The sequence below is a fragment of the Psychrobacillus sp. NEAU-3TGS genome (assembly GCF_029955155.1).
In the GTDB taxonomy this organism is placed as follows: Bacteria; Bacillota; Bacilli; order Bacillales_A; family Planococcaceae; genus Psychrobacillus.
The window spans coordinates 1,168,439-1,226,109 of the sequence record NZ_JAPNOZ010000012.1; the positions used below are offsets into that span (position 1 = coordinate 1,168,439).

Genomic DNA, 57,671 nt, shown 5'->3' on the forward strand with positions numbered 1-57,671 from the left:
TCTTTAGATAATGAATTTAAATTTAATCCTACTGACAGTCCTAAGAAATTATACAATTGGCCCATTTCTGCAGCATCACGGCTTGATAAATATTCATTGACCGTTACAACATGTGCTCCAAGTGCTGGAATCGCATTTAAATACACAGACATAGTAGACGTAAGGGTTTTCCCTTCCCCTGTTTTCATCTCTGCGATATTCCCTTCATGAAGTGCCGCTGCCCCCATAATTTGGACGCGGAAAGGGAACATTCCAAGTACACGCTTAGCCGCTTCACGCACTACAGCAAATGCTTCCGGTAGCAGCTTGTCCAATGTTTCTCCTTTTGCGTAACGATCCCTGAACTCGACCGTTTTTGCAGCTAGTTGTTCATCAGATTTCGCTTCCATTTCACCAGCTAATGCTTCTACTTGATCTGCAATTTTTTCTAATCGTTTTATTTCACGTTTATTTAAGTCAAATACTTTATTTAATACACCAAGCATCTATTTTCACTTCCCATTTAGTCTTACTCCCCATTTTACCATTCGATAGAATCTCACGCAAATAAGCGAATTTACAATTGGCAGAGAGAGCTCTTTAAGAGTTATTAATTGCGTTATAAAATTGTCGCTTTCAGCAGGGGATTTGTCTGTTCATTGCATGTTGCTGGGCGTGGATGGTCCTGCACAATTTAGCTCATGGAAACGATAAAATAGAATAACACACATATTAAAGAAACTGCGTGGTAAAAAATGGCCGCTGAACCTTCACACTTGCCGCACCTCGCATGAGCCAACTCGTGCTTCGCCCGAGTGGGTCTCCTGACTTCGGCTCATGCGGCTTTGGCGTGCTACGGTCAAAAGTGTTCGCTGGTGTGTATCTAGATAAGATAGGCTATAAATATCGTGAATATCCACTAAATTATACATAATTGCTTGAAGAAATCAGTGTTTCACAACAAGGGAACTCTGTTCTCTTAGAAATGGTTGCTTTTGTTGATCAATTGATTGCTTAAAGTATAGAATTGGTTGCTTACATTGAGGATTTGATTGGTCAAATCCATTTATTGGGTAAATCTCTACATTGAAAACTGTATTATGTTTGGTTTTTAATGAGTCGGCACTGTTAAGTAAGCAATTATGTTGGATTGTAGCGAAAGGGCGGCGACTCCAGCCGGAAAAAGCTTGAGCTGAAGACCCTGGACTGAGCTTAGAGAAGGAAGCGGCTGAAGCCAAGCCGGCGGAAAGCGTTCGTCCTGCAGCGAAAATCCTAGCGGACACTTCATTTGACTAACTACCGCACAGTCTCCCTATACCATGATTAAAATAAATTCCTTATGCGACTTGAAAAAAATTAACCACATGTCTAAATCTTCTATAGTTACCTAACCATAAAAAACTCTCCTCGAAATTCGAGGAGAGTTGCCTGGTAAATTTAGTTTGTTTCGATTAAACCGTATTTACCGTCTTTACGTTTGTAAACGATGTTTGTGCCATCTGACTCTGCATCCGTGAAGATGAAGAAATTATGGCCAAGCATATTCATTTGTAATACCGCTTCTTCTTGATCCATTGGTTTTAAATCGAACTGCTTTGTGCGAACGATGTTGTATGCTTCTTCATCTGACTGCTCTACTGGCGCGTCAGGTGCATCAACGGTTGAAAAGAAAGTAGCGACACCTTCTCGTTCACGGAATTTACGATTTACTTTTGTTTTATATTTACGTATTTGTCTTTCCAGCTTGTCTACGATAAGATCTACAGCAGCGTACATATCTGAATGGCGCTCTTCTGCTCGTAATGTTAAATTTTTCATAGGAATCGTTACTTCTACTTTCGTTTGCTTGTCATTGTACACCTTTAAATTGACATTGGCTGTTGCTTCGATTTCTTCGTTGAAGTAACGGGCTACTTTCTCAATTTTCCCCTCAACATGATCTCGAATTGCAGGAGTCACCTCAATATTTTCCCCACGAATGTTAAAGTTTAGCATGAAAACTCCTCCTTTAAATTTAACTCTACATATATGATTCAACATCCAACCCGAAATATCCTTCTTACTTTTAAGATTTTATTTATTTTTTGTCGAATGGTGTAATATTCTTTACTTTCTCATGTCCATCGATTTTCTGCGCACATTTTTTAATTCATTAATAATTAGTTGCTCCGTATAAGTATCCTCGGGTAAGTTAATACCATACTCATATCCATTTATCTTCCGATGAGACCAGACAAATTCGCCAACTAAATCGATTGGTGATTCATCTAATGTAAAATTAATTTCTACATGGATTTGTTTGTCAATTGCAATGGAGAACTCTGTAAAGATTTTCAAACCATGTGGACTGATGTCGATAATTTCGCAAATACCCTTATTAGATATTTCCTTTTCAGTTAGTCCATTTGCATCTTTTATTAAGCGAAAAGTAGCTTTGCACGGTTCAGTAAAGGTATAGCGGAAGGATTCTTTCCTTTTGTATTGCATATTTCTTCTCCCCCTTACTATGGGTCGTTTTTCTCCATTATGACGAACGGAATCACTTTTTTCAAACATTTTTGTGAATGGATTAGTGGAAGATAATACGTATGGAGAAGAAAAAAACGCTCTACCGTAAATTATACGATAGAACGTTTATTTATATGTTTATTTGTTTGTGGCTACTGTTACATCCGTCACTCGTTTAGCTCCAACATAGCGTTTGCCCCAATAAGCTGGGTCGTTCAATTTATCAATTTTCACGCCTTTTGAAGTCGATGAATGGATAAACTTACCGTCGCCTATGTATATACCAACATGTGAAACACCTTTACCTGATGTATTAAAGAAAACCAAGTCTCCTGATGTTAAATCAGCCTTGTCCACTTTTGAACCGGTTGCATGCATACCTGATGAACTCCGAGGTAGACTGATTCCTAGTCCTTCGTAAACATATCCTACAAATCCTGAACAATCAAATCCTGCTTTCGTAGTACCACCGCTGCGGTATTTAGTTCCTATTAAGTTTTTAGCTGTTGCTACTAATTCTTTTGAGTCTACTGAACTTGCTGCTTCAGTATTTCCTGCGAATGGTGCTGTAACTAAAAGTATAGATAATACGAATATTGCAATGACTTTTTGCGACATAGATTTGTAATTCATTATGTTCCTCCGGGCAGCTAGAGTTTTCAGAAAATTTTTCTATACCCATCTTATCACGCTTTATAACCTCTTTATTTTACAATTGTGTAACAATTACATTACAAATCTATAAAATACGACTCTACTAAATGAAAAAAAGACCAAAAAGTCCCGAAATGAGACTTTTTAGGCTTTGGTTATATAACGAAACGTGCGGTAGATGCTTCTAGTATAGTTGCTTGTTCGCTAATATCACTGATTAATGCTGATAATGATTCAATAGTTTCTAGATTTGCTACTAGTAATTGCACCGTTTCTTCCATTTGAGCTGTATTAGATTCTATAGATTCCGTTAACTCAAAAATGAGTTTTTCTGACATATTCTTTTCTTGCTCAATTGTCTTAATAGAATCTTTCATATGATCATTCTGGTTTTTGGACTCTCTTATAAACGACACGATTGTATCAAATTTTTCGTGCAATAACTGGAAAGATGTCGCATTATTTTTGGATGTAGAGAGCCCTTCTGCAAAGACAATCTCCATTTCATGTCCCTGTTGCGAAATAGATGTAGAAATGCTGTTAATCGTATTTGCAGTAACAGACACTTCATCCGCTAATTTTTTCACCTCTTCCGCAACTACGGCAAATCCTTTTCCATGAATACCAGATCTTGCGGCTTCGATTCCTGCATTTAACGCAAGAAGGTTTGTTTGTTTGGAAATAGATTGGACGATAGAGGTCATTCTGGCTATTTCTTCTGTGCGCTCTTGTAACAATTTTCTCTCTTTATCTGCCGCTTTGAATAAAGAGCGCAAATGTACCGCTTCAGCTGCTGCTTTTTTCATCGTACCTGCACTTGCATCTGCGACTTCCACCGCAAAAGAGGCATGATTATTTAAAGCAACTGCTTTTTCTGATACATTCTCAAAAGTCCGTGAAAACTCCTCTAAAAATGCTCGAATTCCAATCGATGCTTCTTTTTGCTCTAGCATACTTACGCTAGCTTCATTTATAGCCATTTGTACTGTATTAGAACTTGCCACAGTTTCCGAAGAGTATGCCTTTAATGTTGTACTATCTATACTTAGCTTCTCTGCTGTTAGTTTTATCATTTGAACCATTTCAGTTAAATTGTTTTTCATTTCATTCATCGCCATTGATACTTCGCCAATTTCGTCCTTTGTCGAAATATGTATTGGCTTTGCAAGTAGATTTCCTTTAGAAATCTCTTTTGCCGATGAGGCCACATTCGTCAATTGATTTCTTATTTGACGATTCGTCAGTAACAATAAAATAATCGATAATACACCAGCTATTAAGAATGAAGCAACGACTATGACAATGGTATTTTGCTGGCTTGCATTCATTTCGTCTATGATCAATTGTCGATTATTCGATTCTTGCTCTCTTGTAGCATCAAGCATTTCTATCAACACATTATACTTTTCATTTATCGATTGCAGCTGACGGCGTTTTGCAACATTTTCTTTGTTGACAACGGAACTTTTTAAATTATTTTCATAAGTTGTTTGAATCTCGTTTAATGTTTTCTCGAAACTAGCCCAATCTATATGCGCCATCCGCGAACTCACAGTCGGTACTAGCTGTGCCAGATTTGTTTTCTTCGCTTCATAATCTTTGTCGAATTCCTCTAACGGATCACCTGCAAAAAGCGAAATTGCTATGTATAAACTAGCTACCTCTGCACGCATAATATCTGCATTCTCGACATTTTCTGAGGATATCTCTAATTTATCGGACAGGTTTTGATTGTGAATCACTTGAATAATTAATAATACCGTCATCATACCAAATAATATAAAAGAACTAAAAATTGCAATTAAATACTTCGTTCGCAGTGGTATACTAGACCATTTTTTCATAGGTATTGAGACCTCCCACAAGGAAATATAGCATATTTCAACGTAAAATAGAGGGCGTTTCTCTAAACTTAACACAAGCTTTACAATGGTGAGATTTAGCCAATCACTGAGAAAATAAAAACAGTAAAATATATGACCGATTTTCGACATAGGGCTCGCTAAAATCGACCGGTGTCACTATTCTTGTCCAGATTGCAGGCATTCTAACTCCTAGTAACTTTGGACAAGGGTTGCCAAAGTGTATTAGAGAAAATTTATTTAGTTATATCCACTCGGTTCGTTCAGAAAACAAAGTTTCGAACGAATCGCCAATATTTCCTTTTCTTCAACAAAACGGTCTTGTTTTGTCGAATTCAAACAGCTCGCCAGACAAAAATCGACTAAGTAGCTGTCCAAAAGAAAAATTTGTCGATAGACAAAAATAGAGTAAAAGTGATGGATACTGAAAGCGGAAAGAATTTGAGAAAAGTGACGTCAATATGTATAGGCTTGGTCAAATATTTAGGTGTAATAGAGGGAGAAGATTGAAGCGCTTGGGTGGGAGTGTTTATCTTAGTATTACTCAAATGAAAAAGAGTGTCTCAAGATTTCGAGACACTCTCGCTTTTTTACCATTTATTTAACGATTAATTTGATTTTATTTTGTGATGGGTCTTTTGTGATATATTTTCCGTTTTCCTCTGTTACAGGTGCATCAATTAGTTTCAAGTTTTCGATTGCAGTATTTAATACTTCATTGCTTGGGTAAACTAGAGTAAAAGCCTCAAGTCCAACAATATTTTCCGCTGCAGCCGGTGCTCCTACGCCAGCCCATGTATTCATACCGATATGGTGATGATATTTCCCTGTTGCCATGAATAATGCACCTGGATATGGAGTAACAACTTCAAGTCCTAATGCATTATAAAATTTTTCAGCAGTTTGTAAATCTGCAACATGTAAATGGATATGCCCCATTACAGTGCCTGCTGGTAGACCTTCCCATTTAGTACTTGCACCTTCTGCTAAAATACTTTGTGCATCGATTTGAAGGGTATCCATTGCAACATGTTCCCCATTCCATTTCCAATCAGTATCTGGACGGTCGCTATAAATTTCGATGCCGTTACCATCTGGGTCATTTAAATAAAGCGCCTCACTTACTAAGTGATCTCCCGCTCCAACACGGATATTGATCTCGATAAAATGTTTTAAAACCGCACCTAAATCTGCACGAGTAGGAAGTAATAACGCGAAATGATATAGACCAGTCGTTTTTTGAGTTTTTGGTTCGAAGTCTGGTCGTTGTTCAAGGGAAAGTAACGCTGTTTTCCCATCTGCTGTTAGAAGTGCTCTGTTGTCTTGTTTTTCTAGAACTTTAAATCCTACTACTTCTTGATAAAACGTAAGTGATTCTTCTAAGTTCATTACTTTTAATTCAACTAATTCTACGAAAGTGAATGGTTTATTATGATATTTCATTTAATATTCCCCTCTTTTTAAGTTACTTTTCGTAAGTAATTATATTTTAGTTACTAATGAAAGTCAAGTTAGTATGCTTTTATTTTGAAATGAAATTAGTTAATGGAGGTATTTGAATATTCATCTTGCGATTAGAAGAGTGTATCTTGTGATTTCCACAACCTAGCATGCTCAACTCACACTAAAACCACTAGCCTCCAAAAAGACTAGTGGTTTCGATTGTAGTTTATTTTGCTAATGGTACTTGGAACGACATTTGCTGACATTCAGCGAGTTTACTAATGTCTAAGTTTCCTCCGCTTACGATGATTCCTACGTTTCGTGATGCGGATGGCATGTGGTGGTTCAACACTGCCGCTACTGCTGCGGCTCCTGCACCTTCAATAAGTAATTTTTCTCGTTCGAGCATGCAAAGGACTGCGGATGCAATTTCTCCTTCGGATACAGTGATCATGTCATCTACGAGGGAATGAATAATTTGGGTTGTCAGCTTTCCTGGTACTTTCACGTTAATCCCTTCTGCAATCGTTTTGCCTTGGAACGGGATGAGCCCTCCGTTTTTGCCTTTATATGCAGTGACCATGGCAGAGGAATTGGCCGATTGGACGCCGATAACTCGTATATCAGGACGAGTCGATTTCACTGCAAGTAATGTACCTGCAAGAAGTCCTCCTCCACCGGCTGGAACAACAATCGTATCAATTTCTGGACGTTGTTGCAGCATTTCCATCGCTACTGTCGCTTGGCCTTCAATAACGGCTAAATCGTCGAATGGATGGATGAATGTTGCCCCGGTTCGAAGCTGTTCTTCTCTTGCAGCAACATAGGCTTCATCGAAATTTTGTCCGACTAGCTTTACTGTTGCGCCGTAGCCTTTTGTCGCATTCACTTTCGTTTCAGGAGTTCCGATTGGCATGAAGATCGTGACTGGCACATTGCGTGCTTTACCAGCATACGCAACTCCTTGAGCGTGATTCCCTGCAGAAGCGGCGATTAATCCTTTCTCGCATTCTGCTTCTGTCAGCTGAGATACTTTATTCATTGCACCTCTTATTTTAAATGAACCCGTTTTTTGCAAGTTCTCTAATTTCAAGAAAACATTTTTTCCTGTGTATTCATTAAATGTAGTCGACATTTTACACGGCGTCCGATGAACGAACTCCGATACTTTTACAGATGCTTCCAATAAACCTACAGTGTCGTATGAATTCCCAACAAAACCATCTCCTAATTTGCTAATTTTTTCATTGTCTAGACTTCAGGCGACGTCAGCTCGAGGTCAAATGTCAATTTTCTGCGGTGGCTGAGGAACTGCCTCGTCGAAAATCGTCATTTGCTTGCTCCTGCGCGAAGCTCGTCGCAGAAGAACTCTGTCTCTGACAAGCGGTCGCCTTACGCTTTTCTTAATTCAAAAGCTTTAATATGATCTTCATATTGGAAGGTTAATGAAATTTCATCCCATCCATTTATAAGCATTTTCTTTTGATATGGATCGATGTCGAATGAATAAACTACACCGTCCTCTCCTGTAACTGTTTGTGCTTCTAGATTCACTTCTACGTTATATTCTTCCTTACTTAAAATCTCTTCTACTTCGTCGACAGACAATTTAATAGGAAGAATTCCATTTTTCATGCAGTTATTATAAAAAATATCTGCGAAACTTGGTGCGATCACTACGCGGAATCCATAATCCAGAATTGCCCACGGAGCATGCTCACGGGAAGATCCACATCCGAAGTTCTCATGCGCTACTAATATAGTAGAATCCTTATAACGCTCATCATTTAATACAAACTTACTATTTGGATTTCCTTCTGCATCAAAGCGCCAGTGGTAAAATAAGTACTTACCAAAACCAGTGCGCTCAATTCTTTTTAGAAATTCCTTTGAAATAATTTGGTCGGTATCGACGTTCTTTTGATATAAAGGGGTAATGACACTTTTTACTTCATTAATAGGCTCCATCGTTTTTCCTCCTTACGTTGATTCAGTGGTTTATACTCCTACTGTATCAAGTTGAAATTTGCGAATGTCTACAATATGTCCTTCGATTGCTGCTGCCGCTGCCATTGCTGGGCTCATCAAATGTGTTTTAGATCCTGCACCTTGGCGCCCTTCGAAGTTACGGTTGGATGTAGAAGCACAATGTTCGCCAGCTGGTACAACGTCGTCATTCATCGCTAGGCACATACTGCAACCAGACTCGCGCCATTCAAATCCTGCATCAAGGAAGATTTTGTCGATGCCCTCTTGTTCTGCTTGTTTTTTCACAGTTTGTGATCCTGGAACCACAATTGCTTTTACTGTTGGGTGTACTTTACGCCCTTCGATTACACTTGCTGCTGTGCGCAAATCGCTTAGACGAGCGTTCGTGCATGAACCGATAAATACATTCGTAATGGCAATATCCGTTAATGGCATGCCTTCTTTAAGACCCATATAAGCAAGTGCTTTTTCATGTGCTGATCGGTCGCTTACTTCTGTAAAATCGGTTGTAAGTGGTATATTGTTTGAAACACCTGAACCCATAGATGGATTTGTACCCCAAGTAACGAAAGGTTCGATTTCGTCTGCAGAAATTTCGACTGTTTTATCGTAAACTGCTCCCTCGTCAGATGCTAATGCTAACCAGCGTGCTGCTTCTATTTCAAAAGCTTCCCCAGTCGGCACATGTTCACGTCCTCTTAGGAATTCAACTGTAGTTGCATCCGGGCTGATCAAACCAGCACGCGCTCCCGCTTCAATGGACATATTACAAATTGTCATACGTTCCTCCATCGATAGCTTACGAATAGCTTCGCCAGTGTATTCCACGATATAACCTGTTCCCATATCGATACCAAACTTTGAAATAATCGCTAGAATGATATCTTTTGCTGCTACTCCGAAACCTAGTTCTCCAATTACTTTGATTTCCATTGTTTTCGGTTTTGCTTGCCAAAGTGTTTGCGTTGAAAGTACATGCTCTACCTCACTTGTACCGATACCAAAAGCGATTGCACCGAATGCACCATGTGTAGATGTGTGGCTATCTCCACAAACGATTGTTTTACCTGGCTGTGTTAAACCTAATTCAGGCCCGATAATATGGACGATTCCTTGATCCGGATGATCCATATTTGCTAGTGGAATCCCGAATTCTTCACAGTTTTCTTGCAGTGTATTTATTTGCTTGCGTGCAATTTCATCTTTAATCTGTTCTCTATTACGAGTTGGTACATTATGATCCATCGTAGCATAGCAAAGATCCGGACGACGAACTTTGCGATTGTTTAGTCGTAACCCTTCAAAAGCTTGCGGAGATGTCACTTCATGGAGTAAGTGTAAATCGATATAGAGAAGGTCTGGTTTACCTTCTTCCTCATATACTACATGTTCATCCCATATTTTCTCAATTATCGTTTTTGCCATTTGGTCCCTCTCCTTTTGGTTAGACATACGTAAACATAATGCTATCGGATACAAATTCTGAGTCTAATTCTTCTAATACTTTTGCTGTCCATTCTGTTGTTGACAGAACGCGTTTGCCTTCTACTTGTAAATCACTTGTGAAATTGCCGTCATTTAGTACATTAAATACTGCTTCTTCAATTGCTGCTGCTTCTGTTTCCATTTGGAATGCTTCGCGAAGCATCATTGCTGCAGAAAGAATAGTTGCTGCTGGGTTTGCTTTGTTTTGCCCTGCAATATCAGGAGCAGAACCATGGGCTGGCTCGTATAATCCAAATCCATCTCCTCTTGTACTTGCAGATGCTAGCATCCCTAAAGAACCTGTAATAACAGAAGCTTCATCACTTAAAATGTCGCCGAACATATTTTCCGTTACAATTACATCAAATGCATCTGGTTTTGTGATCAATTTCATTGCAGTCGAGTCAACAAGCATATGTTCCACTTCTACATCCGGATAACCTTGTTTCTTTTCTTCCACAATTTCGCGCCACAGTTTACTCGAATCGAGTACATTCGCTTTATCGACAGAAGCAAGTTTTCCTCTACGACTACGAGCAAGTTGGAATGCTGTATCGACAATACGCTCGATTTCTTCGCGTGTATAAACGAGAGAATCTATTGCGTAATCTTTTGTTTTCTTACGTGGCTCTGCGAAGTATAACCCTCCCGTTAACTCACGAACGATAACTAAATCTACTGATTCTGCGATTTCCTTTTTAAGGGGTGAAGCTTCGAGTAATGCAGGAATCGCTTTTACTGGACGAATATTTGCGTACAATCCGAAATGTTTGCGAATTGCTAGTAATCCTTTTTCCGGGCGTAAATGAGATGGATTTTGATCCCATTTTGGCCCACCAACTGCACCTAAGAGAATGGCATCACTTTCGCTACATACGTTAATTGTTTCTTCAGGAAGTGGATTTTCACAAGCATCAATTGCAGCTCCACCTATCAGAGCGTATTGAAAATTAAACGTATGATTATATCGTTTTTCAATCGCTTGAAGCACTTGAACAGTTGCTCCCGTTACTTCTGGACCAATTCCATCGCCTGGTAATACTGTTATCGTTTTTTCCATCTCATTCACTCCCGTTTTTTGTCTAGACTTCAGCCGCCAGCCACTCGAGGTCAAATGTGAAATTACTGCTCCTGCGCAAGCTCGTCGCAAACAAAAGCGTTTGCGGTGGCTGAGGAGCTGCCTCCTCGCAATTCCCCATTTGCTTGTCGCGGTTTGAACGGCGCCTTCCGCTTTTCTAGCATTATTGAACTACTGGCACTCTTTCCTGATAATGTGCTTTTATTAATTGTCTATTAATCGCATTTAAATATGCTTTTGCGGATGCTTCTAATACGTCTTGTGAAGCGTTACGCCCAACGGATACGACATCATTGAAAGTCAAGTTAATGACAGCTTCGCCAAGTGCATCCCGGCCTTTAGAAACAGATGACACACGATAATCGATAATGTGAACTTTTCCCTTCACAAGCTTTTCTAGCGTATTGAAAATTGCTTCTACTGAACCAGCGCCTGTAGACGATACAACCTCTACTTGACCAGACGGTGTTTTCGCTTGAACTGTAGCTGTAGGAATATTAGAAGTTCCATACTGCACTTGCACGCTTTCTAGCTCATACACTTCCACTTCCGACGTTTTTACTTGTTGATCAGTCAATAAAACAAACAAATCATCTTCCGTAATTTCTTTCTTACGGTCTGCTAATTTCTTGAATGCGACAAATGCTGCATTTAGTTTTTCATCACTTAAATGGAAGCCCATTTCTACTGCGCGACTAGAAAATGCATGACGACCTGAATGTTTTCCAAGTACAAGCTCAGTAGTTGCATCTCCGATTAATTCTGGTGTAATAATTTCATACGTTTCTGGGTTTTTCAGCATACCATCTTGGTGAATACCAGATTCATGTGCGAAAGCATTTTTCCCGACTATTGCTTTGTTTGGTTGAATCGCAACACCTGTTAGCTTACTTACAAGCTGACTTGTGCGCTTCGTTTCTTTTAATACGATGCCGGATTCTGTTTGGTAGTAGTCTTTGCGAATATGTAGTGCAACTGCAATTTCTTCTAGCGCTACGTTTCCAGCTCGTTCACCAATTCCGTTGATCGTACCTTCTACTTGTGTTGCACCATTTTCAATCGCTGCAAGTGTATTTGCTGTTGCTAAGCCTAAATCATCATGACAATGAGCAGAAAGCTTCACTTTTTCAATGCCAGTGACATTTTCAGATAAGTATTTAAATAAAGCGCCATATTCAATAGGTGTTGCATACCCTACTGTATCTGGAATATTAATCGTTGTAGCTCCTGCTTTAATCACTTCATTAATAATGCGTACAAGAAACTCTTTATCCGAGCGAGTCGCATCTTCTGCAGACCATTGTACGAGTGGAAAATATTTTCTTGCCAGTTTCACGGATTCCACAGCAAGTTCAATTACTTGTTCTGGTGTTTTATTCAACTTTGTTTGCATATGAATTGGGGATGTTGCGATAAATGTGTGAAGATGTGGTTGCACTCCACCTTTCAATGCCCCCCAAGCTGCTTCAATATCACCTTTAATCGTCCGAGCAAGCCCCGTCACAACTGAGTTTTTCACCGTATCGGCAATTAGTTTAACCGCTTCAAAGTCCCCAGGGGATGAAGCAGGAAAACCTGCTTCAATTATGGAAACTCCGTACTTTTCAAGCTGACGAGCGATTTCTAATTTTTCTTGCGTGTTAAGATTGATCCCTGCGGATTGTTCCCCATCACGAAGCGTTGTATCAAAAATGTCAATTTTGCGCACTCGTCACCACTTCTTTCTTCACTTGTTTTTTCCCTTCATTGATGAATGGCATCATTTCACGAAGTTTTGCACCTACAACCTCAATTTGGTGTTCGGATTCTGCTTTTTTGATCGCGTTATATTTTGGACGATTTGTTTCGTTTTCTTCGATCCATTCTTTTGCAAACTTACCGCTTTGGATATCTGTTAATACGTCTTTCATACGATCTTTTACAGAAGCATCAATGATACGTGGTCCTGATACGAAATCTCCCCACTCAGCTGTATCCGAGATAGAAGAACGCATTGTAGCCATTCCACCTTCGTACATTAAGTCAACGATCAGTTTTAGTTCATGCAATGTTTCGAAGTATGCAAGCTCTGGTTGGTATCCTGCTTCTACAAGCGTTTCAAAACCAGCTTTTACGATTGCAGTTGTACTACCGCAAAGTACCGCTTGTTCTCCGAATAGATCTGTTTCTGTTTCTTCTTTAAATGTAGTTTCAAGTACACCAGCGCGAGCTGCTCCAATTCCTTTTGCATAAGCTAAAGCTGTTTCTTTTGCGTTACCAGTAGCATCTTGATATACAGCGAATAATCCTGGTACTCCTGCTCCCGCTTCAAACGTTCTACGTACTAAGTGACCTGGTCCTTTTGGTGCAACTAGGAATACGTCCACATCAGCTGGAGGTACGATTTGATCGAAATGTACGTTAAATCCGTGAGCGAATACTAATGATTTTCCTGCAGTTAATGCTGGTGCGATTTCTGCTTCGTATACCGCTTTTTGTCTTTCATCTGGTAATAAAATCATGATAACGTCTGCTTTTTCAGCCGCTTCTTTAACAGAATATACTTCTAATCCATCTTCTTTTGCTTGATCAAAAGATTTCCCTGCACGAATACCTACTACTACGTTAAAACCTGAATCCTTTAAGTTTTGTGCGTGTGCATGACCTTGTGATCCGTACCCGATGATTGCGATTGTTTTGTCCTGTAATAGTCCTTCGTTGATATCTCCGTTATAATACATTTTAGCCATTGTTATTTCCTCCTCAGGATTGTTTTTTAATTTATATTAGAGTGTTTAACTTTGTTACTGGATTTTAGTGTTGCTTTGTGTCTAGCTTCAGACGCCAGCTGCTCGAGGTCAAATGCCAGTTTTCTGCGGTGGCTGAAGAACTGCCTCCTCAAAAACTGTCATTTGCTTGTCGCAGCTAAACGGCGTCTTCCGCATTTCTAATTTACAAAATAGATAATTGCGGCGTATGGACTTTTTGAGTTTCCCTTACAAATGCCGTAACACCCGTTCTTGTTAAATCTTTAATGCCGTATGGTTTGAGCAAATCAATAAATGCATCAATTTTTTCCGGATTACCTGTTACTTGGTATGTCACGACGTTTTTGCCAGTGTCGATTGTTGCAGCTCGGAAAGGTTCTACAATACTATTAATCTCTGCTCTTACGGTTGGTGGTGCGACTACTTTCACAAGTGCGAGTTCTCGAACGACAATCGATTTTTCTGTAATATCGTTTACTTTCAGTACATCTACTTGTTTTTGTAGTTGTTTTAAAAGTTGCTCTAGTTTTTGTTCGTCTTCTACATTTACGACAAACGTCATTTTGGAAATTTGCGGTTGTTCTGTATGACCTACTGTGATGCTTTCGATATTGAACTGACGTTTCATGAGAAGGCCAGTTACGCGGTTTAAAACGCCGCTTTGGTTAATCACGGTTACTGTAATGATGCGTTTCATTCTGGCTTCACTCCAATCATTTCGTGTAGTGCCGTACCTGGTACAACCATTGGGTATACTTTTTCTTTTTGAACTACTCTGCAATCGATTAATACCGGTTCATCGGATGCTAATGCTTCTTTTAATTGGGCTTTTGCATCCTCGTACGTTTCGATTTTGTATCCTTTTATATCGTAAGCTGCCGCTAGTTTCACAAAGTCTGGTTGAACAGGTATTAGAGAATGCGAGTAACGCTCACCGTGGAACGTTTCTTGCCACTGGCGAACCATTCCAAGTGCTTGGTTGTTCAAAATAACTATTTTCACTGGAATGCGCATTTCTTGAAGGAGCGACAATTCCTGCAGCGTCATTTGGAAACCAGCATCTCCCACAATGGAAACTACTTTTGCTTCTGGCTTCGCAAGCTGTGCGCCAATTGCTGCTGGGAAACCAAAGCCCATTGTTCCTAGACCACCAGACGTTACCCAGTTATGTGGGTGATTAAATTTATAGTATTGTGCTGCCCACATTTGATGCTGTCCTACGTCAGTTGTAACAACTGCATCTCCGTTTGTATATTCGTGAATAAGTTCTACGACTTGCTGTGGTAGCAGACCTTTTTCTTCACTTGCTTCATAAAATAACGGATATTCCTCTTGATTGATCTGTAAGCTTTCCAACCATGCTGCCGTATTGCCATTTGGAGCATTTTGTTCTAGAAGCGCGAGTAATGCTTCTTTTGCATCTGCGACAATCGGAATTTCGGTTGGTACATTTTTTCCGATTTCTGCAGGATCTATATCGACATGAATCACTTTTGCATTAGGTGCAAAGTGAGCTAAGTTTCCGGTTAAACGATCATCAAATCTTGCTCCAACATTAATAAGTAAGTCACAGGTTTGAATCGCCATATTTGCTGTGTATGTGCCGTGCATTCCCGCCATCCCGATAAATAGTGGATGATTTCCTTCAATCGTTCCTAAACCGAGTAAAGTGTTCGTTACAGGAATTTGATATTTCTCAGCTAGCTTTACCAATTGATCGGATGCTTTGGCGAATAATACCCCCGCACCAGCTAAGATTAGCGGTTGTTTTGCCGTTGAAATAGCATTTGCCGCTTTTTGAATTTGTAAAAAGTTCGGTGTTGTCGTCGGTTGATATCCTGGAAGATTTACTTCCCCTGTTGTTTCATCAGTTGGACTAAAAATCCCTGTTGCCATGTTTTTCGGAATATCTACGACGACTGGTCCTGGACGACCTGTGGAAGCAATATGAAAAGCTTCGTTTACTATTCTTGGTAAATCCGCTACATCTTTTACTTGGTAATTATGTTTTGTAATTGGTTGTGTAATACTGATGATGTCCGCCTCTTGGAAAGCATCTGTTCCAATAACCGTTGTTGCAACTTGCCCTGTAAAAACAACGAGTGGAATCGAATCCATCATTGCATCCGCAATCCCTGTGACAACATTTGTTGCTCCCGGGCCACTTGTTGCAATGACTACTCCTACTTTTCCAGAAACTCGTGCATATCCTTCCGCTGCATGGATTGCTCCTTGCTCATGACGCGCTAAAATATGTCTAATCGGGTTTTTGTGTAGCGCATCATAAATCGGTAATACGGCTCCACCTGGATAACCAAAAACTACTTCAACTTGGTGCTTTTTTAACGTTTCAATTAAAACATCTGCACCATCCAATTGCTTCGGAGCTACCGAGGCTTCGGGCTCTTCATACATTTGTTCTGTTTCTTCAACAGTCATCTTCATCATAATTTCCTCCTTTTGATCAAATCGTCCAGTGTCAAAGAAAAGCGTAAGGCGCCCGCTTTGCCGCGACGAGCGAATGGCGATTTCCGAGGAGGCAGCTCCTCAGCCACCGCAGGAACGCTCTTCTGCGACGAGCTCGCGCAGGAGCAAATTGACATTCGACCTCGAGCGGCAGGCGCCTGGAGTCTAGACAGTAAATGAATAGACAAGTCTTACTTTCTTACATGTTATTTATAAAAAAGAAAAGAATTTCACCCCACACAAAAAAACTATCGTTCTTTTGTATAGGGATGAAATTCTTTTCATGGTACCACCCTAGTTCGCAGCGCAACCGCTACCTCGCAGACAACCGACCAAAACAGCCAACTGTCCATTTTTAACGAGAGTAGTCAGTAGTACTACACCCGGAAGTATCTAGTAGGTTTCCCATTCAACACTTCACTCCGAGGGGATGTCGCTAAAGGTTGTATTGCCGGCTCCCAGCTCTACCGGCTCTCTGTAAATACAAGGTTCCCTTAACTTTTGCCTCATCATAGATTTCTATTATTATCTTCTTAGATTTTCATAACTCCGCCTGTACTAGCAGATGTTACAAGCTTCGAATATCTTGCTAAATAACCTTTTTTAATCTTCGGTTCAAATGGTTGAAGTTTAGCTCTTCTACTTGCTAATTCTTCTTCACTAACCTGCAACTCTATTGTTCTATTAGTCAAATCAATTACGATAATATCGTCATCTTCGACTAATGCGATTGGTCCACCATCAGCTGCTTCTGGAGAAATATGTCCAATGGAAATTCCTCTTGATGCACCTGAAAATCTACCGTCTGTTATGAGTGCCACTTTCGTTCCTAATCCACGACCTTGAATCGCTGAAGTTGGAGCGAGCATTTCTGGCATTCCTGGTCCGCCTCTTGGGCCTTCGTAGCGAATAACTACTACATGGCCTTCTTTAACCGTACCGTTATCAATTGCTTCTTGGGAAGCTTCCTGAGAATCAAAGACAATTGCTTTTCCAGTAAACTCTTTTATTGAAGGATCTACTGCGCCGACTTTAATAACTCCGCCTTCTGGTGCGATATTCCCGAATAAGACGGATAAGCCACCTACAGGACTATATGGATTTTCTTTTCGACGTATGACTTGATCATTTGTAATCTTAGAATCTTTTACATTTTCATAGAGTGATTTACCTGTAATCGTCATACGATCCGGATGAACCGCTCCTGGAATTTCGCAAAGTTCTTTTATAATGGCACTAACTCCTCCTGCAAGATGAACATCATGCATCGAGTAATCAGAAGCTGGCATAATCTTCGATAAATAAGGAACACGCTTCGCTACTTCATTAATCTCTTTCACGTCGTATTCGATTTCTGCTTCATGAGCGATAGCTAATGTATGTAGTACTGTATTTGTAGAACCACCCATCGCCATGTCTAGTGCGAATGCATCGTCTATTGTTTCTTTCGTAACTAAATCACGCGGTTTAATATCTTCTTTTACCATTCTTACAAGATGTTGTGCCGCTTCTTTAATAAGGCGATGACGTTCGTCGGATGTAGCAACAATCGTTCCATTACCCGGTGGTGTCAACCCTAGCATTTCCATTAAAGAGTTCATTGAGTTTGCTGTGAACATCCCTGAACATGAACCACATGTTGGACATGCATTTTGTTCGATGTCTAGTAGTTGTTCTGCTGTCATTCCACCTGATTTATAAGAACCAACACCTTCAAAAACGGAAGTAAGTGAAAGTTGTTTGCCGTCAGCTGAAGTACCAGCTTCCATCGGACCACCTGATACAAAAACAGATGGGACATTCGTTCTTACTGCTGCCATTAACATTCCTGGAGTGATCTTGTCACAGTTTGGAATGTAAAACACACCATCGAACCAGTGGGCATTAATAACAGTTTCCGCTGAATCTGCAATCAGTTCACGACTCGGAAGTGAATATCTCATCCCGATGTGTCCCATTGCAATCCCATCATCTACACCAATCGTGTTAAACTCAAATGGAATTCCACCAGCTTCACGTATTGCTTCTTTAACGACCTCTGCAAATTTATTCAAATGCATATGGCCTGGAATAATATCAATATAGGAGTTACAAACGCCAATAAACGGCTTATCTAAATCTTTTGTTTTGACCCCAGTTGCATAAAGTAAACTTCTGTGCGGGGCACGGTCTACACCTTTTTTAATCATGTCACTTCTCAATTTTAATCGCTCCTATACTTACCGCTTATCTAGCGTTTAGCTTTGCAGCTTTAGACTATTTATAGTCTTCTTTAGTTTGTGAATTTTCTCACAATATTTAATATATTGTAGTTATCATATCGCCTTTAAAATGCCCCGTCAACACCCTTTTTTAAAATAATCTGTTAGTTTGGAATATTCATATACTATGTAATCGTTTACATTTGCGATATATCGCACTTTACACGCTTGAAAAATAATTGTGAATTTTTTGTTCAAAATAAAAAACCTCTCCACTTCTGTGGTGAGAAAGGTTCTCAAAGGCATATTCTGTCTACGTTTAATGAAATATTGGGATACAATTCGGAGTCATGTGGGGTGGCATTATTTTCTATTAACTAACAAAATTAAGCTAAGGGAAACCATTTTATAGATGAAAGCAACTAGTTCTGCATCGTGAGCAATTAATTTTGAACTGAGGACAACAACTGTATTAATACGCAAAGAAAAAACCTTCCCGTAGACCTGGGAAGGCAAGTATTTACCATAGATTCGGCTTGGCTACCATGAACCAAAGCATTATAAGTAACAATAAAATATAGAGCCACACAGAGCGACGTAATTTTAAAACAAGCGTATTCAAATCAATCTTCTCATCTCGAAACAATCGAATATTCGGCTTAAACGCTCGCGCTAGAAAAACAATCGAACTTACCATTACAACAATCGTCATAATGACCCATGACGTCGACCACGGCCAATTTCCTTGCCACATAAGCAAAATCCCAGATACAACAAGCACATGCCCAGCATGCTTTACAATCCGTATAGCAGCTTGGAACACCTCTAAATGTGAATCTAACAACTCTCTATTTTGGAGTTTCATCCTATTTAATAACGGAAAAAGTACAAAGAACGGACCAATAGATAAAATTGCGCTTAATACATGTGTAAATACTATAAATTTATACATAAAATAATCACCTAAGTATATTATACGGTATTGTGTCGGAGAAGGTTGTGTCTAGTTGAGGAAGATTTTGTGGTATAGGGGGAGGTTCGCTTACGCGCAACAGAGAATAAGTTTCTCTCAACAATCTAGTGCTTACTCGCAATATTTGGAGTCAGTTTAAAAATTGGACATGTTCAAATACGAACTTCATACTAACAGAAAATAAAGAGAGCGTGTCTTTGACTGCAGTTCAAACTAGAGAACTGTGCGAATAGTTAGCGAAGTTGAAAGTGGAAGAAGAGCTGCAAGAGGAAAGTGAAATCATAAAAAAGGTCATGCATGTCTTCGTCCAAGGTCACACATGTTATTTAAGCTCATGTAGGGACATCAAAATGAATATATATCGCGTGGTGAAGTTGTAGAGGATTCTTCCGTGGATATTACAAAAGTATTAAAGGCAAAAGCGAGACCAGATACTCGGGGAAATAAAAAAAAATCAACCTGTGTTATAGAGGGTTGAATTTTTACTTCTAGATACACAAGTACCCAGAACTATTATTATTTTACTATGCTATAGGAGCTGGAACTCCCGCTTCTTAGAGATAAAAGACTAATTAGTGAAAATCCCTAATATTCCCTAGAGAAATTAAACATATACGTATTTGATTGCACATATACATAATAAAAGGGCTATCTCTATCATTTTACGCCCTAAAAAACTGCACCATTTATGGAGGTGAATACAAATGACAACATACGAATTGCTAAGCTTACTCATTCAACTATCTGGCGGTTGGATTGCTTTTATGTCGGTGGCGTTGTCAGTTATCTTTTTCTTATCAAGAAAGAAGTAACCGCCCCCATCGGCAGGAGTGTGGACAATTACTTCTTTCTTCTTTAGCCAAAAGCTTTTTCTGCCCAACTAATTACGTCGTCGTACGATGCACAAAATCGACCATGATTTTGTCTAGCAGTCTACCATTTAGGACTGAGTGCTGAAACACTCAGCCCTTTTTTATTGTATGTTAGGTTTATAATTATATGATGAATTGTTGTTTGAAGTGTAATACGATATCACTAAATTCATTAAGAAACCTAGATTTCTTTATACTTCGTTATTGTGAAACAATAAAGCTTGCGCATAGGACTTACTACAACTCCATATGTGAGTAACTTTTATCTATAGTATGCAACAAGCACCAATAATAGAAACAATACTTTTAGTATTTTCCTAGAATCAGTAAAATGTGCTCAAAAAAGTATTTATTTTTAGAAATCTGAAGAGAATGGAATTTTAGTAGTTATCTAGATCACTGTGATTTATTAAACCTGAAATGATATCATGGAGTGATTTCGAACAAAGGTTTGACATAGGGATCTGCCGCAATATGTTCTGGGAAAATAAAACCCATTGGATCGCGTGAAAGCTCTATTTCCAATTGCTTGTAGCATTCGTCTACGAATTCAGAGCACATATATTCAAAATCCTCCGTATGTCTTACGATTCCTAAACTTATGCGTGCAACAATCTTGGCTATCTCGTCTTTGTCATAATTTCGATTAAGCAAATCAATCGCTTTTCCACACATACTTTTTATTTTTTCTTTATCAAAATCAGAACTATCAACAACTTCATGTCGGGCTACATACATTTCTCCATTATACTTTTCCTTACTATTTTCATAATTGTAAAGATAATGTGATAATGGGACCACCCTGACACCGTCGTCTTCTACACTTTCCAATACAAGTACACGCTCATTCCAATAGACTAACAAGGCTACATGACTGAATACAGAGTTTGATAGTTTTTTTATCATCTCACTGACTAAATAGCGTCCGCTACAAAAAAGAATATCTCCTGTTTTTATTTTGCTTTTTGCTAGTTGATAGGAAATCTGGTTTATTCCATTAAATTTACTAGTCCCCATTTATAATCGCTCCTCAAATCAATGTTATCTACCTATATTAAGGGTTAGTTGGCCCAGTGGTAGAGCCGCTACCACTAGGGGAACAATAGCTAAATTTTAATGTTCAAATTTCAGAGTTTTATATCCTCGGGTGCATCAATGACATATCCTATTATCGATTCTAATTGATTGATAGGATCGTAATTACGTAAATCTTCAAAATCAAGACCTGTAGTCTCCTCAATTTTTGAAATGGGCACTTGGTACGTTTTATATTCACCGTAAGCAAATTCCAAATCCTCAATAAGATTTTTTTGAGTCTGCAAATAAGCAGTTGCAGAGAGGTTTCCATCTTTCTTAACAATGACTGCTATTTTCCAAAATTCTGCCGGTATCTGAACGCCTCTGTAAATAATGTCATCCATCCTAAAAACTGGTCCAGTAAACACCGTTACTTTAAGATTCGAGTTTTCGGCATTATCTAAAATATAATTCTCCAGATCCAACCAGGTTTTTTGATTCAACTTACTTTGCTGAGGAGCACAATTGGTAAAGTGGAACGTATCCTTATTTGCCCTTTCCGCCGAATCTCCCCAAACAGGATCAAGCCGGCGGACAAGATGTCCCCGATCAAGCGGATTATTTTTATATAATTCAGGACCGCACTGGTACTCTATTTCGATGCGAGAATCGAGATACCATTTGTCATTACGGCCAATCTTCATCAACTGATTGCCGTCAATATTAACCACCGTATAATATGCTAAACGGCGTGATTTGCTCATGACAATTGAAAAATGCGTATAATGGAGCACATTGCTTCCGTCTTTTAACTGGGCAACATCCTGTTCAAGATCAGATCTGAACATCGGATGAGGAACTTCATAATCGTCACCAAGAAATTGAGTGTCATAGCCGGTCGAACCTTCATACCATGAATCGCTTAACTCCTCAACTACCATCTCCTCAGAAGTAGGACCTTGGACTTTCCACCCCTTCACAATGTCATTTATTAATAACTTTTGATCTTCACCCAAGTTGGCGCTTTGCTCCACGACAAACTGGATAATACTGCTTATGCGAATCCCTTCATTGGCAATAAATTTAGCCGCATCCTTTGGATCTGGAACGCCTGCATGGTGGAGACAGATTACGATCCATTCGTCATTATATACAGGTGATCCAGAGGATCCAGGCATGGTATCTGTGGAGTAATGAATATAGTCGTCAAATACATCCATAATTTGATTTTCTCTAATCGCAACAGCTTTAGGGGCCCCTGAAGGATGTTGAATAATTGATACATATTCACCAACCAACCCTTTTCCAGTTTGCGGAATGAGGGGTAAGAACCCAAAATCACTTACTTTGGTGCCATCAGCAGACATATCCTCTATCGCGACTAATGTGAAATCAAGCTTCTGATCCGTTATAAATAAACGCTCAGGTGTTAAACGGAAGGTTTTCATCGGACGTTCTTTTAAGTCAAGATCAACTTCATAGTTGAATTGTGCGCGACTAAACTGAGCCGTATCGTAGTTCTCCAAAACATGATTATTTGTAAGCAATAACGAAGGTGATACAAGAAAACCTGTAGCATGTCCGAGAACCCTGCCTATTCGATCTCGAATTTCGATTCTACAAACTGGTCTAGCTGCTTGCAGACCTGCTTCAAGATAAGAGATAGGAAATAGATCATCTTGACCAATAATACGCTCCATAGCAAGTCCATCACGTGGATCTATAATCGCTTTACGAAGTGTAACTCGCTCAGGCGTATCTACTTCCAAGGGATTTTTAATTTGCAGTTCACTAGCAATTCGTTCACGTTCACTAGAACGTGCGATGTAACGCTTTAATGCTTGTTGTTGTTGCAAATCTACAAGACTCATATTATAGCTTTGAAACTTATCAAGTCGTTTAATAGACATGTTTATCCTCCTTAAATTATAAAATTGAAGTACATTATTTTATTTTGACTATTCTAACATTTCAGTGATTTCATTGGAAGTTACTTTTTACGGGTATTATAATAGATTTTTAGTCCAAAGACTCAATAGCTATTTAACGGTTACTCGCAACATGTAACATGCACTACTTTTAGAAATATTTCTTTATATTTCTGAACTTTAATAGTGAATAAGCGCTAAATAGGATACCTCTCAAATAAGTCTTCTGAATCTATTATTCAAATTAATTAATATTGATTTGACGGAATAATCAGATAATGATAAGATTTATTTTACAGTAAACTAGCACTTCTAATAGAAACAAAGCTATTAGTAGATTCCCCATAACAGTAAGTTGATGATAAAAGTTTTTGAATTTGAATAGGTTTCCAATAATACTTTGAGGAGGTATAAAATGGATAATTTTGTTCATGTAATTCCATATGAAGTGATTGTACAAATGACGGAGACCAACGAAATTCCTACAGGCGTAGAATTAATTCAAGCACCCAAGATCTGGGACAAAACAAAAGGAAAAGATATTACGGTAGCTGTCCTGGATACAGGATGCGATTGTAGTCATCCCGATTTACAAGAACGGATTATAGGCGGTCGTAACTTTACGGACGATGATGAAAGCAATCCCGATATATTCCTCGATTACAATGGACATGGCACTCACGTTGCCGGAACGATTGCTGCACAGAAGAACGACAAAGGTGTAGTCGGAGTAGCTCCTGAATCAAATTTACTTATTATAAAGGTATTGAATAAAAAAGGCTCGGGACAATATGAGTGGATTATCAATGGAATCAATTATGCCATTGAACAAAAGCGGATATTATCTCCATGTCGCTAGGCGGTCCAAATAATATGCCTGAACTTCATGAAGCGATTAAAAAGGCTATCAGTAACAATATCCTTGTAGTTTGTGCTGCTGGAAATGAGGGTGACGGCGACGATTCAACCGATGAATTCGCCTATCCAGGCTGTTATAACGAAGTCATTAGTGTAGGTGCAATAAACCTTGAGCGTCGCTCTTCCGATTTTACCAATTCTCATAATGAAATCGATTTAGTTGCTCCGGGAGAAAAGATCCTCTCTACGTATTTAAAAGGCAAGTATGCAACATTAAGCGGAACTTCAATGGCTGCACCTCATGCCTCTGGGGCACTTGCTCTCATAAAAAGCTTGGTCAACCACAATTTCGGTCGGGAACTATCAGAGCCTGAGCTCTATGCTCAGCTAATTAAAAGGACGATTCCACTAGGTTTCTCGTCCAAGCTTGAAGGTAACGGCCTCGTTTATTTGACGGTAATCGAACATTTGAGCGGTGTATTTGAGAAGGAGAGTAAAGAGTTGGTTTTGAGTTCACAATAATTACGATTAAAAGTGGCGGGACTTCCTATTTTTCGGACATTTATAATCATAAAACGCGGTCCGAAGATTTCACGGAACGCGTTTTATTGTTTTTGATAAATTTGAACTTTTTATGTGTAACCTAGAGCCCGTTTCTCGCAATATTCTCAAGAACCGCAAGATAGACTGACTGAATCGCAAGATCATAGCTTAAAATCGCAAAATACTCGCCCCAACTCGCTAGGTAGCAACCCAGAATAGCAAGATCCCCCCTCCGAATCGCAAGATACTCTTCTTCCATATAAAAAAGCGACCCCAATTTCTCGGAGTCGCTACTAAACTATCTATCAAATTTTAAAATGGCTTACTTCTGATTGAAGTGTTTCTGCTAGATCTGCTAATGTTTGCGCATTAGCTGTAATTTCTTCATTGGCTGCAAGCTGTTCTTCTGTAGCCGCACTTGTGTCGTTTGCACCGTCTGCAGCTATAGATGCTAGCTGCTGAACCTGTTGCACACTTTCTGTTACGGACTCAGTCATCGCGTGAATTTGCTCAATTGCTGCGGAAACAGATTCTACTTTAAACACTACAGCTCCCACACCGCTTTCAATTTCTTTGAATACTTGGATGGATTCTGTTGTTTTTAATAGACCTTCTTCTACTTTTGAGCCGCCTGTCGTAATTGCTTTTACAGCTTCACCGGATGCTGATTGGATTAGTTGAACCATTGATCCAATTTCGGATGCAGAGTTTTTCGATTGCTCCGCAAGTTTGCGTACTTCTTCCGCTACTACTGCAAACCCTTTTCCATATTCTCCAGCACGCGCTGCTTCAATTGCCGCATTTAAGGCAAGCAAATTCGTTTGCTCCGAAATATCTGTAATAAGGGATGTGATAGATTGGATTTCACCGGAATGTTTCGCCATACTTTTCATAATTTCTGTTGTTTCATTAAATGTCGTATGTATTTTTTCCATTTGACCAGCTACATCTGTAACAACGGAAGATCCTTTTGTTATAAGGTTCTGTACGCCATCCGTCGATTGCAACATTTCTTCGTTGTTTTTGGCAATTTGACCAATACCTTCTTGTAATTCTACGATCGATTTCACCGAAGATTCCATATGACTCATTTGCTCTTCACTTGCAAGCATTTGTCCTTCTGCTGATTTTGCGACCATTTGAGTGGAAGCTAAACTTTCTTCTGAACTTGCAGATAGTTCTTCTGCGTTAGCGGCAAGTTGCATCGAAGAGTCTCGGACATTAGAAACAATATTTCTAAGATCGGTAATCATCTTATTAAATGCAACAGCCATTTCGCCAACTTCATCTTTATTTTTAATCTTAATAGTTTCAACTACCAAGTTACCATCAGCTATATCTGCAAGACCTGCAGTAACCTTTGTAATTGGTTTGGAAATGCTTCTACTGATGAAATGAGAAACGAGTACACCAATAATAATGCTTGAGATAGTTAGTATCATTGTGACTATATTTGTAAGTTTTACATACTCATCTAGATTTTTTTGTGCCTGATCCACGTGTGCTTGTTGTATTTGTTCTAATTGTGCCAATGTATCCAATATAGTTTTGTTAAGTTCCTGAGAATTTGCTGCATATTGAGCAAACATACCATTTTTTCGTTTCAAATCAATTATTTTATTATTCGATTCAAATAATTTAACTGTATCGTTTTTAAGATCTTCCATTAATTTTAATGAAGCTTGATCATCAGCTAAGCCATCTATCAATTCCTGTGCAACTTCAGATCCTTCTTTCATTTGTCCATCTAATTTCTGAATGGAATCTTCCTTGCCGAACATAACAAATTCTAAAACAGAGCTTGACATATCCTTTTGAATAATTTCAATTTTTTCTAAAAGATCTACTCTTCTCATATCTTCGTCAATAATTGTTTTATATCTATCCGTAATATCAATAGTTGAGAAGATAGATAAAGCACTTGCAATTATTAATAGGAGCAATACCGCCAAAAATCCAAACCACATCTTTCTACTAATCGTAAATTTCATCCTATGACTCCCTTTTTTCCTATAAACTTATTTTATATATTAATTACTTAGTAACTATACTATTATACATTCGGAAAGGTATTTTGTCATATTCCATAATCATAAAAATGGCCTTAAATCGAATTCTCGACTTAAAGCCATTGATATTTCTTTGTTAGATTTTAAAATGGCTAACAGTACTTTGAAGCGCTTCCGCAAGGTCTGCTAATGTTTGAGCATTGGAGGTAATTTCTTCGTTGGCAGCTAATTGTTCCTCCGTTGCAGCGCTTGTATCATTTGCCCCATCTGCAGCACGTGCTGCCAAACGTTGTACTTCAAGTGAGCCTTCTGACACAGATTCCGTCATCGCTTGAATTTGCTCAATAGCTGCAGAAACTGATTCAATTTTAGAACCAACCACTCCGACCGCTGTTTCGATTTCATTGAATACATCAAGTGAATCATTCGTTTTAGCAAGACCATCTGCCACTTTGTCTCCACCAATCATAATCGCTTTCACTGCATCATCCGAGGCAGTTTGAATGATGTGGATCATCTTTTCAATTTCAAAGGCAGAGTTTTTAGACTGCTCTGCAAGTTTTCGAACTTCTTCTGCTACTACTGCGAAGCCTTTACCATACTCACCGGCACGTGCTGCTTCAATAGCCGCATTTAACGCCAACAAATTCGTCTGCTCAGAAATATCCGTTATAAGTGCGGTAATGGACTGAATTTCATCTGAATGCTTCGCCATATTATGCATAATTATCGTTGTATCTTTGAAAGTGGAATGGATCGTATCCATTTGAACAGCAACATCTGAAACTACAGCTGAACCTTTTTTCACTAATTTAGTCACATCATCCGCAGCTTGCAGCATTTCTCCATTATCAACTGAAATCTGTCCGATTCCCTGTGCTAATTCATTCATGGAGTTAACAGAGGTGTCCATATGGCGTACTTGCTGTTCACTTGTCGCCATCTGTGATTCTGCAGATTGGGCAACCATTTGGGACGAAGCTAAACTCTCTTCGGCACTTGCTGAAAGTTCTTCCGCATTTGCAGCAAGCTGCATTGAAGAATCGCGAACATTTGAAACAATTTCACGAAGATCTACAGACATCGCGTTAAAGGCAATCGCCATCTCTCCAACTTCATCTTTATTTTTAATGTGAATAGGCTCAACAGTTAAATTGCCTACTGCGATTTCCGACAAACCGGCCGTAACGCGCTTAATCGGTCTTGAAATACTTCGACTGATAAAATAAGCTAATATGATTCCTAATAATACTGCTGTTACCGTAATTAAACCAGCAAATATTTTAGCCCCTCGCTCATAATTTGTTATTTCCACCCGCATGCTTTCCATATCATTTTGGAAAAACTGTTCCATTTCCTCTAGGATACTTATCATACTCTCACTAATCGACTTTGCTTCCGTAGAAAGCTTACTAACCTCCACGGTATTATTATTCATCTTCGCCGCAATAATTTCTTCATTATTTTTAGCATAAAGCATCATTTTTTTATCAAAATCATTTGACAGCTCAAGCATTTCGGGAGAAAAAAGAATACCTTTTAATTGTTGCGCGAGCTCTGTTGTTAATACATGATTTTCAGATATGCTTTTCTTCGATGCATCTGTATTAGATAGTAAATAATCCATTACACTTCTAGTAGTGTCCTTTTGAGCCATTTCTATATCTTTCACAAGATTCACTTTCACAGCCTGGTCATCTAATAGAAATTGATATTTACTACTCGTATTCATCATCGCCATAATGGTAAGCACAGCAACGACAATTAGTAAAAATAAAATAGCAGAAAAACCAAGCCACATCTTTTTCCCAATCGATATTTTCATAGGAAATCTCCCTCCAACTAATCCGCTACTAATTCACGCTTACCGCATGAAAACGTTTAAAGGAAACAAAATGCTCTTTCCAATAAACATTACTTAACTTTGTAATCTCAACGCCTTTTGAACCCGCATGTATAAACTCATCGTTGCCTATGTAAATGCCCATATGAGAGATTCCCTCTTTATATGTATTTTCGAAAAATACTAAGTCCCCAATTACAGGAGTCGAAACAGGTGCACTTTGAGTAAAATAACTTTCACTGCTTTGTCTTGTTATATTCAGACCTGCTTGTGTATGTACAAAATAAATAAATCCGCTACAATCAAATCCAGCAATTGTATTTCCTGCATACAAATACGGAGTGCCTTCCAATAATTTAGCAAAATCTACTAGCGTACTGTAAACAGCTTGTCCACTCGTAGAAAGAGCTTTTGCTTCCCCTTCTACAGGTGTAGGAGAAGTAATCAGTGTTTCTGCCTTAACTTGCGCTGGTTGTACAACCTTTTCTGTTGTTACTTGCGTTACAGGTTTCGTTGCTACGACCGGTTGTGTCACTTTTGACGTTGTCTTTGCTGCTACCGGCTTTTTTACTACCAATTTCTGCTTTACATAAATATTCTCTTTTGTGAGCTTATTCCACGTTTGCAAGTCTTTCACGGAAACTTTATTTGCTTTTGCAATTTTCGTTAAAGTATCCCCTTTTTTCACTTCATACAAGCCAGTAGTGCTTGCAGAGGCTATAGATGTAAATGAAAATAAAAGAACCGTTACTAAAAGCACCTTTTTAAACATATAAACTCTCCTCCTATTAGACTATTAATTTTATCATAGCATTAATTTGCTATTTTCACACTATTAATTTTGAAAAGATATTTCCTGGGAAATGAGCGTTTTAAAAGCTCCAAGAATGGTTATCTTCTTGGAGCTTTTACTATTAACTTATGTGACATATTATTTTTTCTTATCGTAAAAGGTGCCATCTCGATATACTTGATTATAAGGATCCATATAGGCATTTACGGACACTTTTTTCTTTTGCTGCTCGGATATATCTAGACGTATATCTTTCAGATAAACTTTGAGCTTCGCTTGAAGTGTTTTTTCTAAAGGAAGTAGCTCTTCTCCGAACGTTTGTTCCTCATTCGAAAACGGGGCTTGAATAGTAGGTTGCAATTTATCCCGTTCAGTCAAAAGTTTATCAACTTGTTCGATTACCGCATCTCGCTTATCTTCTCCTCGTACGTCTAATATCCTAGTTAAAAGCTCTGTAACCCTTTTCCAGTCTTTTAAACTATCTCGAATCATACTTCACCTGTTTGACCATATTGTTTTTGGCGATTAATTTGAATGACTTGTTTCCACGTATCACGGAACTCAGTCGTATATCCAATCACTTCGTCTACCTTAGCGGTATCATTTTGAATATTAGCCTCTACTAATCGATTAATCATATATTCATATAAAGAAGCCATCGATGCAGAAACAGCAACCGACATATCTAACGTGATCATCAATTCACGTAGAATATTTTGTGCTTTTTGGATATTCGTATTTTTTAGTTCAATGTCTTTTGTTTCGATTCCTTTTTTCGCTTGGTTCAAAAACTTCAAGCAACCATTATACAACATTAGTGTCAATTCACCCGGTGTCGATTGGGTTACACTATTTTGTTGATATGCTTTATATGGATTATTTACAGCCATATTTTACACTCCTCATTTTTTAACACTTTTTAACTTAATTATTGCCCACCAAATGCATTCATTAGATAAGATGATTGGTTATTTGCTCGTAAGATCGCTGATTCCATTGCAGAGAATTGTTTGTAATAGCGCGTTTCGATTAACTGAAGACGATCTTCAAAACGTGAAATTTGATCTTCAAAACCTTTTAATGTACGGCCAAGTGAAAACGTAGTATTTACTGCTGTATCCGTACCGGCCTTTTCAATCACTTTTTTACGCGTATCATCTAAAGTAGCAACTAATCTCCTTGCCAACCCTTTATCCGCATCTGTAGGACCATCAGCGGCAAAAAGTTCATAAACTTGATTAGGATCATCCGAAATTGCTTTACGTAATTTCGTTTCATCAATTACTAATTTACCGTTTTCCATATAATTGTTAGAAGTAGTGATACCTATCTCACTTAATCTATCGGCACCAAGAACCCCGCCAACAGCTGCATTTAATGCAGAACGCATTTGACTTAATGCACTGGAAATAACACTATCATTCCGAAGTGTCCCACTCTTCGCTTTTTCTTCCCAAAGTTCGATTTCTTTCTCCTTCATATCTGTTTTTTGCTCAGTAGAAAGAGGTTGGAAATCTCTATATTTTTTTTCACGAATTTCGCCGTTTAAGTTTTCGATTAACTTGTTATATTCATCTACGAATTTTACTACAGATTCTAAAATTTTATCAGTATCAGGAGCTGAACTAAACGTAATGTCTGACTCGCTTGCTTTTTTCAGTGAAACTTCGAATCCATTGATTTGGAAAGTGTTGGACTGACGTTGTGTCTCTAAACCATTGTATACAAAAATGGCATTCTTACCTTCTGTCGCAACAGCTCCAGAAACTTTCAAAAAGTTATTAGTATCTCCCTCAATTACGATTTCTGGAGGATTAGTTATGATATTTCCGCCTGCGTCAACTGTATTTGCAATTTCACCACTATTTTTTGCAGTAAAGGCCATCTTCCCCGTAAATGAATCATAGAATGCATTAACACCTGAATTTTTGTTGATGTCATTTAGCACACTTTGCATAGTGGAGTTTTCATCAATTTTTACTACATAACCATCTTTATCTAAAGTGCCATCTGATTTTATCGCCTTAATAGTAAATGAAGATGGTACCTCGACGTTCAAATCTTTTAGTTTTTTTGTTAAATCAGCATCAGAAGCTAAAACTCGATTGGTACTTTGCATAGTTGCTGCTTCTGCAAGCTGTTTTACATTGATCTTCCCTGTAAAATCGCTTGTCGAACTAATATTTCGTACACTAATTTCGTCTGGAGCTGAGCTAGTAACCGTTTTTTGAATGTAAGTAGATTGACGCAGCATTGTATCACTTGTTAAATTTCGAAAATCAAACAATTTTTTATTCGCTGCTCTATAATCATCACGTTGCCACTCCATGTATTGCTTCTTTTGCATTATCTTATCTAAAGGAATCCGTTGTGCATTCATTAATTCCTTAATCATCGTATCTGTATCCATACCACTTGCTAATCCGGTAATACGCATGAAATCACCAACCCTTTATATTTTCTTATCTACGAAAAGACCTACAAAATCTCGCATAGCTGCGTACATATCCATTAATTTCTTTGATGGAATCTCTCGAACAACTTCATCTGTTTTGGAGTTAATTAGTGTCACATAATACGTTTTCAACTCTTCATGATATTTAAATCGGAGTTCGGTATTAGTTGTCTCTAAAAACTTATTCATACTATCTGTCATTTTCTTTGCTTTTTCAGCAGGTAAATGCTCTCGTTCTACATTTTCTTTTAATAGAGAATTACTTTCAGTTTGAGTAGAAATTGGTTCAACTGGTTCTATATCAGCTGTTTTTACAGACGTATTGAATGGAACATTTATAGCAGATTCAGCAATTCGATTCACCATACGGATCTTGCCCCCTTGTATATATAAATCCTATTGTTTATATCGGTTCCTTTTAGATAATTTTAATCCATTTACTATCAAAAAGAATTTGTTGCTAGAATTTTAATGAAATACCTAGTTATCCCTTAAGCTAATCTGACATAACAAAAATACTGTATAAGCAAAATAAAAAGCGTCCCAAAGGTCGTCTCTATAAGACCTTTTAGGACACTTTTTAGTTACGTTCAAACCTATAAAATCGGTTGGATACCTGATTTATGTTTGTAAATTAAATACTTACCGTTTGCTTTTTTATTTCCACGCCCATATTTTTTTCATAAATTTGAGCAATTGCACAGTGATCTTCATCGGCTTTTCCTAAGGCTTCCATTTCCTTCATATAATCGAGAACTATGTTGGACATAGGAATTTCAACACCCATTTGTTCAGCATAATCAACGGCGTTCTGAAGGTCTTTTTGATGGACAGCAATTCTTGCGCTTGCTTCGAAGTTTCTACTTATAATTTTTGGCGCTTTCACTTCAAACATTTTACTTCCCGCATATCCATCTTTAATTGCATAATACAGTGTTTCTGGATCAATTCCAGCCTTAACAGCAAAAGCTAACCCTTCCGACATGGCACCGAGATAACAACCAGCCACCATATTATTGGCAAGTTTAGCAATGCTTCCACTCCCTGATTTACCTATATATGTAACAGAACTTCCAACGCAATGAAGTAAAGGATTAACTGTATCAAAAGTTTCCTTTTCCCCACCACACATGAGGGCAAGGGTACCTGCTATTGCCCCAGGTTCTCCACCACTTACAGGAGAATCCAAGAGATAGATGCCTGCCTGCTTCGCCTTCTCATACATTTCTCTTATCACAGCTGGAGCTGTAGAACTAAAATCTACAATTATAGTTCCTTTTTTTCCGTTATCTATAATTTCTTGAATACTTTTTTTAACCAGTTCATTAGAAGGTAGACATAAGAAAATAATATCGCTTTGTTGATAGATTTCCTCTATATTCTCTACGAATTTTCCTCCATTACTATTAAAACTATTACGTTTTTCTTCAAAAACATCATAGCCCACAACGGAGAATTCGCTTTTCTTTACTAGATTTAATGCCATCGGTAATCCCATTATACCTAAGCCTATAAAGCCGATTTTTTTACTCATTCGTTCACCCTTTTCTACCAGTTTATCTGAACTATTTATTAAAGGCATGGATAGCTCTTTTTTCTGTCGCTAAAGCAGCTTCTCTAACTGCTTCCGTTAAAGTTGGATGTGCATGGATCGTTTCGATTAAATCTTCAATCGTAGCTTCCATTCCAATAGCTAAGGCACATTCAGCAATGATATCGGTTGCTCTTGGTCCTAAAATATGAACCCCAAGAACTTCTTTATACTCTTTGCCGACGATTACTTTGACCATGCCTTCTCCGCCATTCATGATAAGTGCTTTTCCATTAGCCATAAGAGGGAAATTACCTGTTACATATTCAATTTCTTCCTCTTTTGCCTTTTCTTCCGTTAAACCAACACCGGCAAATTCAGGGTTGGTATAGACACAGGAAGGAACAGTTTTTCCATTGTAAAAAGCGTCCAATCCCATTGCATTTTCTGCAGCTATTTCACCTTGAACAGATGCTACATGGGCTAGCATTACTTGTCCTAAACAATCACCTATTGCATAGATGTTTTTCACATTTGTTTCCATTCTTTCATTTACTTGAATTCGGCCACGGTCATTCCCAATATTAGCTTTCTCAAGCTTCAAGCTTTCCGTATTGGCTCTTCTTCCTACGGCAACAAGAACTTTTTCTGCCTCAAAGTTTATCACTTCGCCTTTGTATTCAACATTTACTTTCGCGCCTACTGATGAGGATTCAACAGACTGCACCTTTGCTTCTGTATAAATATCAATGCCGTTCTTTTCCAATTTTGCTCTCAATTGAGCAGTTAGCTCTCCTTCCATTAGTGGAAGGAGTTTAGGCAGTGCTTCAATGATAGTAACCTTTGTTCCGAATTGACTGTAGATGGATGCAAATTCAACACCAATAACCCCGCCCCCAATGACAACAAGGGATTTAGGAACTTCTGTAAGGGAAAGAGCACCAGTAGAATCAATACAATGCTCATTATCTTTCACTCCAGGAATTGGTGGAATCGCCGGAACAGAACCTGTTGCAAGAATAATCTTCCCGCCACTTAATGTTTCTTGCGTTCCGTCTGCTTTCTTTATAGACAATGTTTTGGAAGAGATAAACTCAGCCGTACCGTTGATTACTTTAATTTTGTTTGCTTTCATTAAACCGTTAATCCCATTTACTAGCTGACTGGAAACGCCATCCTTCTTCTTCAATACCTTTTTCCAGTCAAACCCATTAACACTCACATTAATCCCAAACTCATTCGCATGTTGTGCTTCTGCCAATAAGTCCGCAGAGTGAAGCAACACTTTGGTAGGAATACAGCCAACATTTAAGCAAGTACCGCCTAATTTACTTTTTTCAATTAATGTTACTTTTCCCCCTAGTTGGGCCGCTCTAATTGCGGCCACATATCCACCAGGTCCTCCTCCAACAACAATGATTTCTTGACTTCCGTTGGACAATTTCCTATCCCCCCTTACGTAAAATCGTTCTAAATAGACATAAAAGATTCTTTTATCCGAAAAGAATTAGAGAATAATATTAATAGGTTCTTCAAGCAATTTTTTAACATCTAGTTGGAATACAGCAGCTGCAGACCCATCAAGAAGTCGGTGATCAAATGTTAACGATATGGTCATTACTTGTTTTTTGAATACATTACCTGCATCATCCATATCCAACTCACTTTGAATCGTATTTACTCCAAGAATTGCTGCATTTGGTTGATTGATGATTGGAGTAAAGGATGTAACTCCGTACATGCCTAGATTCGAGATTGTAAATGTAGAACCTGTATATTCATCCAGATTGAGTCTTCCTTCTCGTGCTCTTAAAGCCAAATCTTTTGCTGCTTCGGATAACTCTTCGATACCCATCTTATCTGCCTCTTTAATAACTGGTACAACAAGGCCTTCATCCAATGAGACAGCCATCCCAAGATTTACATGAGCCCGTTGTATAATCTTGTCTCCATCTAAACTTACTAATATATTTTTATTCTTCTTCAATGCTTTAGCGACTGCTTTCAACATAAAATCATTTACGGATAATTTTGTTTCTCGATTTGCATTCAATTGTTTTCTGAATTCCATTAGCTTCGTCACATCAATTTTGACATCCTGTGTCACAACCGGAATTTCATTGTGAGATTTGTACATTCTTTCCGCAATTGTTTTTCTCATTCCAGAGAGTTTAACAACTGTATCGCCATCCATTAACTCAAGATTTTCAGCTTTAGTTGCAACTGGTTCCGCGACAGTTTGTGTAGGAGTTATTGATATAGGCTCTTCAGCCTTTTTCAATATATCCTGTTGAATAATTCTTCCCCCTGGACCCGTTCCGATGAGATTTGTAAAATCGACTCCCATTTTATCTGCGGTTTTCCGTGCAAGAGGAGAAATTTTGATTCTTCCGCTTGTCTTTGTTGGTAATGATACAACCTTTTCTTCAGCTGTTACTTCCGTTTCAACAAGGTTTGCATCTTCCACAGCTGTAGCTGCTCCATCTGCTACATCTACAGCTTCACCCGGCTGTCCGATGAAAGCTAACAAACCTTTTACAGGAATATCTTCTCCTTGTTGCGCCACTATTTTTAATAAGACACCTTCTACTTCACTTTCTATTTCGCTCGTTAATTTATCCGTTTGGATCTGTACAATAGGCTCACCGATCTTTATTTCGTCACCTTCTTGTTTTAGCCATTGATCTACGGTTCCTTCTTCCATCGTAAGACCTAACTGTGGCATACTGACTGCAACTGCCATATCTATTAACCTCCAAAACTCATTTTCTTAAATCATTGTGAATTCCTTCCAACCAAAGAAACTGTTTTACACTAAACTAACCGATTTATTTAATACTTTCTTAACGGCACCAACAATATCATCTACTTGTGGGAAATTCGCATCTTCTAGCGGCGGGCTGAAAGGTGATACGATATTAAGTCCCGCAACCCTTTCAACTGGAGAGTCAAGTTCATCAAATAATTCCTCCATTATTTGAGCACTTATTTCACCGCCGAAACCGCCTCTTTTCACGCCTTCTTCCACTATGACTACATTATGTGTTTTTAAAACTGATTTTTTTATCGCTTCCCAATCTAGTGGCACTAATGTACGTAGATCCAATACTTCCGCATCGATACCTGATTTTTCTAATTCCTTGGCAGCATCTAACGCAAAATAAACCTGTCTGCTCCAAGTAATAATGGTTACATCTTTTCCTTCTCTCTTTACATCCGCTTCACCTAGAGGGATTATATATTCACCTTCAGGAATTTGTTCCTTTTTTGCATAAAGAAGTTTATGCTCTAGGAAGATAACTGGGTCATTATCTCTAATGGATGCCTTAATTAAACCTTTTGCATCCTCAGCAGTTGAGGGACATACTACCTTCAAACCAGGAATATGGGCAAATAAAGCCTCGAGACACTGAGAGTGCTGTCCAGCATTTCTTCTTCCTGCTCCCATAGGGGCACGAATCACCATAGGAATGGTCATTTGACCGCCAGTCATATAACGTAGCTTTGCTGCTTGGTTCATAACAGGGTCTAGACTCACACTAATAAAGTCGTTGTACATTAATTCAACAACTGGTCTAATACCTCTCATGGCCGCCCCTACTGCCATCCCTGTAAAGCCTAATTCTGAAATAGGTGTTTCAACGACGCGTTCCGGACCAAATTCATCTAAAAACCCTAATGTCAAAGCAAATGGACTACCCATTTTCCCTAAATCTTCTCCTACCATAATGACATTTTCATCTCTTACCATTTCTTCGTGCATTCCTTCTCGAATCGCCGCACTCACACTAACTTTTTTACTCATCGTACAACACTCCTTTCGTTATCTTGAGAATAGACATCCGTTGTTAGTTCACTGAGATCAGGATATGGAGAATTAACGGCAAACTCATATGCCTCCTCGATTTCTTTTTTCATCGCTTCATCAATTTCTACCATTTCAGCTTCCGTCACATCATTTTCAAGCAAGTATTCTTTGAATCTCTTAATTGCATCCTTTTGATATGCTTCTTCAATATATTCTTTTGGACGATAACTGGAAGGATCACCACAATAATGGCCTTCATGTCTAAACGTTTCACACTCAATGATCGACGGCCCGTTACCAGCTCTTGCGTAGTCAACCGCTTCCTTAACTGCTTCATATACAGCTAATACATTATTGCCATCCACTGTTTTTCCTGGAATATCATAAGCTACCGCTCTTACAGATAGGTTAGGGGTGTTTGTTACGGATTTTATGTCAACCGAAACACCAAGACCATTATTTTCGATTAGATATATAACCGGAAGCTTCCATGTTGCAGCCATATTAATGGATTCATGGAATGCACCAGTATTCGCACCAGAGTCACCGAAGAAACAAAGTGTAACTTCATCCGTCCCTTTAATTTTTGAAGCCAATCCGGAGCCTGTAGCAATTGGGATACCTGCACCAACAATACCGTTGGCACCAAGGATTCCTAAGTTGACATCTACGATATGCATCGATCCGCCTTTACCTCCGCAATAGCCTGTTGCTTTCCCGAAAAGCTCAGCCATTGTCTTATCTGTTTTGGCTCCCTTTCCAATACAGTGGCCATGACCACGATGTGTACTTGTAATAAAATCAGTTTTCTCAAGAGCATAGTTTGCACCAACTGCCGTTGCTTCCTGACCAATACAAAGGTGGATATTGCCCGCTAACATTCCTTTGTTAAAACATTCGCCTGCCTTTGTTTCAAACGTTCTGATCCTCACCATTTCTTCATACAACTTAACTAAAAATTCTTTTGAATATTTATTTTCTATTTCCATATTACTTTTTACGTTAACCAATTTCTCCACACCTCTCAGTTTTTAATAGATTCTCATAAAGAACGAATGTGAAACATGGATTGCATTTTTCAAATTCCACAATTAACTTATGGAATCGCTTACTATTTTTCATATGGCAAGACTATTTCCAAGGATTTCCACAACCTAGTTCTTTGAAAAAATATACGTGTTCTTTTCATTCGAAATGCATGTTACTTTATCATTAATCTCAACTGGTTCTGATATTCTCCCTGTTACTCTCAATCCGTTAGGTAGTTCAACTAACGCTACGGTATACGGAGTTAAGTGTGCAAACTCTTGGGATGTGACATGAATTCTTGTGGAAGAGAAAACTTTGCCTTTTCCATTCACTTCAGTCAATTTAAATTCAGCGTTTTTGCAGTTAGGACATACCCATTTCTTCTGAGCAAACTGACGCTCACATTGACAACATTCAAATACTCGTATATTTGTCATGATCTATTCACTCCTTCAAAAATATGAACAGTAGAATAGGCACCTGTGCCTCCAAGGTTTTGGGCTAATCCGATTCGAGCTCCTTCCACTTGGTTGCAACTTGTTCCTCTAAGCTGAGAGACAATTTGATATATTTGTGCGAGGCCTGTCGCTCCTATTGGATGTCCTTTTGAGAGGAGACCACCACTTGTATTTACTGGTACTTTACCTCCATGTTTCGTCAGTCCTTGTTGGATAGCTTCCCATCCTTTACCTTTTTCGAAGAATCCAAGCTCTTCAATCGCCAGCATTTCAGTCATGGAAAAACAATCATGTAGTTCAACTACATCAATATCATCTGGACCGATTCCTGCAATTTCATAAGCTTTTCTTGCAGATTCTTTAATCGCAGGCAAACTTAAGAGATTGGCTGCTTCTTGCATTTGAGTTGTACCGGAAGCCTGTGCAGATGCTCTAACAATGACTCCATCTTCACCTTTAGAAAGTACGATTGCCGCAGCACCGTCAGTCGTTGGCGAGCAATCAAAAAGTCCTAAAGGATCTGTAATCATTCTTGCAAACATAATTTCTTCCATTGTAGTTGGTTTCTTAAATTGTGAAATTGGATTGTTTACGGCATACTCGCGATTCTTTAGTGCAACCATTGCTAAGTGCTCTTTAGACGCCCCAGTTTCATAAAAGTAGCGATTGGCCAAGGTTCCAAAAAAACCTGGAAATGTTAAGCCTGCATTCTTTTCATTTGAATCATTATCCATTGCTGCATTTATTGCTCTTGTAGTAACTTCTGTTGGTGAATCTTTCATTTTTTCTACTCCAGCAATTAGCACATTTTCATACTCTCCACTCTTAATCATGAGATAGGCTTGACGGAAAGCAATCCCGCCTGATGCGCAAGCACCTTCCACTTTTGCTGTTGGAATTGGTCCTAATCCTAAATCATTTGCCACAAGAGCTCCTAAAATCTCTTGATTTGCCAATTGTCCAGACATGGAATTACCGACATACACGGCATCTATTTTTGGAAAATTGGCTTCTCTTAAGGCTTCTAAACATGCGTCCAACAGCAACGTTTTTAATGAAACATTTTCATGTTTGCCGAATGCAGTTATTCCAATTCCAGCTACCTTGACCTTATTCATGTAGTTACACTCCCATATATAGCTTTCAACTCACGTTTTAATATTTTTCCATAACTGCTTTTCGGAAGCTCTTTTACAATATGAATCTCTTTTGGCTTTTTGAAGCTTGCTAGATTGTTTTTACAAAGTTCTAACAGCTCTTCTGGTTCAACATGAGCTCCCTCATTTAAAACGCAGTAAGCGATAACCGCTTCTCCCCATTTTTCATGCGGCATACCAACTACAGAAGTTTCCTTGATACCATCATGTTTATTTAAAACTTCTTCAATTTCACGAGGGTAGATGTTTAAGCCGCCGCTAATTATGACATCTTTCTTCCGGTCCACAATGTGTAAGTAGCCATTTTCATCTGTCCATCCTAAATCGCCTGTATAAAGCCATCCATCACGAAGTGCTTCATTTGTAGCTGGTTCATTTCTCCAGTAACCTTTCATTACCAGTGGACCCTTACAAATAATTTCTCCTATCTTTCCATGGGGAAGAGCTGCTCCTTCATCATCAACTATCTTCATTTCGACAAATGGACCTGCAGCACCGCACGATTCTAGTCTATTAGCTAATTCATTGCGAGGCATTACTGTTATCGTCATCGGTGCTTCTACTTGGCCATATGTTTCTATGAAAATAGGACCTGCTTTTTCAATGGCTTGCTTTAATTTGCTTGCTGCAATTGGGGAACCAGCCATATTGATTGATTTAATATTGGCGAGTTTTTTTGGATCGAAATCTGGATTTTGTATCATTAAATTCACCATGGTTGGAACCATAAAGATGAAAGTAACCTTTTCTTTTTCCATATCATTTAAGAATTCAGCTGGTTCAAATTTATCAAATACAATTTGTGTTAAACCGAACAGCCAAGAAATATGGGATAAAGGATTACTACCGTGTGTTAATGGTGCTACATGGCCAGCAACATCATCTGGTGTGATTTCACATGCGAGTGCCAAGGACAAGGCGCTTGAAACCATATTTCGGTGCGTGACCATAACACCTTTTGGTCTGCCGGTTGTACCCGATGTATACATAATGGCAAAAAGATCATCTTCTTCTGTAGCTATTTCTGGCTCAACACTTTCTTGTGACATTAACCATTCTTCATAATCATTTCCGATAAAGATTTTTTGACTATCCGTATCAATCGCATTTAAATATTCTTCTTCACCGATGAGCACTTTCACTTCAGCATTTTCTAATATAAATTCCACTTCTTTTGGGTGAAGCCGATAATTCACAGGTACTTTTATAAACCCACCAAAAGAGACTCCCAAATCCAATTCAACATGTTCTAAGCGGTTTGACATAAGGATGCCAATACGGTCGCCTTTTTCAACTCCAGCACTTCTTAGTGCAGCATATAATTGATAGGAACGCTTTTGTAATTCCTTATAAGTGATTCCGCGATATTTATCCTTCACAGCCAGTTTTTCAGGATATCTTTTGAACACTTTATTTGCTAAATGGGCAATGGTCTGCATTTAGTCAATCTCCTTTGAATCATAGAAACTAAATAAGTTGTATCCAAGTCCTTTATGCACTTCCCTTTTTGGCTGAATCCCTTCAGATACAAGTATCGTAAATTCAACTGTAGCCGCAACAGGATTTCCACTATTTAAGAAATGTCCTCCCGTTAGACTTTTTCTATGATCAACAAATACTCCGTGAAAGTGGATATCTAGCTCTCCTTGTTCATCCTTTCCGATGATTCCATTTCCTGAAAGCAATTCCACTGGTGTTTCCCATGTCAACGGATTAGAATAGAACATTTTATTGTTTTCATAGTTTATTTGAATAATCGATACCCTTGATAAGGAACCAATGCAAGAAATAGTGCCGGATGTGATGTCATGCTTCTGACAGATTTTCTTGAAGCCTTCGATAAGATCTTCTCCCGGTGCCAGAAATCCCATGATGATTCCTCTTTTTTCATCGAAAACAGACTGCGAAACACGTACTGGACTCACTTTTTCCACTAGTTTATCCAATTGCAGCACCTCCACATACTTTTAAGACCTGGCCTGTCGTATAAGCCGACTCTTTGGAAGCAAAGTATAATACAGCTTCAGCAATTTCTTCCGTTGTTCCCATTCTTTTAATGGATTGATTGTCTACGTTATAGGCCATCCCTTTCGTAATTGCTGTTTCTACTCCACCTGGCGCTACACTATTTACCGCAATTCCTAGAGAGCCCACTTCTTTTGCTACCCACTTCGTAAAGGCAATTACGCCTCCCTTTGAAGCTGCATATGCCGGGCCTGAACGTCCTTTTGTACTTCCTGGTTCAAATCCTGATAAATGTCCTCCAATAATTCCGGAGATTGAACTAATATTCACAACTCTTCCATATTGTTGTTCTTTCATATATGGATAGATAACGGCTTGTGTAAGGAAGAAGGTCGCTTTTAAATTCGTTTCTATGTCTCGATCCCACATTTCCTCTGTCATTTCTTCTAAATCAAGCCTACTTGCAGTGCCCGCATTATTAACGAGAATATCTATTCTCCCAAACTCTTCATGTGTTTGTTTGACTAAATCCTGGATAGCTTCCTTATTCCTAATATCCACTTCAAATGAAAGTGTTTTGACGTTTGGATTAATTTGTGCAATCTCCTGCTTCGTTTCTTCACTTGGCAATAGATCAACCAATACAACATGTGCTCCTTCTCTTGCCAATGTTTTTGCACATGCCGCGCCAATTCCTCTTGAAGCTCCTGTAACTATTGCTACCTGATCATGTATTCTCATTGAATAAATCCTCCCATGGTTTTATACTTTAAACTTTATAAGGTTATATAAGATTCTTTTCATTAAGACTCTCTTTCTTGTATCAGTAATATTCCCTCTTCTGGTTGCCTATTAGATTAGAAATTTTTTCAGATAGTTCCATTGCCTTTGGTACGACCATACGTATTTTTTCCTCCGTCATACGATAGGAGACCCCAGCGATACATAAGGATGCTACCATTTGATTGGTGTTATCATATATTGGAAAAGCAATTCCTGTTAAATAGTGTTGCCATTCCTCATTATCAACTGCAAATCCTTGCTTCCTAATTTTTGCTATTTCGTTTATAAACTTTTCTTTACTTAGTATGGTGTTTTCAGTAATTTCCTTTAATGGCTCTCTATCCAAATACCTTTCTAACTCATCATCAGTGAAATGAGCCAAGTAAAGCTTTCCACTTGCCACACAATACAACGGTGCACTTTCTCCTGGGGACACCACAATTCTAAGCGCTGATGGACTTTCGATTTTTTCCAAATAGTGAACCTTATCGTTCGAGTATGAAGCGATGACAGTACTTTCTTTTACCTCATTCGCAAATTCAATTAAATAAGGTTTTATAATATCCAGAAAATGAAGCTGAAAATAGTTTTTCATACCTATTGAATGGAGTTTTGTCGTCATATGATAGCGATCATCATCATGCTTTTTGATATAACCAAGATTTTCAAATGTAGTTAAAAATCGATGAATCGTAGCTTTGTTACTATTCATTAATTGAATTAATTCTGTAAATGTACTTGGTCTATCAGCAATTTGCTCCAGAATGCGAATTGCTTTTTCAACAGTCTTTATATTTTGAGATATTATGTATCCCTCCCTACTGTTCAGCATGTTTAGATTCCATTGATTACAGAAAAATAATAATACACTGATTATTTGCAAAGAATGGCCTCCTGATACTATTCAAGAAGCCATCTTTATCATTCATTGCTACCGCATATTTAATAATTCAGGCAGCCATAAGCTAATCGCTGGAATATATGTAACTAGTAATAGTACTACAATTGCGACAAGAACAAATGGAATTACCCCGATTGAAATTTGTTTTAGCGAAAGTCCCGTTAATCCAGAGGCGACAAAGAGATCCAGACCGACTGGAGGTGTTACTAGACCAATCGCTAAGTTTAAAGTCATTAAAATACCGAAATGAACCGGGTCTATTCCCATAGCCATTGTGATTGGTAAAAAGATTGGCAAGAAGATATAAAATGCTGAGATAGCATCAACAAACATACCGGCAATCAAAAGAATAATCGTTATAATTAAAAGCATGGTGAATTTGTTATCAGCGACACTCATTAATGCTTCAGCCACATCTGTTGCAATTCCCTCCACGGTGATTAACCATGCAAATGTGGATGCAGATGCAATAATAAGCATGATCATCGATGTAGTTTTAGCTGATTCCAGTAATATTGCTGGAAGTTTTTTGATTTGGATTTCCTTATAAATAAATATTCCTACAAATAAACCGTAAAACACAGCAACAACTGCTGACTCAGTCGGAGTAAAAATACCTGTATAAATCCCGCCTAGTATAATGATTGGTGCTAAAAGGCCCCAAATAGCATCTTTAAAAGCAGCCCAAATTTCTTTATTGCTTGCTTTTGGTATAGTAGGGATCTTCTCTTTCTTTGCTATAAAATAACTAGTAATAATTAAAGCTAACGCCATTAAAAGTCCAGGAATTATACCCGCTATAAATAGCTCACCAATGGACACTTCAGCGATAACCCCATAGACAATATAAGCTATACTTGGGGGAAGGATAATTCCAATTCCTCCTGCTGTCGCAAGTAGTCCGCCTGACATATCACTACGATAACCAGCTTTGACCATGGCAGGAATGATTATAGAACCGACTGCTGCCATAGTTGCAGGTCCAGATCCTGAAATTGCTGCAAAGAATGTAGCTGCTACAACAGAAACGATAGCTAATCCACCTGTATAATGACCTGTAAGCGTTTGTGCAAGATGAATCAATCTCCTTGAAATACCTGCTTTTTCTAAAATTAGCCCCGCTAAGAAGAAGAACGGAATAGCTAATAAGGTAAACTTAGTTAAGGATGAAAACATTGTAGATGGCAATGATTGAATGGGTAGATCAAATATAAGTAATGTCGCAGCTGTCGACAATCCCAAGGCGACCGCTATTGGCATATTTAGAAATAGGAGTAGAAAAAAAAGGCCAAATAAAACTACTGCTGTCATACTCATTTCGCCTCTCCCCCTTCCTGACTACTCTTTAAATTGACTATGTAACCTTCCCAAAATCTAAAAAGACATAATAGAGCGCCAAGGGGAACAGCTAATCCCATAACCCACTCTGGTAGTCCGAGTGCCGGTGTTAATTGTTTGTACTCAAACTGCGCTACAACCATTTCTGTTCCATACCACAAAAGAATCGCAAAGAATACTGTTGTTAAGCAGCCCATCAAAAAAGAAATAACATTTTGGAGCTTCTTTGGAAGGAAATCCGTTATCAAAGCAAAACCTAGATGTCCATTTTCTCTTGCAAGCAAAGCAGCACCGATAAAAATAATAAAAGCAAACAGATTCGTTGTTATTTCTTCCGTGAACGAAAAAGAAGTATGGAACAAATACCTGGAAAGTACATTTCCAAATGTTATTAAACAGATGATAATCATGAGAATAATAAGTATCCATTCTTCTAGTTTCACTAATATCCGCAAAAATTCTCCTCCTATTCTAGTTAAAAAATACATCTAATTTTTTTCTTTCCCACTTACCAAAAATCTATTTTGGTAAAAAGGAGAATCCCCCTTTTTACCGAATAGACTATTGTCTAAACTTATCAAGCAAATCTTTACCTACAATTCCCTCATATTTATCAATAACCGGTTGTGCTAATTCTTGGAATACAGCAATTTGCTCTGGAGTTAATGTAGTAACCTCCATCCCTAGCTCCTCTAACTCTGAAAGAATTTCTTCATTCTGTTTTCTATTTAACTCAATTTGATATTTTGCAGCATCTTGACCCGTTTCTTGAATGATTTTACGTGTTTCTTCATCTAATCCATCAAATAGTTTTTTGTTCATTCCAAAAATCAGTGGATCGTACATGTAGTTCCAAACTGTAATATAATCTTGTACTTCATTTAATTTTGAGTTGTAGATAATATTAAGTGGATTTTCTTGTCCATCAATTACACCTTGTTGTAGAGATGTAAATACTTCAGAGAAATTCATAACGGTTGGATCCCCACCGAATTCTTTGTACGTATCTACCATCATTTCTGTAGCTGGTGTTCTAATTTTTAATCCTTTTAAATCTTCAGGTGAAGTAATCGCATGCTTACTATTTGTAATTTGGCGGAAACCACCTTCACCATACGCCAGTGGTTCAATACCTTTTGTTCTGATTAGCTCTTTTAATTCTTCTCCGCCTTCACCATTCATAGCAGCGTCTGCTTCTTCGTAGGTAGGTAGTAACCATGGTAGAGTTGGAGTCGCAAACTTCTTATCTAAAACATTGTAAATAATCATAGAATGGATAGAAATGTCAGTAGAACCATTTTGAACTGCTTCTACTCCTTTTGGAGAGTTTCCATTTGAAAGTGATTCATTTGCATACAGCTTCAGTTCAATTCGTCCGTCTGTTTTCTCTTGTAGATCTTCATTCCATTTTTCTACAGCCTTCGCCCATGTATCTTGCTCCGATGTAGTTACACTTACTTTTAGAGATAATTTTTCTTTACCTGAGGCCTCTGACCCACTAGATTTATCGCTGCAACCAACAATCATTGTTATTAAGAATAGAATCAAACCAATACCTAAAATTTTCTTCATACTTTTCCCCCCGTAATTTTATTGTTTTTATAAGTTTGTTAGCTTAATTACCAAACTCTACTGTTCTTTAAGAGCTTTAAATGAAAGCCCTTTCAAATTTTATTGAGTTTCGTTTTAACTACAAACTTAACAAGTGGCAAATGATCCCTTTTCCCCTTTCCCCTTAGTTAGTTTCATATAGTGAAACCGAGGTTTTATTTATTACATTTTTAATTATTGTTAATTTTCTTTTAATTGTCAACATTTAAAATTATAAATTTTTTCATTGACTAATTTATCGTCTATTATTATCATTCAATAGTATATAAACCAATAGAAAGGGATGGAATTGTTGACGGCTTTAAGTAATGCTATATCTAGCAAATTACCGTTACTTATCCTTTTGACGGCAATGGCTACCTACTTTTCTCCCGTATATTTAAAGACGGCAACTTGGATTCCTGGCCTTCTATTAGGCATTGTTATTTTTTTTACTGGAATTTCTATGAATGTATCAGCCATCAAAGATATACGAACAAAAAAAAGAGAATTACTCTTAACTGCATTATTAAAGTGGACAATTACGGTCATTATTTCGATTGCGTTAGCTTATTTGTTTTTCTCCTCTAACCCAGAAATCATGGCAGGTATCATACTATCAGGTACAGTACCGAGTGCTACAGCCGCTTCACTTTATACATTTCTAGCAGGTGGAAATACATCTCTTGTTATTGCTTCTTCTTTAATTGATATTGCTTTCAGTCCAATTGTCACTCCTTTATCTATGTTAAGAATATCAGAAACCCAAGTGTCTATTTCTTTTTTTAGTTTGCTACGTTCTTTTATAATGATTGTTGTTATTCCGCTAGGGGCAGGTATTATCATCCAACGTTTATATCCAAAATCTGTGAACTATTCTAAAAACATAACAAAGCTAGGATCTTCCCTTTCACTTTTGCTTATTATTCACACCTTAGTTGGAAATGGGAAAGAAGCAATTTCTTTAGAGCTAGGAATCATTCCTCTAATAGCACTGGCTTCCTTTATACAAATTGTTTTTCCAATGATAGCTGGATATTTTATTGCAAAAAAACTATCTGTTAGTGAAGCGGATGCAAGAGCCATTCTATTTCAAGTCGGTCTATGTAATACAGCACTCGCTTCTATTCTTGCCTTTGAATTTATTGGCGAGCTTGCTGCCATCGCACCGATTATTAATATGATTATCAATCTTTCTGTCGGAGCACAGATTGCAAATTATTTTGCTAAGAAAGTCATAGTGGAAACAGAAAATTTAAAGACTATTACTCAAATAGAACAATTAAGTGAAAATGACTAGTAACTGAAAAGGAGAAAGGAGAAAGGAATTGAATTGGACAAAAGTTTAGGTCGCTAACTATAGGAAATATCTAATTTTGAATCATTTAATTAATTGAAAGAAAATTATTCTAATACATATCTTAGTAGAATTGGGGTGCAATTATGGTAAATCGTTTAAAGGATAAAGTTGCTCTTGTATTTGGAGGAGGATCAGCTGGAGAAGGCTGGGGAAACGGGAAAGCGGCAGCTGTAGCTTATGCGCGTGAAGGGGCAAAAGTGATGGTAGTAGACTTAAATGCAGAAGCAGCCGAACAAACTAGTCAAATTATTTTGAGTGAAAATGGAATTAGTTCTTATACAACTGCAAATGTGACAAACTCAGTTGATGTTCAAAAAGTCGTTTCAGACACAATAAAGGAATTTGGTCAAATTGATATTCTTCATAACAATGTAGGATTACCACAAATGGGAAGCGTCACAGATATATCCGAAGAAAATTGGCAAAAAGCGATGGATGTCAATCTAAAGAGTGTATACCTTGCTATGAAGTATGTTATACCGCATATGAAAGAAAGAAAAAAAGGGGCAATTGTAAATATTTCTTCCCTTGCTGGAATTCGTTATATAGGCTATCCATACCCTGCCTATAGTGCATCAAAAGCAGCAGTGAACCATCTTACATCATCTGTAGCGCTTGAATATGCCTCCTATGGAATTCGTGTAAATGCGATAATGCCAGGACTTATCAATACACCGTTAATCTATAATAGCATCTCTGGACAATACGATAACGTAGATGAAATGGTAACTGCTAGAGATGCTAGTGTTCCTACTGGTCGCATGGGAACAGCTTGGGATATAGCTAATGCAGCTGTCTTTCTAGCATCGGATGAGGCAAGTTTTATCACGGGTGTTTGTCTTCCAGTGGATGGAGGACAGTCTATTCGTTGTTAGGGTTTGACATAGTGGATTTTAATAGGGGGATTTAAGATGAAAGATATTCTATTCTATCGAAAGATTACTAATATATATAATTATCTAAGCCTGAAATATCATTTATTTCAGGCTTTTTCATATTGCTAAGCATTTCTTGGAGTTTATATCGATTTGTGGTAAAAGATTTTAATAAGACAAATTAAAAAGTAATGGACAATATTAGTAATCTAATAACATCGATAAACTAAATAAAAAACTTTACTGTTCGAGAGCAATTAATCTTAAATATTCGGTTTTACTAATTTCTATTTACTCAAGAATATATGTTTTTTTAATAATATCTCTAAAGTTTCTCCTAACCTATTCTACTTAAACTGTGTCCATTTCTATGTTCAACGTATTTTTTCCAAGTTTTTTTCTCTCGTATCTTCTTACAGTTTCGAATACTAAGGGGATGCGCAAAAGGTATTTAATTTCAAGACGCCCTTTTAAGGATCTATAAATTAGCTGACCTGTTCAAGTTGACTCATAAATTATACCTTCTGAATAAGCATCAGCTCTTTTTTTAACTAGTAATTTTTCAGAATGTAATTTACTGTTACTTGAGAGATAAATAATAAATAATATTACCTTTTAACTAACTCAGCACTAAATTACGTATGCATCAGTAAATCTCTGATATTCCCTCTAATACCTTCATTTATTTATTCTCTTTATACAATAACCGTCCTGGATTACCTATAATTACGGCATTTTCTGCAATGCTATTTAATACAACACTGCCCATTCCTATTAATGAACCCGTTTTAATTTCAACACTATTTCTTACACTAGCACCTGCTCCTAAATAACAAAAGTCCTCGACCTTGACCCCTCCCGCTAAGTTAACACTGCTAGCACAAATATTGTATGACCCTAGACGACAATCATGGTTAATTACAGTATTGGAGAGAACTATACAAAATTCTCCTATTTTCACATTAGAGCCCACGAATACATTTGGAAAAATAATAACTCCATTCCCCAAAGATGCAGACTTTGATATTCTTGCAGACGGATGAATTATTTTCTCAAACCTGTCTATCCCTATACCTAAATCAGAAATAATTCTTCCTCTTTTTTTATAGCTCTTCTCACTCCCAATAGTAAATACAAAAAAAATATCTTCGGGAAAAGTTTTAGCAATTGGTAGTCCACCTAGAACTTTATAACCATTCAAAACAGTATTATGCAATTGTTCATTGTCATCTAAATAACCTAAAATTTCATATTTTTGATTTCCCAATTCTGAAATTTCTTGAATTATTTCTACAATATCAATCGAATTTCCACCTGTTCCGATAACCACTATTTTTTTTCCATTTACTCATTCGCTTTCAATATGTTCATTAATTTTGTTGTTATGAATCTAATATCATCCTTATCTAAAAGAGGACTGAGTGGTAAAGCTAGTCCTTGTTTATACAAATTACTCGCTGTATGTTGAGATAAGTTTTCAAAATCATATTTTTTTCTATAATACGTTAATTCACCAATGGCTTGAGCACCTAAATTAGTCTCAATACCTTCTAATTTAAGGCTATGAATTACATTTCCACGATCAATTATATCTTCTAAAACCACCATAAATGTCTGCCAAGCATGACCCTCAATTTTTTTAGGAAGTTGGATATGGGGACATTCTCTCAAAAACTTATAATAGTATTCAACTAATTCGTTTCTTTTCTGAATCCACTTATTGAACTTCTTCAACTGATGAATTCCCAATACAGCTTGGAACTCAGTCAACCGATAATTAAATCCAGGTAAGACAAAATCCATTGAACCATCTTCTAATCTTTCTAATCCATGGTTTCTCAACAGACTAATTCTTTTGTTTAGTTTTTCATTTTGTGTAACAACTGCCCCACCTTCACCAGTGGTGATTGCTTTTCTTGGATGCCAAGAGAAGCATCCAATATCTCCAAAAGTACCCACATGTTGCCCGTTTATTGTCGTTCCTAATGCACAAGCAGCGTCTTCCACAACAAACAAATTATACCTTTTGGCAATATCTAAAATACGTGTCATTTCTGCTGGTGCCCCAAATTCATGAACAACCATAATTGCTTTTGGAGTTTCTTTTCCAGAGTAATTTATTATGGTTTCTTCTAACTTATCAGGATCTATATTATAAGTAGAAGCATCTACATCAATCAAAATAGGCTTAGCCTTTTGTATCTCAAGTACATTTACTGTAGCTGGATAAGTAAAACCAGGCACGAATACAGCATCGCCCTCACCTATTTCAAGGGCAGCCAATGCAAGGTGTAATGCAGAGGTGCCACTCGAAACTGCCAAAACATTTTGAGCACCCATATATTTCTTTAATGCTTGTTCAAAATCCGCAACATATTGCCCCTGAACTAGCATTCCTGTTCTTAATACATCTGATACTGCTTGAATCTCTTCTTCACTAATTATAGGTTGTGATAACTTAATCATACCATCACTTTCCTTTTGAAAAATTCTGCTGTTTTTGCAATACCTTCTTCTAAATCCACTTTTGCTTCAAATTCTAAAATTTCTTTTGCTTTATCAGTTTGAGGAACACGGAGTTCAATATCAACTGCAGTTTTCGCAACAAAAGAAACTTTCGACTCTGACTCTAATGTTCTAATTACAGTATTAGCTAAACCATAAATCGTTGTGACAGTACGAGAGTTACCAATGTTGAACGATTCTCCAACCGCGTTGTCGTATACTAATGTTCTTAGTACACCTTCAACCATATCATCTACATAGCACCACGCTCTAATTTGTGTACCATCACCATGAATTTGAATTTCTTCATTGTTCAAAGCTTTAGTAATGAAAGTACGAAGAGCACCTTCACCTACCTGGCTAGGTCCATACACGTTAAATGGCCTTACTGAAACAGTCGGCAAGTTATATTGTTTGTAATATGCGTACGCCATATGTTCCTCTGCTAGTTTACTTACAGCATATGTCCAACGTGCTTCCCCAACTGCTCCTAATACTGCTGGACTAGTTTCTTGCGATTTAAATGCCAATTGTCCAAAAACTTCACTTGTACTGAAGCATATAACCCGCTTGCAGTCTTCTAGTGTTGTCGCTGCTTCGAGTAGATTTGCAGAACCTACCATGTTAACTTGCATTGTTTTTACAGGGTTTTTTACAACCGTATCGATTCCCGCAATACCAGCACAGTGAATAACATAGTTAGATCCTTTAATATTTTCTTTTAAATGCTTTAAATCTAATACATCTCCTTTAACCACCGTTAAATTGGGATGACTTCTAAATACTTTATCTTTCAGTGCATCGCGATCAAAATTATCATAAATGATTACTTTGTTTGATTCTAGTAAAATTCCTGCTAAAGTAGAACCAATAAAACCAGCACCACCTGTAATAAAAATTTGTTGGTCTTTAATTTTCTCTAGTAGATTTTTCATAAATGTACCCCTTTTAATAACTTTTATAGTTAATTATACTATTTTCAACTTAATAAACATTATTTCTTCACTAAAATTTTAATATCAATATATAAAGACTTAACCGAAAATAATTTTTATGTTAACAATACTATTATATTCTCATCATACACAGTCTTGAATGTATGAATACAAACGAAAATACGAGAAACAATCCCAATATTCTACGGATTCTTTCTCGTACTTTGGATTTTAAAATATTATTTGCAGTGAGTTTTTTTACCGAGATTATTCATAAAATTCTCTTTCCTGACTATAAGTTTCTGTATTATCCTTTTTTATATCTCAGTTGGAATTATAAATAGTTAGTAAATCTTTAGCTATTTTTGTATGATCATGATATTGCTCTACATAGCTTCGTCCTTGTTTACCAAGATATATCCTCAATTCGTAATCCTTAATTAATTGTTCTAATTGTTGTTCTATATTCTCAGGATTAGCTGCAAAGATTGGAATTTCCTTAGGATAAAAATCCTTCATAAATTCACTTATATTACAAATAACCGGCTTTTCCATTGCCATTACTTCTAAAGATAGTAAACCATGTCCCGCACTATGCAGTTGATCGATTATAATATCAGCACTTTGGTATACTTGCTTTGCTTGCTCATGAGACCTGTTCTGCACTAACTTATACTCAAAATCATATTTTAATTGTAGTTTTTCAATAGCAGCATTTATTAAATTAGTACCTTTAAAATCAGAAGAAGTTGGAGCATGAACAATTACTGGTTTATCCTTTCTAAATTTAAACTCTGAATTAGGAACATACTCACTTAAATCTAAAGCCTGTCTTACTATATGAACACGATTGTAAAATCCTTTTACATATTCATACAGTTCTGCATCTGCAACTATACAATCATTAATATAATTACCTAAAAAGTTTAATTGTTTAATTACTTGTTCTTCATTTTCATTTTTACTTTTAGCATATGGATTCAGTATTTTCGCTATAGATAGTCTTCTAACATCTGTTCCCCAATGGTGCATGAAGACTTTTTTATTACTTTCTTTTAATAAAGGTAGATCCATTAAGTTAGGCATTAAGGATGTATTATAGTGGAAGTGAAAAACATTAAATACTGAGTTTGCCGCTTCATAAAGTTCTTTTATTGCTTTATTTTTATTATTAACTTTATCAATATCCAATGTATGTGAACTATCATAACTTAAATAGCTAGGATAGTAATTTACACCTATTGCATTAACACCACTTAACTGATTTTGTGCCTTAACTAAAGTATTCATTTGATTCGCAATTTCTATTGTTCCATGTAATATATTTAAATTTTCTTTTTTACTCTTAACTATCTTTATTGAATCCATTATGTCATTAACTTGAAAATCTGCTTTAATTTCTTGTATTAAAAGTGTTAACAGAGAGGAATAGTATGGATATTCTACTCCTGCTTCTTTTAAGTACTTAATAGCTAGCTCCTTATTTCCTAGATTACGTTGCAAAGAATATAAATACATTATCATAAAGAATTTTTCTTCTTTATTTTCATGGGTATTGTATACTAGGCGGATTCTATCCATATTAAATATATATTTTATAGTTGATATACCTTTATCTAAATACGTATAAAAGATTTCTTTTAAGTTAGATATAGATTTTTCCTTATTATTTTTCCTATCTTCAATCTCCGATAACAGTAAAACATTTGCTATCGCAATATATACTCTATTAAGTTGAAAATCATTAAAACCAAAATCATTCTTAAGACTCTCTAAAAAATACTTTTTCGAACCTTCATTATCAATTAAAACCTTAACGATTTTCTTTATTGTTAAGCTATCAATCTTCTTAAAATATCTGATTACGTAATGATATTCCATTAAATAGGTTACAAATTCAATAATTAATCCGTCATTAAATTTAATAATATCGTAATTATTGATAAACTCAGTCAACAACTTTTTAGGATTTTGTGTTATACGAATTTTGTTTAATAGACCATAGTCATCATCTGAAATAGAAAAAGTATATTCAATGAGTTCCTTTTTCTCTTGATCAAAATCTTTTTTCAAAGTTTCGAAATAATTTAGGAATGGATAACGTTGGTCTTCTTCAATATTTTTATATAAATTATACAACTCAGATTCGTTTTTCTCTTTAATGAATATTTTTGTTAACAGTTTCACTTTTAAAGCACTGTCTAAATCCTTAATTTCATTCAAAAATGACTTGTACTGCCCTATACCCTCATTAATTTTAGTCTCTTTATAAAGTATTGATATTACTCGATCTAACGTTTTTTCAAGTGCAGTTTTATCAAGAGAATACATCTCGACTGCTGTAAAATTCGACAAGTCTAATTTATTTTTAGTATATCGTATATTTAATTCAATATATTTACTTAACATTTCAATACCCTTTGAGTACTCTTCTAATGAGATGTAGGCATGACCTAAATAATAGTACAAATCAAGATAATGCTTATTATATGATAGCCCCTCTATGCAAATGTTAATAACTTGTTCGAACTGATTAGTATGGAGTGCCATACGCGCATATTCACCAAATACATAATACCGGTGAGTAATTAATCTTTTATCTTGTTTTTTCATTGATTCATACGCTTTTGTAATTTCCTCTATCGCAATTGCCGAATCTCCATGCATCATGTATGAACGCGCAAGCTGGAATCGATAATACACATGTTCAGAATCTACTTCGAGCTCTTTTTTTAGCATATTTGCTGTGCGCTGAAACTTCTTTTCCATTAAATCTTTATCTTCATTAATATATCCATAGTGCATAAGCTGAATATCATGGGCTGTCAATACAGGTTGTTGATAGATTGGTTGGTTATGTACAGTACCTTTATATTGAAACGCTCCACCATTTTTAAATATTCTCTCTTGAAAATGGTAAACGTGTTTATTCAATTTTATTGATAATAAGTTTTTTTCCCTAATTCTAATCGTGTTATAATTATTGATTTTGTCACTTTCAAACAGATAAAGCAATTCGTTAGGTGTTTCAAGTTCTTCGTCAGCATCAATAATAAAAATCCATTGTCCCTTAGCATAAGAAATCGAAATATTACGCATATCTGAAAAATTACCATTCCATTGATGAAAGTAAACATTATTTGTATATTCTTTTGCAATTTCTACTGTTTGATCTGTTGAACCAGTATCAACAATAATCAATTCTGCGTGATTTCCTTCTAACAAAGGCAATAAGCTATCCAAACATCTACGTAAATTTATCTCTTCATCCTTAACAATCATACAAATACTTAACTTCTTAGTCATTAGTTATACATCCATCCCAATAAGACAATAGTGGTTCCAGTTCGTACTTTAGAAGGTCGCTAACAAATAAATAATCTTTCTCCTCCACTTTATCAAGGAGTAATTCCACTTTCTCGTTGAATAAATCCAGATCAATATCAATCATATTATTTTGCGATAAGATTATGGTGGTCTCTGTTAACATAGATAAATCCTCTAACCAAAATAGTAAACGATCAATCTCTTCTCCATTCTCTAAACTTATGCAAATAGAATCAATACGAGAGATTAAGTTTTTAGTTAATGTTTTTAGCGAGTTTTTTAGTTCAAATAATTGTGTATCCATATTATCTCCCTTTTAAAAAAAGCCGACTAATATAATTAGCCAGCCTTTTTATTAATCTTGCTAGAGTTTCAATTATCTTAGTAACTGAAGAACCCCTTGTGGTTGTTGGTTTGCTTGAGCTAACATAGCTTGAGCTGCTTGAGAAAGGATTGAATTTTTAGTTTGATTCATCATTTCTTTCGCCATATCCACATCACGAATACGTGATTCAGCAGCAGTTAAGTTCTCTGAAGCTGTACCAAGATTGTTAATAGTGTGTTCTAAACGGTTTTGGAATGCACCTAGTTTAGAACGTTGTGAAGAGACATCTTCAATTGCTTTGTTAATAGCAGAAATAGAAGCTTCTGCTGCTGATGAATTACTAACATCAATACCGTTAACATTTAATGCTGATGAACTCATATCTTCAATAGAAACTTTCATTGTTTGTGATGAATTAGCTCCAATTTGGTACGTTAAAGAATTATCAGCTAAATTTTTCACTGCTTCACGAGTTGTGAAAGTTGCTTCTTGGCCAATTGAGCCAGTGCTTAATGCACCAATTGTCACACTAGCGTCACCAATTGATACAGCGCCACCACCAGAAGTCGTTACTGTTCCAGAAACTCCTGATTCATCAGTATAAGTTAATGTATAAACTCCGCTACTATTTGCAGAACTGATTTTAACATTATATGTTTTATCTTCAGTTATTGTTGCAGCCCCTGCAATACCTGTAAATACAGTTTTATCTGAAACCTCATTAAATTTCGCAGATTGTGCTTGATCACTAACACCTTTTAAATCACCATTAACAATTTCTTAGTGTTGAATTCAGTTGTATTTGCAATTCGATCAATTTCTTCAACCAATTGATCCATTTCTTTTTGAAGCTCAGCACGGTCTGTGTCTGTATTTGTATCATTAGAAGATTGTACTGCTAATTCACGCATACGTTGAAGGATGTCATGCGTTTCATTTAAAGCACCTTCTGCAGTTTGAATTAAAGAGATACCATCTTGAGAGTTCTTAGAAGCCATATCCAAACCACGAATTTGTCCACGCATTTTTTCAGAAATAGCAAGACCAGCTGCATCATCTCCAGCACGGTTGATACGCATACCTGAAGCTAGTTTTTCCATAGATTTAGATTGCGCATTTGTTGCACTACCTAACTGACGGTGTGTGTTAAGAGCTGCGATATTGTGATTAATAATCATTGTTAGTTCCTCCTTGGAATGTGTTGCTCACATCCTTGTGAGCAGTGTTTGTTTTTTGTATGAGACAAGAGAACCGAGCCGGCCGGACCCCGTTTTTCTTGCTTACATAGATATTATCGGAATGGAAAGATAATGTTTAATAGTTTTATTAATATTTTTTTGAACCACCTTTGAAATTAGTCTTTATTGTTTTTGAAAACGTCTAGATTGTTGATTACTGATTCCGTATTAGATGTTGATACATCTTGTCTTAACTCTCCACGGATTACATCAATACTTCTTGGAGCACGTATACCGATTTTCACTTGTTCTCCTTTTACTTCAGAAATAATAATTTCCACATCTTCGCCGATCCAAATTGTTTCTCCTACTTTTCGAGATAATACTAGCATTTGCTCACCCCTTTTGACTTTCTGATGAGATGAGATGACGAATGGCATATTCTTCGTTATTTAAAATAACTTGTTTTGCTTTTTTGTTTGTTGTATTTAAAATAATTGGTGCTTTTAAATTGATTGTTGATCGAGCAATTGTTTCTTTCAAAGATACAATTGCAAAGACTGCAACTTCTTTTTCGTCTTTTATTTGAAGAGCGTGTACTGTTGCTTCCTCTAACTCTAAATTGTAGTTTGTTGTAATTGTATATGGATTGGTTACAATAAATGCTAAAGCTTCTGTTTGTGTTGATTGCAATATATGAAATACATCATTGTCTTCAATCGGAAGTAATGCAAAGTCTCTTTCTTCTTCAAAACCTGGTATGCCATGTTCGAATGTCATGAGGGTGGAGGGGTCAATTACTATTTCGCCCATATAAGCTGTTTTGATTTTCATTTGTTTAGCTCCTTATGTTAAGTTATACACGCCAGTCGATTGTTAGTGATGCATGGTGGAGCATTTCTA

At 37.2% G+C, this 57,671-nt stretch carries 49 protein-coding genes and 2 pseudogenes (2 of these 51 running past the window's edge); 3 read left to right on the forward strand and 48 right to left on the reverse strand.

Annotated features, from left to right (window positions below; genetic code table 11):
* The 18 genes from secA to OR571_RS22220 form a co-directional block, all read right to left on the reverse strand.
* Positions 1 to 485, reverse strand: the 5' end (the start) of a protein-coding gene (secA, locus tag OR571_RS22135) for a preprotein translocase subunit SecA (RefSeq protein WP_282246075.1). 2,026 nt of this gene lie to the left of the window's left edge; 485 of the gene's 2,511 nt are visible here — the first part of the coding sequence; the start codon lies at positions 483 to 485; its stop codon lies beyond the left edge, outside the window.
* A gap of 931 nt (positions 486 to 1,416) precedes the next feature.
* Complete coding sequence (gene hpf, locus OR571_RS22140) at positions 1,417 to 1,974, reverse strand: ribosome hibernation-promoting factor, HPF/YfiA family (RefSeq protein ID WP_282246079.1); 558 nt, start codon at positions 1,972 to 1,974, stop codon at positions 1,417 to 1,419.
* Between the two features lie 111 nt (positions 1,975 to 2,085).
* Entirely contained in the window at positions 2,086 to 2,466 is a 381-nt protein-coding gene (locus OR571_RS22145) for a PilZ domain-containing protein (protein WP_282246081.1), read from the reverse strand.
* 159 nt (positions 2,467 to 2,625) lie between these two features.
* Positions 2,626 to 3,120, reverse strand: a complete 495-nt coding sequence (locus OR571_RS22150; RefSeq protein ID WP_282246083.1) for a C40 family peptidase — start codon at positions 3,118 to 3,120, stop codon at positions 2,626 to 2,628.
* A gap of 176 nt (positions 3,121 to 3,296) precedes the next feature.
* Positions 3,297 to 4,985, reverse strand: a complete 1,689-nt coding sequence (locus tag OR571_RS22155; RefSeq protein WP_282246085.1) for a methyl-accepting chemotaxis protein — start codon at positions 4,983 to 4,985, stop codon at positions 3,297 to 3,299.
* 615 nt (positions 4,986 to 5,600) lie between these two features.
* Positions 5,601 to 6,446 (reverse strand): VOC family protein, encoded by an 846-nt coding sequence (locus tag OR571_RS22160; protein WP_282246087.1) that lies wholly within the window; start codon positions 6,444 to 6,446, stop codon positions 5,601 to 5,603.
* Positions 6,447 to 6,672: 226 nt separating this feature from the next.
* Positions 6,673 to 7,632, reverse strand: a complete 960-nt coding sequence (locus OR571_RS22165) for a threonine/serine dehydratase family protein (RefSeq protein ID WP_282246089.1) — start codon at positions 7,630 to 7,632, stop codon at positions 6,673 to 6,675.
* A 206-nt stretch (positions 7,633 to 7,838) separates the two neighbouring features.
* On the reverse strand, positions 7,839 to 8,414 hold the full coding sequence (gene leuD, locus OR571_RS22170) for a 3-isopropylmalate dehydratase small subunit (RefSeq protein WP_282246091.1): 576 nt from the start codon (positions 8,412 to 8,414) through the stop codon (positions 7,839 to 7,841).
* A gap of 30 nt (positions 8,415 to 8,444) precedes the next feature.
* Positions 8,445 to 9,860, reverse strand: coding sequence for a 3-isopropylmalate dehydratase large subunit (gene leuC, locus OR571_RS22175; protein WP_282246093.1), 1,416 nt, complete (start codon positions 9,858 to 9,860; stop codon positions 8,445 to 8,447).
* A 19-nt stretch (positions 9,861 to 9,879) separates the two neighbouring features.
* Positions 9,880 to 10,980 carry a 3-isopropylmalate dehydrogenase gene (leuB, locus tag OR571_RS22180; RefSeq protein ID WP_282246095.1) on the reverse strand — a complete coding sequence of 367 codons (1,101 nt, stop codon included), beginning with the start codon at positions 10,978 to 10,980 and terminating at the stop codon, positions 9,880 to 9,882.
* Between the two features lie 181 nt (positions 10,981 to 11,161).
* Positions 11,162 to 12,706, reverse strand: coding sequence for a 2-isopropylmalate synthase (locus OR571_RS22185; RefSeq protein ID WP_282246097.1), 1,545 nt, complete (start codon positions 12,704 to 12,706; stop codon positions 11,162 to 11,164).
* Positions 12,693 to 13,727 (reverse strand): ketol-acid reductoisomerase, encoded by a 1,035-nt coding sequence (ilvC, locus tag OR571_RS22190; protein ID WP_282246099.1) that lies wholly within the window; start codon positions 13,725 to 13,727, stop codon positions 12,693 to 12,695. The genes OR571_RS22185 and ilvC overlap by 14 nt, the downstream gene beginning before the upstream one ends.
* Before the next feature lie 202 nt (positions 13,728 to 13,929).
* The gene (gene ilvN / locus OR571_RS22195; RefSeq protein WP_142537461.1) at positions 13,930 to 14,442 is read right to left on the reverse strand and encodes an acetolactate synthase small subunit; all 513 of its coding nucleotides are present in this window, start codon (positions 14,440 to 14,442) and stop codon (positions 13,930 to 13,932) included.
* Positions 14,439 to 16,160, reverse strand: a complete 1,722-nt coding sequence (ilvB, locus tag OR571_RS22200) for an acetolactate synthase large subunit (RefSeq protein ID WP_282246339.1) — start codon at positions 16,158 to 16,160, stop codon at positions 14,439 to 14,441. The genes ilvN and ilvB overlap by 4 nt, the downstream gene beginning before the upstream one ends.
* 584 nt (positions 16,161 to 16,744) lie before the next feature.
* Positions 16,745 to 18,412 (reverse strand): dihydroxy-acid dehydratase, encoded by a 1,668-nt coding sequence (ilvD, locus tag OR571_RS22205; RefSeq protein WP_282246102.1) that lies wholly within the window; start codon positions 18,410 to 18,412, stop codon positions 16,745 to 16,747.
* Positions 18,413 to 18,932: 520 nt separating this feature from the next.
* Positions 18,933 to 19,364 carry a hypothetical protein gene (locus OR571_RS22210; protein ID WP_282246103.1) on the reverse strand — a complete coding sequence of 144 codons (432 nt, stop codon included), beginning with the start codon at positions 19,362 to 19,364 and terminating at the stop codon, positions 18,933 to 18,935.
* A 1,319-nt stretch (positions 19,365 to 20,683) separates the two neighbouring features.
* Positions 20,684 to 21,274: a YiiX/YebB-like N1pC/P60 family cysteine hydrolase gene (locus tag OR571_RS22215; RefSeq protein WP_282246104.1), complete on the reverse strand. Its 591-nt coding sequence runs from the start codon at positions 21,272 to 21,274 to the stop codon at positions 20,684 to 20,686.
* A 110-nt stretch (positions 21,275 to 21,384) separates the two neighbouring features.
* Positions 21,385 to 23,184, reverse strand: coding sequence for a DNA/RNA non-specific endonuclease (locus tag OR571_RS22220; protein ID WP_282246105.1), 1,800 nt, complete (start codon positions 23,182 to 23,184; stop codon positions 21,385 to 21,387).
* Positions 23,185 to 23,617: 433 nt separating this feature from the next.
* Between OR571_RS22220 and OR571_RS22225 the strand changes: the two are divergent.
* Positions 23,618 to 24,582, forward strand: a pseudogene (locus OR571_RS22225) (S8 family peptidase).
* 326 nt (positions 24,583 to 24,908) lie between these two features.
* On the opposite strand, the gene OR571_RS22230 reads toward OR571_RS22225, so the two are convergent.
* The 21 genes from OR571_RS22230 to OR571_RS22330 all read right to left on the reverse strand — a co-directional run bounded on the left by OR571_RS22230 (position 24,909) and on the right by OR571_RS22330 (position 46,245).
* Positions 24,909 to 26,594: a methyl-accepting chemotaxis protein gene (locus OR571_RS22230; protein WP_282246106.1), complete on the reverse strand. Its 1,686-nt coding sequence runs from the start codon at positions 26,592 to 26,594 to the stop codon at positions 24,909 to 24,911.
* A 154-nt stretch (positions 26,595 to 26,748) separates the two neighbouring features.
* Positions 26,749 to 28,437: a methyl-accepting chemotaxis protein gene (locus OR571_RS22235; RefSeq protein WP_282246107.1), complete on the reverse strand. Its 1,689-nt coding sequence runs from the start codon at positions 28,435 to 28,437 to the stop codon at positions 26,749 to 26,751.
* 28 nt (positions 28,438 to 28,465) lie between these two features.
* Entirely contained in the window at positions 28,466 to 29,227 is a 762-nt protein-coding gene (locus OR571_RS22240; protein ID WP_282246108.1) for a C40 family peptidase, read from the reverse strand.
* 159 nt (positions 29,228 to 29,386) lie between these two features.
* A complete protein-coding gene (fliT, locus tag OR571_RS22245) occupies positions 29,387 to 29,740 on the reverse strand; it encodes a flagellar protein FliT (RefSeq protein ID WP_282246110.1) in 354 nt (117 codons plus the stop codon).
* Positions 29,737 to 30,138: a flagellar export chaperone FliS gene (fliS, locus tag OR571_RS22250; protein WP_142537451.1), complete on the reverse strand. Its 402-nt coding sequence runs from the start codon at positions 30,136 to 30,138 to the stop codon at positions 29,737 to 29,739. The genes fliT and fliS overlap by 4 nt, the downstream gene beginning before the upstream one ends.
* Positions 30,139 to 30,176: 38 nt before the next feature.
* Positions 30,177 to 31,685: a flagellar hook-associated protein 2 gene (locus OR571_RS22255; RefSeq protein WP_282246112.1), complete on the reverse strand. Its 1,509-nt coding sequence runs from the start codon at positions 31,683 to 31,685 to the stop codon at positions 30,177 to 30,179.
* A gap of 15 nt (positions 31,686 to 31,700) precedes the next feature.
* Entirely contained in the window at positions 31,701 to 32,069 is a 369-nt protein-coding gene (gene flaG / locus OR571_RS22260; protein ID WP_282246113.1) for a flagellar protein FlaG, read from the reverse strand.
* Positions 32,070 to 32,337: 268 nt separating this feature from the next.
* A complete protein-coding gene (locus OR571_RS22265; RefSeq protein ID WP_282246115.1) occupies positions 32,338 to 33,285 on the reverse strand; it encodes an NAD(P)-binding domain-containing protein in 948 nt (315 codons plus the stop codon).
* Positions 33,269 to 34,675, reverse strand: coding sequence for a dihydrolipoyl dehydrogenase (gene lpdA / locus OR571_RS22270; RefSeq protein WP_282246116.1), 1,407 nt, complete (start codon positions 34,673 to 34,675; stop codon positions 33,269 to 33,271). Before lpdA ends, OR571_RS22265 begins: the two co-directional genes overlap by 17 nt.
* 66 nt (positions 34,676 to 34,741) lie before the next feature.
* Complete coding sequence (locus tag OR571_RS22275; protein ID WP_282246117.1) at positions 34,742 to 35,977, reverse strand: dihydrolipoamide acetyltransferase family protein; 1,236 nt, start codon at positions 35,975 to 35,977, stop codon at positions 34,742 to 34,744.
* A gap of 66 nt (positions 35,978 to 36,043) precedes the next feature.
* Positions 36,044 to 37,039, reverse strand: a complete 996-nt coding sequence (locus OR571_RS22280; RefSeq protein ID WP_282246120.1) for an alpha-ketoacid dehydrogenase subunit beta — start codon at positions 37,037 to 37,039, stop codon at positions 36,044 to 36,046.
* Positions 37,036 to 38,031 (reverse strand): thiamine pyrophosphate-dependent dehydrogenase E1 component subunit alpha, encoded by a 996-nt coding sequence (locus OR571_RS22285; RefSeq protein ID WP_282246341.1) that lies wholly within the window; start codon positions 38,029 to 38,031, stop codon positions 37,036 to 37,038. The genes OR571_RS22280 and OR571_RS22285 overlap by 4 nt, the downstream gene beginning before the upstream one ends.
* Positions 38,032 to 38,196: 165 nt before the next feature.
* Positions 38,197 to 38,508 (reverse strand): Zn-ribbon domain-containing OB-fold protein, encoded by a 312-nt coding sequence (locus OR571_RS22290; RefSeq protein ID WP_282246122.1) that lies wholly within the window; start codon positions 38,506 to 38,508, stop codon positions 38,197 to 38,199.
* Positions 38,505 to 39,647, reverse strand: coding sequence for a thiolase domain-containing protein (locus tag OR571_RS22295; protein WP_282246123.1), 1,143 nt, complete (start codon positions 39,645 to 39,647; stop codon positions 38,505 to 38,507). The genes OR571_RS22290 and OR571_RS22295 overlap by 4 nt, the downstream gene beginning before the upstream one ends.
* Complete coding sequence (locus tag OR571_RS22300) at positions 39,644 to 41,125, reverse strand: class I adenylate-forming enzyme family protein (RefSeq protein WP_282246125.1); 1,482 nt, start codon at positions 41,123 to 41,125, stop codon at positions 39,644 to 39,646. The genes OR571_RS22295 and OR571_RS22300 overlap by 4 nt, the downstream gene beginning before the upstream one ends.
* Positions 41,126 to 41,632 (reverse strand): PPC domain-containing DNA-binding protein, encoded by a 507-nt coding sequence (locus OR571_RS22305; protein ID WP_282246127.1) that lies wholly within the window; start codon positions 41,630 to 41,632, stop codon positions 41,126 to 41,128. It abuts the gene before it with no gap.
* Positions 41,625 to 42,392, reverse strand: coding sequence for an SDR family NAD(P)-dependent oxidoreductase (locus tag OR571_RS22310; RefSeq protein WP_282246129.1), 768 nt, complete (start codon positions 42,390 to 42,392; stop codon positions 41,625 to 41,627). Before OR571_RS22310 ends, OR571_RS22305 begins: the two co-directional genes overlap by 8 nt.
* An 82-nt stretch (positions 42,393 to 42,474) precedes the next feature.
* The gene (locus OR571_RS22315) at positions 42,475 to 43,317 is read right to left on the reverse strand and encodes an IclR family transcriptional regulator (protein WP_282246131.1); all 843 of its coding nucleotides are present in this window, start codon (positions 43,315 to 43,317) and stop codon (positions 42,475 to 42,477) included.
* Positions 43,318 to 43,365: 48 nt separating this feature from the next.
* The gene (locus OR571_RS22320) at positions 43,366 to 44,652 is read right to left on the reverse strand and encodes a TRAP transporter large permease (RefSeq protein ID WP_348775079.1); all 1,287 of its coding nucleotides are present in this window, start codon (positions 44,650 to 44,652) and stop codon (positions 43,366 to 43,368) included.
* The gene (locus OR571_RS22325) at positions 44,649 to 45,128 is read right to left on the reverse strand and encodes a TRAP transporter small permease (protein WP_282246133.1); all 480 of its coding nucleotides are present in this window, start codon (positions 45,126 to 45,128) and stop codon (positions 44,649 to 44,651) included. The genes OR571_RS22320 and OR571_RS22325 overlap by 4 nt, the downstream gene beginning before the upstream one ends.
* Before the next feature lie 106 nt (positions 45,129 to 45,234).
* Positions 45,235 to 46,245 (reverse strand): DctP family TRAP transporter solute-binding subunit, encoded by a 1,011-nt coding sequence (locus tag OR571_RS22330; RefSeq protein ID WP_282246136.1) that lies wholly within the window; start codon positions 46,243 to 46,245, stop codon positions 45,235 to 45,237.
* Between the two features lie 322 nt (positions 46,246 to 46,567).
* Here OR571_RS22330 and OR571_RS22335 point away from each other — a divergent pair, with 322 nt between their 5' ends.
* Positions 46,568 to 47,563, forward strand: a complete 996-nt coding sequence (locus OR571_RS22335; protein ID WP_282246138.1) for a bile acid:sodium symporter family protein — start codon at positions 46,568 to 46,570, stop codon at positions 47,561 to 47,563.
* Between the two features lie 143 nt (positions 47,564 to 47,706).
* Positions 47,707 to 48,498: an SDR family NAD(P)-dependent oxidoreductase gene (locus OR571_RS22340; RefSeq protein WP_282246140.1), complete on the forward strand. Its 792-nt coding sequence runs from the start codon at positions 47,707 to 47,709 to the stop codon at positions 48,496 to 48,498.
* A gap of 682 nt (positions 48,499 to 49,180) precedes the next feature.
* On the opposite strand, the gene OR571_RS22345 is transcribed toward OR571_RS22340, so the two are convergent.
* The 9 genes and pseudogenes from OR571_RS22345 to OR571_RS22385 all read right to left on the reverse strand — a co-directional run.
* Positions 49,181 to 49,828 (reverse strand): acetyltransferase, encoded by a 648-nt coding sequence (locus OR571_RS22345; RefSeq protein WP_282246142.1) that lies wholly within the window; start codon positions 49,826 to 49,828, stop codon positions 49,181 to 49,183.
* Between the two features lie 14 nt (positions 49,829 to 49,842).
* Positions 49,843 to 50,964 (reverse strand): DegT/DnrJ/EryC1/StrS family aminotransferase, encoded by a 1,122-nt coding sequence (locus OR571_RS22350; protein ID WP_282246144.1) that lies wholly within the window; start codon positions 50,962 to 50,964, stop codon positions 49,843 to 49,845.
* Positions 50,961 to 51,938, reverse strand: coding sequence for an NAD-dependent epimerase/dehydratase family protein (locus OR571_RS22355; protein ID WP_282246147.1), 978 nt, complete (start codon positions 51,936 to 51,938; stop codon positions 50,961 to 50,963). Before OR571_RS22355 ends, OR571_RS22350 begins: the two co-directional genes overlap by 4 nt.
* A 324-nt stretch (positions 51,939 to 52,262) precedes the next feature.
* The gene (locus OR571_RS22360; RefSeq protein WP_282246149.1) at positions 52,263 to 55,244 is read right to left on the reverse strand and encodes a glycosyltransferase; all 2,982 of its coding nucleotides are present in this window, start codon (positions 55,242 to 55,244) and stop codon (positions 52,263 to 52,265) included.
* On the reverse strand, positions 55,237 to 55,569 hold the full coding sequence (locus tag OR571_RS22365) for a hypothetical protein (protein WP_282246151.1): 333 nt from the start codon (positions 55,567 to 55,569) through the stop codon (positions 55,237 to 55,239). The genes OR571_RS22360 and OR571_RS22365 overlap by 8 nt, the downstream gene beginning before the upstream one ends.
* A gap of 72 nt (positions 55,570 to 55,641) precedes the next feature.
* Positions 55,642 to 56,768 (reverse strand): annotated as a pseudogene (locus OR571_RS22370) (flagellin N-terminal helical domain-containing protein).
* A 176-nt stretch (positions 56,769 to 56,944) separates the two neighbouring features.
* Complete coding sequence (csrA, locus tag OR571_RS22375) at positions 56,945 to 57,160, reverse strand: carbon storage regulator CsrA (RefSeq protein WP_282246153.1); 216 nt, start codon at positions 57,158 to 57,160, stop codon at positions 56,945 to 56,947.
* Between the two features lie 4 nt (positions 57,161 to 57,164).
* Positions 57,165 to 57,602 carry a flagellar assembly protein FliW gene (fliW, locus tag OR571_RS22380; RefSeq protein ID WP_282246155.1) on the reverse strand — a complete coding sequence of 146 codons (438 nt, stop codon included), beginning with the start codon at positions 57,600 to 57,602 and terminating at the stop codon, positions 57,165 to 57,167.
* Positions 57,603 to 57,624: 22 nt separating this feature from the next.
* Positions 57,625 to 57,671, reverse strand: the end of a protein-coding gene (locus OR571_RS22385) for a DUF6470 family protein (RefSeq protein WP_282246157.1). Its footprint extends 508 nt past the window's final position; 47 of the gene's 555 nt are visible here — the last part of the coding sequence; its start codon lies off the right edge, out of view; the stop codon is at positions 57,625 to 57,627.

What these genes read in the sequence shown, in the direction of transcription:
- hpf (WP_282246079.1), bottom strand. Translation starts at nt 1,974, where the DNA reads ATGCTAAACTTTAACATTCGTGGGGAAAATATTGAGGTGACTCCTGCA.
- OR571_RS22145 (WP_282246081.1), bottom strand. Translation starts at nt 2,466, where the DNA reads ATGCAATACAAAAGGAAAGAATCCTTCCGCTATACCTTTACTGAACCG.
- OR571_RS22150 (WP_282246083.1), bottom strand. Translation starts at nt 3,120, where the DNA reads ATGAATTACAAATCTATGTCGCAAAAAGTCATTGCAATATTCGTATTA.
- OR571_RS22155 (WP_282246085.1), bottom strand. Translation starts at nt 4,985, where the DNA reads ATGAAAAAATGGTCTAGTATACCACTGCGAACGAAGTATTTAATTGCA.
- OR571_RS22160 (WP_282246087.1), bottom strand. Translation starts at nt 6,446, where the DNA reads ATGAAATATCATAATAAACCATTCACTTTCGTAGAATTAGTTGAATTA.
- leuD (WP_282246091.1), bottom strand. Translation starts at nt 8,414, where the DNA reads ATGGAGCCTATTAATGAAGTAAAAAGTGTCATTACCCCTTTATATCAA.
- leuC (WP_282246093.1), bottom strand. Translation starts at nt 9,860, where the DNA reads ATGGCAAAAACGATAATTGAGAAAATATGGGATGAACATGTAGTATAT.
- leuB (WP_282246095.1), bottom strand. Translation starts at nt 10,980, where the DNA reads ATGGAAAAAACGATAACAGTATTACCAGGCGATGGAATTGGTCCAGAA.
- ilvC (WP_282246099.1), bottom strand. Translation starts at nt 13,727, where the DNA reads ATGGCTAAAATGTATTATAACGGAGATATCAACGAAGGACTATTACAG.
- ilvN (WP_142537461.1), bottom strand. Translation starts at nt 14,442, where the DNA reads ATGAAACGCATCATTACAGTAACCGTGATTAACCAAAGCGGCGTTTTA.
- ilvB (WP_282246339.1), bottom strand. Translation starts at nt 16,160, where the DNA reads ATGTATGAAGAGCCCGAAGCCTCGGTAGCTCCGAAGCAATTGGATGGT.
- OR571_RS22210 (WP_282246103.1), bottom strand. Translation starts at nt 19,364, where the DNA reads ATGTATAAATTTATAGTATTTACACATGTATTAAGCGCAATTTTATCT.
- OR571_RS22215 (WP_282246104.1), bottom strand. Translation starts at nt 21,274, where the DNA reads ATGGGGACTAGTAAATTTAATGGAATAAACCAGATTTCCTATCAACTA.
- OR571_RS22220 (WP_282246105.1), bottom strand. Translation starts at nt 23,184, where the DNA reads ATGTCTATTAAACGACTTGATAAGTTTCAAAGCTATAATATGAGTCTT.
- OR571_RS22230 (WP_282246106.1), bottom strand. Translation starts at nt 26,594, where the DNA reads ATGAAATTTACGATTAGTAGAAAGATGTGGTTTGGATTTTTGGCGGTA.
- OR571_RS22235 (WP_282246107.1), bottom strand. Translation starts at nt 28,437, where the DNA reads ATGAAAATATCGATTGGGAAAAAGATGTGGCTTGGTTTTTCTGCTATT.
- OR571_RS22240 (WP_282246108.1), bottom strand. Translation starts at nt 29,227, where the DNA reads ATGTTTAAAAAGGTGCTTTTAGTAACGGTTCTTTTATTTTCATTTACA.
- fliT (WP_282246110.1), bottom strand. Translation starts at nt 29,740, where the DNA reads ATGATTCGAGATAGTTTAAAAGACTGGAAAAGGGTTACAGAGCTTTTA.
- fliS (WP_142537451.1), bottom strand. Translation starts at nt 30,138, where the DNA reads ATGGCTGTAAATAATCCATATAAAGCATATCAACAAAATAGTGTAACC.
- OR571_RS22255 (WP_282246112.1), bottom strand. Translation starts at nt 31,685, where the DNA reads ATGCGTATTACCGGATTAGCAAGTGGTATGGATACAGATACGATGATT.
- flaG (WP_282246113.1), bottom strand. Translation starts at nt 32,069, where the DNA reads ATGGTGAATCGAATTGCTGAATCTGCTATAAATGTTCCATTCAATACG.
- OR571_RS22265 (WP_282246115.1), bottom strand. Translation starts at nt 33,285, where the DNA reads ATGCCTTTAATAAATAGTTCAGATAAACTGGTAGAAAAGGGTGAACGA.
- OR571_RS22275 (WP_282246117.1), bottom strand. Translation starts at nt 35,977, where the DNA reads ATGGCAGTTGCAGTCAGTATGCCACAGTTAGGTCTTACGATGGAAGAA.
- OR571_RS22280 (WP_282246120.1), bottom strand. Translation starts at nt 37,039, where the DNA reads ATGAGTAAAAAAGTTAGTGTGAGTGCGGCGATTCGAGAAGGAATGCAC.
- OR571_RS22285 (WP_282246341.1), bottom strand. Translation starts at nt 38,031, where the DNA reads ATGGAAATAGAAAATAAATATTCAAAAGAATTTTTAGTTAAGTTGTAT.
- OR571_RS22290 (WP_282246122.1), bottom strand. Translation starts at nt 38,508, where the DNA reads ATGACAAATATACGAGTATTTGAATGTTGTCAATGTGAGCGTCAGTTT.
- OR571_RS22295 (WP_282246123.1), bottom strand. Translation starts at nt 39,647, where the DNA reads ATGAATAAGGTCAAGGTAGCTGGAATTGGAATAACTGCATTCGGCAAA.
- OR571_RS22300 (WP_282246125.1), bottom strand. Translation starts at nt 41,125, where the DNA reads ATGCAGACCATTGCCCATTTAGCAAATAAAGTGTTCAAAAGATATCCT.
- OR571_RS22310 (WP_282246129.1), bottom strand. Translation starts at nt 42,392, where the DNA reads ATGAGAATACATGATCAGGTAGCAATAGTTACAGGAGCTTCAAGAGGA.
- OR571_RS22320 (WP_348775079.1), bottom strand. Translation starts at nt 44,652, where the DNA reads ATGAGTATGACAGCAGTAGTTTTATTTGGCCTTTTTTTTCTACTCCTA.
- OR571_RS22330 (WP_282246136.1), bottom strand. Translation starts at nt 46,245, where the DNA reads ATGAAGAAAATTTTAGGTATTGGTTTGATTCTATTCTTAATAACAATG.
- OR571_RS22335 (WP_282246138.1), top strand. Translation starts at nt 46,568, where the DNA reads ATGGAATTGTTGACGGCTTTAAGTAATGCTATATCTAGCAAATTACCG.
- OR571_RS22340 (WP_282246140.1), top strand. Translation starts at nt 47,707, where the DNA reads ATGGTAAATCGTTTAAAGGATAAAGTTGCTCTTGTATTTGGAGGAGGA.
- OR571_RS22350 (WP_282246144.1), bottom strand. Translation starts at nt 50,964, where the DNA reads ATGATTAAGTTATCACAACCTATAATTAGTGAAGAAGAGATTCAAGCA.
- OR571_RS22355 (WP_282246147.1), bottom strand. Translation starts at nt 51,938, where the DNA reads ATGAAAAATCTACTAGAGAAAATTAAAGACCAACAAATTTTTATTACA.
- OR571_RS22360 (WP_282246149.1), bottom strand. Translation starts at nt 55,244, where the DNA reads ATGACTAAGAAGTTAAGTATTTGTATGATTGTTAAGGATGAAGAGATA.
- OR571_RS22365 (WP_282246151.1), bottom strand. Translation starts at nt 55,569, where the DNA reads ATGGATACACAATTATTTGAACTAAAAAACTCGCTAAAAACATTAACT.
- csrA (WP_282246153.1), bottom strand. Translation starts at nt 57,160, where the DNA reads ATGCTAGTATTATCTCGAAAAGTAGGAGAAACAATTTGGATCGGCGAA.
- fliW (WP_282246155.1), bottom strand. Translation starts at nt 57,602, where the DNA reads ATGAAAATCAAAACAGCTTATATGGGCGAAATAGTAATTGACCCCTCC.